The following is a 57,671-nucleotide window of genomic DNA, read 5'->3' on the forward strand; positions in this document are numbered from 1 at the left end:
TAAAGGAAAAAGAACAAAAAGCCTAAAAGGAAATAGGCAGATTCCTGTTGAATTTTGAACAGGAATCTGCCTATTTTTGTTGGAGAAACAAGCAAGAATTTAAAAACGTAAGTTTTTCAGTGCCCTCTTTTGCTCAAGCGGGGTGTTTTTAGCAGCAGCATGCTTCATTTGTTGTATGAATTCAATTTCCTTTTTCTTTTTCAAGTAAGGAGAATTGAAGAAATTTAGCTAAACCATCACGACTCATTACATTCTAGTATAACACTTACAAATTATTCGAATAATTTGTCCAGCATGTCTTTCAAGGAATTGTTCTTTGAATCCGTCGCTGGAGTATTCTGTTTTTTCAGCTCTTCTAATGCCTTCGCCTGGCTTTTCTTAAAATCTTCTTTTAGTTTTTTGTTATTACGTTTTTGGCGAGAATCTTTCACCAGATTTTGGAGAGATTTCTCGTTCATTTTACGCAATTGTTCAACCAGGTCTTTACCTTTCGTATCCATACCTTCTCCCCTCTCTCTAAACTGGCTTATCTATTAAAGAACATCTAGTTTCACAACGATTGCTACAAGAATTTGCAGCAGTGCCTGGATGTTCACAGCCAAGTCTGTGTCTGTTGTCGTCACTTTTACATGCTTAGAGCCTTCAACAACTGTTTTCTGCGTATTTTTTTGCTTTGTTTTAATGAATTGTTTAAGGTCTTGAAGCACAGATTTACTTTGATCGGAATCGCCAACTGTGATACTTAGGACAACAGCAATCGCTGCCTGGATACCCAGCTGAAGGGACACGGCTGCTTGTGTATCTGTTGTGCGTACATCTACATCCTCGGAATCTTTTACGATAATCCATTCAAACGATTTTTGCTCGTTTGATACGAATTGTTCGCCTTTCTGCAAAACGTCTGTGTCGTTGTTGTCGTTATCACAATGGTCTAATGCTCTCCATTTTCTTTCACTCATGTTTTTCACCTCTTCCGTTTTTTTATAAACACAAATTACAACACATCTAATTTAACAACGAGAGCAACAAGCAATTGTAGAAGCGCCTGGATGTTCACAGCCAGGTCTGTGTCTGTTGTTGTGATTGTGACATCTTTTGAGTTTTTAACAAAGATCTTCTGCTTGTTCGTCTGCTCCGAATCAAACTGCTGGAACAGCTCCTGAGCGACCGACTGCCCTTCATCTGAATCGCCAATTGTGATGCTGACAACGAGCGCAATCGCCAATTGCAAGCCTACTTGGAGAGATACAGCGGCCTGTGTATCAGTCGAGCGTACCTCAACGTTGCAAGAATCTTTAATCCATACGAGTTCGTCAGACTCTTGTTCCATCACTGATTTTTGAAAGCCGTCCTGTACAACTTCTACGTCGTCATTCCGCTCTCTCTCTTCTTGCCCTCTGTCTTCACGCGACTTGCGTTTTTGCTTTTTATCCTCGTTTTCTTCTCTTTGATTTCTTGACATATTATCCACCCTCCTTTTTCATGTTATACAGTACTGTATGATCCAATCGTTCGTACGGTAGCGGCATATGTAACTAGTTTTAAAAAAATAAAAAACGCTTCTATACAGTCGCTTTTAAAAGATAAATTATGAAGGATACTCCGTAATAAACCGCCATTATAGTCGTTTGATCAGTTGTTTAAAACAAAAAATCCTTCTCAAAAACCTTTAAAATTCTTTTGTTTTAAACTGATAATTTAGTCTTTTAATTTAGGCATCTAACAAGATTTTACTTGTATAACAAGTAGACAACCTGTTATACTAAATCTATCTTACATAAGTTGGAGGGAATCATTCATGGCAAATGTAACGTTTAAAGAAAGTCCTATTACACTAACTGGAAATGAAGTAAAAGCAGGTGATCAAGCACCTGATTTTACTGTATTGGCAAATGATCTTTCTGAGATTTCCCTGGCTGATACAAGGGGTAAGGTACGAATTATAAGCGCAGTACCGTCCATTGATACAGGCGTTTGTGATGCTCAAACACGCCGGTTTAATGAAGAAGCAGCAAACTTGGCGAACGTTGAGGTGCTGACCATTTCAGCTGACCTTCCATTTGCCCAGAGCAGATGGTGCGCAGCGGCTGGTCTTGAAAATGTTAAAACTTTGTCTGACCATCGTGATTTCTCTTTCGCTCAAAACTATGGTGTTGGCATTGAGGAACTTCGCCTGCTTACACGTTCTGTTTTCGTATTGGATTCAAATGATAAAGTTATTTATGTAGAGTATGTTCCTGAAGCGACCAATCATCCGAACTATGAAGCAGCAATTGAGGCAGCAAAATCCGCTAATTGATGTTACCGTAAAACCGGCTTTGGCATTTGTCAAAGCCGGTTTTTGGTCTTGCATAAACTTTCATTTCAAAATTAGCCTTTCATTTGATCAAGCACTGCAGCTTTTACATCGGCAAAAAAAAGCAGGATAACCGCTAATGGTTATACCTGCTTTTTATCTTAGAAAGGAAGATGATCACCTGTCAGTATTTTAATTGTTTTTTCTTTCTTAGTTACAAATATCGAAATACACACAGCTGCTCCTTCTTTTACAAAAACATTTATGTGACTGAATGATCCATTATAAGATAAACAGCCAGCCGCAGATCTGCTGCTAGATGAACAGCTTCTACTATTATATTGGCCTAGGCGTTATATTAAACTTAAATTTAAGGTCAGACCTGTTCCATTTCTTCAATTTTATTTACACGGTTTTCATGCCGTCCTCCCGATTCAAAGGTCGTTTCAAGCCAAATCCTCACAATATCGCGGGCCAGCCCCGGGCCAATAACCCGTTCACCCATTGCCAGCATATTCGAGTTATTATGTTCCCGTGTCGCTCTAGCACTGAAGGTATCATGTACAAGGGCACAGCGGATTCCTTTTACTTTATTGGCCGCAATACTCATGCCTATACCCGTTCCGCATACTAAAATGCCCCGATCCACTTCCCCGCTGGCGACTTTATCTGCGGCCAGGCGTGCATAGTCAGGATAATCAACAGATGCCCCGCAGCCACACCCTAAGTCAATATATTCTACCTGCATTTCTTCTAGAAGAGCGGCGATCTCTTTTCGAATCGTTACCCCTCCATGGTCAGATGCAATGACGATTTTCATCTGATTCTCTCCTCCTAAAATGGTTTTTTTCTTAACTGGCTGTCTCATTATGTACTTTCATTTCCTTCATTTTTATAGCAGGATTGGCTTCTAAAAGCCAATCCTGCTTTTTGTAATCCCTTTCATTAACTATCAAAATAAGCAATTCTACGCACTGTTTTTATCTATTCATTCGTTATCTTCATTGTTCTGGCTGCAGTTCTCACATTCGCAATTAGAATAAAGAAACGTAACTTTTTCATCCTCAAAGTGATCAATTGTGGCATTACAAGTGTGGCAAATTAAAGTTCCCATTTTATTTCCTCCCCTCATAACTTGTCTACTTGTATACTACGCTTACCACATTTAAAGTATAACTAAACATCAAAGACCTGTCAATTGTTTTTGATAGGGCTTTCATGATTCAATGATTTTTTCTCGCAAGTTTTATTTTAGTATTGGCTAAAGCGATTTATCCCCTTTCTTGAGAGCAAGAAAAAGCTGTTTCACTTTCTCTTTTTTTAATGCTTTCTTATTCAATAATCACATAATTATTTTGCCCTCCAAAAGGGAAAAGTATATAATAATAGTACTTGTATGACAACTAATAACCATTGAAAGAAGTGATTTTTATTAATTTCAATCCTGTATCCAGTAAAAAATTATATATTCAAATTTATAACCAAATTCTTGCGGAAATTCAGGCAGGCTCTTTTAAAGTTGGAGATAAACTTCCTTCAGAAAGAGAATTGTGCGCCCAGTTCGGCGTCAGCCGTGCACCTGTCAGACAAGCTCTTAGTGCTTTAGAAATGAATGGTATCATTTACTCTCGCCAGGGAGAAGGGGTATTTGTGAAAAGCACGCATATCACAAATGGAAGTTCACAATCTCTTGAGTCGGTATCTCCGGAGGATATCGTAGAAGCGAGAATGAATATCGAGCCATTAATTATCAAATTTGCTGCTTTAAGAGCGACGGACGAAGATATAGAGGAACTAAAACAGACAATTAAAAAAATGGAAGAAGAAACGCGTTCTGGCATCTATGTTCCCGAAACGGACGAACAACTACATATGGGCATTGCTAAAGCGTCGCATAATGATTTATTTATCACGTTTATGTCTTCCATCACGAGTGCAATGAAGCAACAGGAAATGTGGCAGTTTATTCGGGACCGGACCGTTACCCGGTCAGATTATCAGGAAGTGAACTTCCAAGAACATAAACTGCTTATTCAAGCGATCGAGGATCGCAATGAAAAAGAAGCAGTAGAGCGTATGACCACCCATATGCAAAATTTATATGACCGCTATTGGAAAAGCTGAGCTTTATGATCTGGTTATTTGAAGTGCCTTGTTAAAGGCGCTTCTTCTTTTTATAAGAGCAAACAAAATAAAGGCGCATATCGACAGGCTTGCTGCCTGTCGATATACGCCTTTTCCTTTGCTTGTTATGCTTCTTTTTGGTTTTCTAATCCCAAGCATCTCGGACACATTCCATATAACACTTTAACACCTTCAGGACTATGAGCTGTATCGATCACTTCTTCACAAACCTGGCATACAATCGTATCTTGCTTCACTTTTAATTCCTTTACCATGATTTATCGCCTCTATTCCTCTTATTTAAAAAGGCCTTTAAGAATGCTGAACGTTTTCTTAAGTTAAACTAATCTGATGGACATATAGACGTTTCATTTTCAGTGTAAAAGCATTTCAAGTAATTGATAATCATCTCGTTTGTTTATGGATGCCTGATCGATCGTTTCAAGGTCTTTGCAGATAATTTTGTTTTCTTTCATGCCGACCGCCTGTCCCGAATGGCCCTGTATCAGCAGCTCCACAGCTTTTACACCTAGCTTGTTGGCCAGGACCCGGTCAAAAGCAGAAGGATCTCCTCCTCTTTGGATAAAACCTAAAATCATTGTTCTTACCTCAATCTGCAGTTTTTCCTCAATGTATTGCTGCAGAGAAGGAAGATCATACATTCTTTCTGTAATAATGACCACATTATCCTTTTTTCCGTTGCTGATTCTTTCTTGTAATTGGTGGCAGATTGTCTCAAAGTCCAGTTTTCTTTCTGGAGTGGAGATGATTTCTCCCTCCCCTGCCAGAGCGGAATAAAGAGCCAGATCGCCGCAGTATCTTCCCATCACTTCCACGATAGTCGTTTTACTGTGAGAAAATCCCGTATCCTTGATTTTCCCGATGCAGTCAAGCACTGTGTTTAGTGTAGTGTCAAATCCAATGGAGTAATCTGTATAAGGCATGTCATTATCAATTGTACCCGGGATGCCAGCTACCTTTACGCCCAGCTGGTGCAATTTCTGGGCTCCTTTTAAAGAACCTTCCCCGCCTATAACGACCACTGCATCTATTTCACATTCCCTTAATGTGCGAACTGCGCTCGTCCTCCCAGTGTCTTCCATGAATTCTAAAGATCTCGAGGTTTGCAGGATCGTACCGCCTTTGTTCGATATGTTTTCGACATCTGAAAGAGTCAGAGGATACATCGCCCCGTCAATCAAACCTTGATAGCCGCCTTGAATCCCCATAACCTCTGCCCCATAGTGATGAGCTGCTTTAACGACAGCTCGAATAGCTGCATTCATTCCTGGAGCATCTCCTCCACTTGTTAAGACTCCCAGCTTTTTCATGATTAACACACCTCTTAGAAGATTAGGAATTTTTCTTTGTTTTCGAAGATGGCCCAGAAAATGAAAGATTTCTCCTGTGTTTCTTGTTAAAATCGGTTCTTTCAGCTAGACTTCTCCAGGCTGGATTTCTCTGAGCTATTCTCTACTTTTAGCGCTTTCCCTGATTGTTTAACCAGAAAAACAATAATAAGCGAAGCAAGAATCATGCTGATGCCTAAGAAAATCATGCTTGTATTAAATGAGCCAGTTACATCTTTAATGTAACCAACAATATACGGTCCGAAAAATCCGCCAAGATTTCCAATACTGTTAATTAGCGCAATGGCACCACCCGCTGCAGCTCCTGTTAAGAAAGAAGGCGGAATCGCCCAGAATGGAGAGTAGGCACCAAATGCGCCACATAACGCAATGGTTAAAAATACAAATGCTAATACAACATTTGAATCTGCTACATAACTGCTGACAATCATGGCAATGGCACTAACTGTTAAACAAGCAGCCACATGCAAGCGTCTTTCATTTTTCTTATCAGAATGGTTGCCGACCAAAATCATCACCACCATTGCACAGGCATACATAAGACCTAACAGCCAGCCCATACCTTGCGTGCTTAAAGAAGTCGTTTGGGATAATCCTTGCGAAATAGTCGGCAGGAACATATTAATGCCGTAGTAGCCAACCATCCAGCAGAAGTAACCAATCGATAAAATTAGCACATCACGATCTTTTAAAGCTTGGGCGAATGTATAATGCTTAACCTCTTCTTTTTCCAATCTTTCTTTTGTTGTGATGTCGATAAGCCACTGCTTCTCATCTCTATTCAGCCATTTTACATCCTCTATTTTGTCATCCAGGTAGAAAAATGCAATAACACCGAGAATAAGCGCTGGAATGGCTTCTAAAATAAACAACCATTGCCAGCCTGCCATACCAAGCCAGTCAATTCCTAAAAGGAACGTGGAAAGCGGAGAACCCAGTGCATTAGCACCCGGAATAGCCAGCATAAAACCGGCAATCGCCTTTGCATGGTGTTTTGTTTGATAAAAACCACTTAAGTAATACACCATGCATGGATAAAAACTCGCTTCTGCTACGCCCAGTAAGAAACGGGCTGTATAAAACTGCCATGGCTCTTGAACAAAAGCCATCAATATCGCAATTAAAGCCCATGTGACCATAATCCGGCTAATCCATTTTCTAGCCCCAATTTTCGTCATCATCGCGCTTCCTGGTACTTCTAATAGGAAGTAACCAATGAAGAAAATTCCGGCTCCTAACCCAAATACAGCATTGGAAAACCCTAAGTCTTCATTCATCTGCAGGGCAGCAAACCCGATGTTCACGCGGTCTAAAATAGCAATAATAAAACATAAGAACAAAAATGGAATTAATCGGAGTGTTACTTTACGAGTAGTGGAACGCTCTATTGCGAGTTGATCCATTATAATTCCCCCTTAAGCTTGTTTTGCCTTCCTTCTTGTTGCCATGTTCCAAAGCTTAGAAATAAACTAACTGATTATCCGTTCTTTTTTGAAAAGGCGAGATTCCTTTACCGGGAAGTAAAAGATGTGAATGGCATTTCTATTAAGCGCTTACAAAAACTGCTTTTTCATGAGTCGAAAACCGCCAGCTTATAGACTTGTTTTCAGTAAAGAAACGGGTCAGGCATATAGAATATGCCTGCTCCGTAAAGATCTGTTGAACCTTAATCCATATGTGAACCGCCATTAATATCGATCTCTTCACCAGTGATGTAAGATGCTTCCTGAGAGGCCAGGAACGCAATCGTTGCGGCGATCTCTCTTGTTTCACCTGGACGTGCCATTGGGATGCTGTCGATGACCTTTTTCGCATCCTCTTCAGGAAGTGATTTCCAGATATCCGTATTCACAAGGCCGGGAGCTACACAGTTTACTGTGATGCCATCCTGCCCCACTTCCCGGGCAAGGTTTTTAGAAAAACCTAATACAGCTGCTTTAGAAGCGGAGTAATGAGCCCCACCAAAAACGCCGCCGCCTCTTTTGGCAGATACAGAAGACAAGCTGATAATACGGCCATATTGCTGCTTTTTCATTGTGGCCAAGACGGCTTGCGTGCACAGGAACAAACCAAACATATTGACGTTAAATACTCTTGTCATATCTTCGAGTGTCATATCTTCAACGGTTACTTTTTGAGAAATCCCGGCATTGTTCACCAAAATATCAATGCGTCCAAACGCCTCAAGCGTTTTGGCTACCATTTGGTCAACTGATTCCTTGTTTGTTACATTCACTTCTACTCCGATGGCTTTTCCGCCATTTTCCGTAATCGCTTCTACTGTGTCCCAAATACCGGCTGGATTCATGTCAGCTACCACAATCGAAGCACCCTGCTCCGCAAGGGTTAATGCAATCGTCCGTCCAATTCCTTTTTCGGAACCGCTTCCAGTCACTATAGCTACTTTATCATTTAATGTAAACATGGCGTACCCCTATTTTCATATTTTATTTTTAAAGCATTTCTTTTGCTGTTTGAACAATGTTTTCAATGGTAATGCCGTTGATTTCCATCAGCTTCTCATAAGGAGCTGATTCTCCAAACTGGTCCTGGACTCCAATTCGTTTTACTCGGCCCCGTCCTTCTTCCGCTGCCACTTCACATACAGCGCTTCCCAGGCCGTTCAGGATGTTATGGTCCTCTACAGTCACGATGTTGCCGATATCGAGGCACTCTACCACCGCTTCTCTGTCTAGAGGCTTAATCGTATGCATATCTAAAAGCGTTACAGAAATCCCTTGTTCTTCCAGCTGCTTGGCCGCTTCTAAGGCAAGGTATACGGTATCGCCATTCGCGATAATCGCAATATCTTTTCCGTGCTTTAGTTTCTTGGCTTTTCCGATGATGAATTCTTCATTTTCGTTGTAAATAACTGGCACCGCGTCACGAGTAAAGCGGAGATACATTGGACCGTACGTATTCGCTGCCTGCTCGATCAGTTTTCTTGTTGAATAGTAATCAGAACCCATAATGACGGTCATATTTGGGAATGTTCTTAAAACGCCCATATCTTCAATCGCCTGATGGCTTCCCCCGTCGTTTCCTGGAGTCAGTCCGCCGTGTGAGCAGGCGATCTTTACGTTCAAGTTTGGATAGCATACTTCCTGGCGGATTTGTTCCGCCATCCGCAGCGAGCCAAAAACAGCGTAAGTGCTTACAAATGGAATTTTACCAGTTGTTGCAAGACCTGCTGCCAGGCCGGCACCGTTCTGCTCCGCAATCCCGACGTTCACATGCTGATTAGGAAGCTGCTTAATGAATTCTCCTGTTTTACATGACTTGCCGATATCAATATCTACTACGTAAATATTTTTATTTTCTTTTCCTAATTTAACGATTTCATCACCGAAAGCTTCCCGTGTCGCTTTTTTTGTCATTACTGCTTTTTCAGTTAGGCTCATGATTTTAAACCTCCTGCTAATTCTTCTAGTGCTTGCTCATATTCCTTTTCATTTGGTGCTACACCATGCCATGAGCAGACGTCTTCCATATAAGAAACGCCTTTGCCTTTAATCGTGTCGGCTACAATGCATTTCGGCTTTCCATTTTTCGCTTTTGTTACTTCATCTAATGTCTGCACGATTTCTTCCATCGAGTGGCCATCAATTCGTTTCGTTTCAAAACCGAATACTTCAAACTTTTTCTCGATGTCCTGCAGAGGCATAATTTCCTCACAGAAGCCATCAATTTGAAGACGGTTATTATCGACAAAAACAATTAAGTTATCCAGGTTGTATTTTACAGCCGTTTGAACCGCTTCCCAAATTTGCCCTTCCTGGCACTCCCCGTCGCCTACCATAGCGAATACCCGGTAATCTTTTTCGTCCCGATTGCCTGCAAGTGCCATACCGACGCCGCAGGAAAGGCCCTGGCCTAGTGAACCGGTTGAAATATCGATGCCCGGGCACTTCTTCATATCAGGATGACCCTGGAATGGCGATCCGTATTGTCTTAGCTTGTATACGTTTTCATATGGAACAAAGCCTCGGAGCGCCAGGGCAGCATATTGAATAGGGGCTACATGGCCTTTTGAGAGAACAAAACGGTCCCGGTCTTCCCATTTCGGATTTTGGGGATCTATATTCATTTCTTTAAAATAAAGGGCTGTGATGATATCTGCAGCGGATAATGAACCCCCTGGATGTCCGGACTGAGCCTCAAAAATCATCGTAATGGCTGTTTTTCTAAGCTCAATCGCTTTTTCTTGTAGTTCCGCAACACTTACTTCTTTCACTACAATCACCTCTGTCATAATTTAAGATGTAAACTTAACTACTTGTTAACTTGTGTACTTGTATGACAACTAGCTTATGTGAACACTATACAACTGTTGAAAGCGTTTGTCTATACCTTTTTTCAAAAAATTTGTTTTTTTGTATCCGGATACATTTTTGCATTGATTTATCAATTGCTTATGTTAAAACCACCAAGTCTATATAAACTGCTCTTAAGCTAACTTTTTCTAATTACTTTTAAAGTTTTTAGTTTTTTGTTATGTATATAGGTTTATGTCATTAAAAAGAGCATGCTTCGAAAAAACATGCTCTTTCACCAAAGTGTTAACCACTCACTATTTTGAATTTTATACGCTTAACCTATGTTCAAATCCATCTTTTCCGCAATCCTTCAGTTTTCATTTTTTACTTTTTCTCACTCTCTTTAGAATGATTTCTTGAACATATTTAGACATTCCTGCTGCACGTCAATCAGCTTATCACAGAAACTGTTAAATTCCTCGTCGGTCTTCTGCAGTTCCGGATGGGCCAAGATATGTTCAATCGTTTCCCTGACTCCTTCATCGAACCGTTTCGTTGCGATGAAATTCGGTACAAGTCTTTTGATTTTGCTGTTGTCAAATACAGCGCAGCCAGCTTTATCCCCGAGTAATGGCCCTTCTAGATCCGGCCGGCAGCCAACGAGGAAATCAGTCGCTACATGGATTTTTTTCACTTCCACATTAAAAACTGCCCCAATGCAGTCATAAATTTTGTTCCAGGTTAGCGCCTCGTCCGATGTAATATGAACCGCTTCCCCTATAGCCCCTTGATTGGCCATCAGTCCGACAAATGCTTTAGCAAAATCGGTGTTATGCGTTAACGTCCAAAGCGACGTACCGTCACCATGAATAATGACCGGCTTTCCTTGTCGGATGCGTTCTACAACCTGCCAGCTGCCGTTTTTTCCGTAAAAGGCTACCGGTACCTTTTGTTCTCCGTATGTATGACTTGGACGTACGATTGTGACTGGAAACTGATTGTTACGATATTCCGCCATCAGCATCTCTTCACAAGCGATTTTGTCCCGTGAATACTCCCAGTACGGGTTACTTAATGGTGTGCTTTCACTTGTTCGATAATAAGAAAGTGGTTTTTGATAAGCGGAAGCGGAGCTGATAAAAATAAACTGCTTCGTTTTGTTTGTAAATAGCCTTATATCACGTTCAACGTGCTCTGGCTTAAAGGCGATAAAGTCCGCAACCACATCGAAATGGAAATCCTTGATGAGTTCGGCAACCGCTTTTTCGTCTTGGATATCGCCTTTGATAACCGTTGCGCCTTCAGGTACTTGGTCCAAACGGTTCCCCCTGTTTAAAAGGTATAAGTCCCATCCTTTTTCCACGATATGCTTTGAAACGGCACTGCTGATTGTCCCGGTTCCTCCAATAAATAACGCCTTCATTTCCTCACTCCTTCTTTATAGAACAGTTTACATAGTAAATTTTAACAAAGCAGACTTTGAATGAGCAAGGCAGGCATTGGCAATCGAATTAATTCGTTTAATCCCTTCTAGCCTCTTTCTCTCAAATTGTCTGTAATCACATAAAAGTATCTGACAAGAAAAACGGGTATACTAAAGCTATCTGAATATCCTTATACCTTAAATAAGTAATCAGCTAAAAGGGGGCGTGCAGATGTATCCTTTTAAAAACAGAAAAGCCGTTCAGCGGCACAAAAAAACAGTTCGTTTTATAACGAAAACCGGTGAGGAAACCGCAGAGATGTCGAAACAAATCGCACATTCACTTCGCTTATCCTCTAAAGAGCCTGTTTTTTTATGTATTGGCTCTGATCGGTCTACAGGAGATTCTTTTGGCCCTTTAGTCGGCACGATGCTAAAAGAACATCCTATTCCCTATCAGGTGTTTGGCACACTCAGCGAACCGGTACATGCCCAGAATTTAAAAATCGTTTTAAAAGAAATTCAAAAAAAGAAACTGGATTCACTTGTTTTTGCCATTGATGCCTGTTTAGGTGATCCCCATCAGATTGAATCCATTTATTTTAATGAGGGATCTTTCTGCCCGGGGAATGCTGTTCATCAAACGCTGCCGGAAGTTGGTGATTATCATCTTAAAGCAGTCGTCAATCATTTAGATCCTTTTTTCCCCGTACATTCTTTGAATAACACAAGATTAGATACAGTGATGAGATTAGCAAAAAGAACAACATCCATTTTAATAAATGCCACTCAGCTCTCTAACATTGAAAATGAATCGGCATCTTCTTAAACACGAACGCAAAAAAGTGCAGATCTCCAGATGGTCTACACTTTTTTCATTTACATTTATACGACTCCAACTGGCAGACTTTGTTTCCATAATACACTCGCCATCGCCAATTTTGCTTTTTCTTCGTCCGGTCCATGAATCTCTAATTTAAATGAGCTTGAGCTTAAAATACTATAGGTTAATCCTGGGATACTTTTAGCGTCTATCATTTTGTGATCTGTAATAATAACGATACTTGACTTATACTGGCTGGCAGTTTGATTGATTTCTGCTACGATGTGTGCGGTCGTCTTATCTAAAGACATGCTCATCACCCTTTCGAAAAGTGAAGTGCGTTATTCTTGCTGGATCGGTAAAGGTTTATGATTTTCTTGAGCTTTCCTGTACATGGTTTTACAAAGAAAAAGCACCGGTGAGCAATGAGACTGCAATCATAATAATCGATGTTCCAACAGCCCATAGAAGCGTAAACCGTTGAAATTCTCCAAAGTCAACCTTCACCATTCCTACTAGTAAATACGTAGAAGCCACAAGCGGGCTGAGCAAATGCACAGCTGGTCCCATCAAAGAAGCACGTGCTACTTCTACAGCCGGAACTCCATAGGTAGAAGCTGCTTCCGCAAGTATTGGGAGAATGCCGAAATAGTACGCATCATTTGACATAAAAAACGTAAACGGCATACTCGCAACAGCTGTAATAATCGCAAAATGCGGACCCCATGCTTCTGGTATAATGCTTACTAGGCTGTTGGCCATTGCATCTACCATCTTCGTACCGGACAGTATGCCTGTAAATACACCTGCTGCAAATACAAGGGATACAACGGCTAAAACGTTGCTTGCATGAGCAGCGATTCTCGCTTTTTGTTCTTCTAGTTTCGGATAGTTAATCAGAATCGCTACAGCAAAAGCAATCATAAACAAGTACTGCAGTGGAACTAAACCAAGAATAAGGGTTACCATAAGGGCTACAGTTAAAGCAAAGTTGATTAAACGAAGCTTTGGACGCTTTGTATCAACTCCCTCTAATGTTGCAGCATTCTCACTGTACTTTTGCTGTTCTGAATAGAAATCCCCCAAATCAATCACGCCTAAACGCTTTCGCTCTCTAAGTCCAAAAACGTAAGCAGTGAATAAAACCCAAATGGAACCGCCAACCATTGCCGGAACAAGCGGAACAAACACATCAGCCATTTCGAGCTGCAGCGCACTCACGACTCGTGCCATTGCGCCAGCCCAAGGCGTAATATTCATCACCGAGTTTCCTAATACGGCAATCGCTGCTAATATTAACGGATGCATACCAATTCTTTTGTACAAAGGAAGCATAGCTGAAATGGTGATCATATACGTGGTAGTTCCATCGCCATCCAGAGAAATAAGCAATACTAAGACCGCTGTTCCGAGAGTAATTTTTAAAGGGTCACCCTTCACAAATTTAAGAATTTTTCCTACAACAGGGTCAAACAAACCTGCGTCAATCATAACACCGAAATACAAGATGGCGAACATAAGCATAACACCTGTCGGGGCCAGCTGCTCAATTCCGGCTAAGGACATTTCACCGATTTTCGCAAAGGAAAAACCGGCAAAAAGAGCAAAAATGCTTGGAATAACCATTAATGCGATTAACGCACTGATCCTATTCGTCATGATCAAAAACATAAATACGCAAATCATAGCGTATCCTAAAATTGCTAACATCTAAGTTCCCCCTTTTGTTTACGCTTTCATTTATTGGAAATAAGGATAGAACAGAGAGTTAAGCCCTGTTTCGTTCCTTAATCATTCCTATTAAGAATTCAAAAGCGTCTTTTGCTTCTGAATAACTATCTTCTCCCTGATTAATTTCCGGAGTAATAAAACCTTTATAGTTTAAAGAAATCAGTGATTGAATAACTTCCTCGAATTCGAACGTTCCTTTTCCTGGTGCCTTGCGGCTGCTGTCGGCTATGTGAAGGTAGATCAACTTTTTATGAGACTTTTCGAAATTTTCCGTTATCGATTCACCTTCCATTTTCATGTGATAAACATCCAGCATTAGTTTTAGGTTTGGCAGGTTCATAGACTCTAAGAAAGAAAACGCATCTAAAGTGGTATGAAGATTATTCATAGCGGTTCGACTTTGAGGCTCTAGTGCTACCTCGATTCCAGCTTTTTGTGCGTATTCGCATATCTGCTCGAACCCTTCCTTCATCCAGACCCATGATTGATCCGAATTCTCTTTATCAATCTCGCCTCTTAGCTTTCCAATACTCACCGGACAATCGAACTGGGAGGCAAAGTCTACTATCTTTTTAGCCCGCTCCACAGCTGCTGCCCTCGTTTCCTGGTTCTTAGCGGTAAATGTTAATTGATCGTCACTGACAACCGGGCCTGTCCCAACTGCTGCAATTTGAAGGTCCAATCGCTGTACTAAGCTGTGAATCAGAGAGACATCTACCTCTTCCGGATTTCGGGTAAGCAGTTCAATACCTGAATAGCCAATTCCTTTGAGCTGGGAAAGAGCATCTTTTGTATCTCCCTTGTATCCCAGGAGCGGTTTTTTTGTTTCTTCTGTTAAAAAAGGATACGCTAGCTTCATGTCTTCCTTCCTTTCTGCTGACAAACTAGTTAACAGTCATGATAGAATCTTGCTAAAAGTTTCTTCAATCCGTATACACAAGAATACACCTGAAAAACGTATACGGATTAAAGACCATTCATTTATTAGGAATTTAACGCAATTTCATTTAACTGACTGGAGATATCAATTCCATACTCCAAGCCGGTTTCTTGAAGGGTTTTAATCACTTCTTCTGTTAAAGGAATACCTGTATCCAGGCGCTTAGCTGCTGTTTTTTCTTCCGGCTCTCCCGGAATCAAAATTTCTTCAAACCCTTGTGCTTTTGGCAATGCTTTAGCACGCTTTACGAATGTATCCATCCGATCATCAAACTCATCTTTCGATACAAATAAGTCTGGCCGAATGGCGATAAACAGGTGACCAACATTCTGCGGTTCAGAATGATCAAAGTAAAGGCTTTTCACGTCGCCTCCATAATTCGCTCCAGTCAGTACGCCTGCAAGAAGGTCCATTAACATCGCCAGCGCAGAGCCCTTCGCTCCGCCGAATGGAAGGCAGACACCTTCAAATGCTTTAGCCGCATCCGTTGTCGGGGCTCCGTCTTTATCGAGGGCTAAGCCTGGAAGAATTGGTTCACCGTGTGTGGCCGCTAAGCGGATTTTTCCTCGTGCAATAACAGTCATGGCCATATCTAATACATACGGTACTTCTTCTTTTCCGCCCGGGACGCCTGCGGCAAAAGGGCTGGCTCCCAAGAAAGCTGTACGTGAGCCCCAAACAGGAAGTGCTGGAGAAGAATTCGTATAAGCAAAAGAAAGATAGCCTTTTTTAATGGCGTCCTTTACATACAGCGCAGCCATTCCATAATGTGTGCTGCGGCGTACACCAACAAGGCCGATTCCATTTTTCTCCGCCAATGAAACCGCTTCCTCCATTGCGCGATGACCAGCCAAAAATCCCATTCCATCATCACCATCGACAAGTGAAACAGCTGGAAAAACATTTTGAACGGTAATATTAGGCTGCGGGTTTACGACCTTGCGTTTAATCCGCTCTAAGTACATTGGAATACGGGAAGCCCCATGTGAATCGAGACCGCGCAAATTTGCTGCTACTAAGTCATGCGCCACAACAGCTGCATCCTCTTTTCTCAAGCCCCCCGCTTCAAAAAGCTGTGCAGCAATATTTGTTAATGTTCCAGGATCGATTATCATCTGTTTTTCTGTCATTTCAAGTCCTCCACTCTATTTGTCTTTAGTTGATGCTTGATCTACTTAAATCGTAAAGGACTTTTCAAAAGAATTAAAATACAAATCATTATAGGTTGTTTATAAAAAATTTGAATACCTGCCTTTTTCATTCAACTTTGCCTATGCTTAAATTGGAATGGTTTTTTCAATCGGAGCTTGTTTGTCTTGCTTCCTTGTATAACCTCCTTTTTATAAGAAAGTTTTTTAAACAGCAAAAAAGCGCTCTCCTGCGCAATAATCACTGCACAGGGAAGCACTTTTCCCTTCTCTACTTTACCAGTTACCCGCCTCGATAAAGTCAATAAAAGCTTTTATTAAATTCATTTCGAGCGATTCTTCATTATAATACATCCATGTATTTCTTTTAATCCGCTCGCCTTCCCGGTTTGTGATTTCTATTTTATATAAATTATTTGTGCCCTTTAAAATTTCACTCGGCAGGATGCCATATCCTATTCCATTTACCACCATGTTTTTACAAGTCTCTACATCATCTACTTCTATGCTGGTTGATGGTGCATCTGAATAGTGTTCTTTCCACCAGTCATCGATGATGGCTTTAAGATGAGAGTCGGTTTGATAGTCAATTCTCGACTCATTTGGAAGATCGGCTAGATGAATCTTATGCACGGATACAACGGACATGGTTTCCTCAAAAAGAAGATGCTTTTTCCCTTCCCATTTATAATCTCCCCGTACAAACCCAATATGAATGTCCTGGTTATAAACGGCTTTAACAATTTCGCTGCTCCATCCGGTTAGTATATCAAATTCAACTTCCGGGTACTTTGACTGGAATTTTTTCAACATAGGGCCAAGCTTATATTTAGTAAAAAAATTAGATGCCCCAATTCTTAATATACCCGAAGGATTTTTACTAATCTCTGTTAGGGCTGCTTTTACATTTTGATAATGTTCAAGTACTCTTTTAGCGCTTTTAGCCAGATATTCTCCTTCGGCCGTAAACTCAACTCCTCTTCTTCCAGGGTTCATGATCTTAACCCCAAACTCATCTTGTATTTGCTTTAAACGGTTGGTTAAGGCTGGCTGGGAGATAAATAAAACGGCTGCTGTCTTTGTAATATTTTTTTGCTGGTAAAGTTCTTTTAAGATTTCCCAATCACGGTACTCCACCGTCTTTATCTACCTTCCATCAATTGAACAACCGATTCTTCCATCTGGAAACTTCCTTATTTTCTTCTAGACATGTGGCTCAAATAGTCATTTTCGATAAATTGAACAAATGTCTGTACTATTTTTAATTCCATTGATTCTTTATATGAATACATCCACGTTCTTCGCAAAATTGGATCACCATTTTTGTCTTTTAAAGTTATTTTATGTAAGGATTCTTCACCTTCTAGGATCATGCTGGGCAGAATGCCATACCCTATCCCATTCAGCACCATTTCCTTGCATGTATCCACCCTGTTCACTTCAATGCTGGTTAAAGGTGAAGCAGCATAATTTTCAACCCACCAATTATCAATTAATAACTTTAGTAAAAACTCACTTTTATACTCAATTCTTCGTTTGAAGGGCAACTGGTCGAGTTCTAATTTATCGATTGATGCGACGCACAGGGTTTCTTCAAAAAGCAAATGCTTCTGATCTCTCCAGCTATAATCACCTCGTACAAACCCAATGTGAATGTCTTTATTGTAAAGGGCTTTCATTATCTCACTGCTCCAGCCCGTACGCACCTTAAATTCTACTAAAGGATACTGTTCTTTAAATTTCTTTAAAATAAGCGGAAGTTTATACTTTGTGAAAAAATTAGAAGCCCCTATCCGTAACGTCCCTCTTACCTCGCTGTTCATGTTAAGCACATTTTCTTTGATTTCCCGGTAAAGAGACAGAGCTTCATCCGCTGCCGTGGCTAGGTACTCCCCCTGAGGCGTAAGGTGAATACCCTTTTGGCTGCGGGCAGCTATAATCTTTATACCCAGTTCACGCTCCATAAGCTTCAAACGACTCGTTAGGGCCGGCTGGGTTAAAAAAAAAGAGTGAGCGGTCTTTGTGATGTTTTTGTGCTCATACAAAGCCTTGATGATTTCCCAATCCCGGTAATCCATTCGACCGCCTCCGCTCTTTTTTTAAATATGATTATCGTAATATAAGCGCTTCTGCTGACTCTTCAGGATTGAGCGCTGCCAGTCGAGCACGAATTTTATCCGTATTTATTGGCTGTCGTGCCACCTTGGTCTTCATTGCAGCCTCGGCTACTTTGATGGCTACATTCACCGCAACCCTGCGGTCAAATGCAGATGGAATAACATACTCAGGGCTTAGTTCTTCGTCCGATATAAGCTCAGCAATCGCGTAAACTGCTGCCCGCTTCATTTCTTCATTTATTTCCTTAGCACGCACATCAAGCGCTCCTCGAAAAATACCAGGAAAAGCTAACACGTTGTTTACCTGGTTCGGGAAATCTGATCTTCCTGTGCCAATGACTAATGCCCCCGCTTCTTTCGCTTCATCTGGCATGATTTCCGGTGTCGGGTTTGCCATGGCAAAAATAATCGGATCCTGGTTCATAGAACGGACCATTTCTTGAGTGAGAGCACCTGCTGCTGATACTCCGATAAATACGTCCGCTCCTACTAATGCTTCAGCCAACATTCCTTTCTTGTTCTCTTTATTGGATAGGCGGGCCATTTCTTCTTTGAAGGAGTTCTTGCCGAAAGGACGTCCTTCGTAGATGATTCCTTTAGTGTCACACAAAATAATGTCATCTACTCCGATGTGGCGTAACAGCTTCATAATGGCAACGCCTGCTGCACCTGCACCATTAATCACTACAGAAAGGTCTTCTATTTTCTTTCGGGCTAGTTTAGCCGCATTGACAAGGCCCGAAGCGGTAACGATCGCGGTGCCATGCTGATCATCATGAAATATAGGAATTTGACATACTTCCTGCAGCCGGCGTTCAATCTCAAAACATTGAGGAGCTGCAATATCCTCAAGATTCACACCGCCAAAAGACGGTTCCAGTATCTTCACAGTTTCTGTCATTTTATCAGTGTCTGTTGTGTCCAAGCAAATAGGGAAAGCATCTACATCGGCGAATGCTTTAAACAGTAACGCCTTTCCTTCCATTACGGGCATGGACGCTTTTGGACCGATATTTCCAAGACCCAGCACCGCTGTACCATTAGATACAACAGCCACCAGGTTCCCTTTCATTGTGTAATCATATATTTTGTCGTCATCCTTTTTGATTTCTAAACAAGGTTCTGCAACGCCTGGAGAATAAGCTAAACTTAAATCATTCATATTTTGTACGGTAACCTTAGAATGAATTTCGATTTTCCCCTTTTTTTTCTTCATGCATTTGTAGTACAGCTTGTTTAGGATTCGTCATCTCTGTATCTCTCCATTCTTCTCTCTTATGAGTGGAACACAAAGGCATAGCTTATTTGATTTTTTTCAAATCTTGCCGGTTCACTGTTTTTTTAGATCTCTTTTCTATTAGTTTTCTTAAACCTTGAAAACTATTACATCTGCAAGGATTGATTTAACTTAGAATGAGGCGGAATTAAAACAATTTTCCCTTTGTTTTTTCTTTCTTCGATTAACGCATGGCTCTTGGCTGCGTCGGCCAGTTTATAGGTATGGCCAACAACCATGTTTAACTGCTCCTCTTCTAAATAATGAATAATTTGTGCGGCAACAGGCTGTACAAATTCCGGCTTATGCTTTCTTACAATCCCAAAGCTGAAGCCGCGTATAGACCGGCAGCTTGCATGAAGGTCTTTCGTTTGGATCAACCCGCTCTTTCCTCCGGCATTGCCAAAGTGTGCAATTCTTCCGAACATCGCCAGGCAGTCCAGGCTTTTTTCGGTTACGTCTCCTGCAATGGAATCTAAAACAATGTCAACTCCTGCACCGTTTGTGAATTCGAGTGTTTTTTTGGCAAAGTCTTCTGCTGATCTGTTAATGACATGGTCCGCTCCAGATTTTAAAACAACGTCTGCTTTTTCATCCTTGCTTACAGTACCGATTACCTTGCCCGCACCTAGCAGCTTGGCTAATTGAATGGCCGTTGTCCCTACACCTCCGCCGGCTGCATGAACCAAGACGGTTTCCCCTGCCTGAATACGTGCAACGTCCGCAAGAAGCTGGTAAGCTGTAAACGAAGCAATGGGTGCCGCTGCAGCTGTTAAAAAGTCAATCTTTTCTGAAATAGGGAAGGTAAGATTTGCAGGCGCAACCGCATACTCAGCATAAGCCCCGCCTTTCGGAAAGGCTATTACTCTTTGCCCGACGGTGAATCCGTGTACGTTCCCGCCTACTTCTGTAATGACTCCTGCTGCATCAATTCCTGGCACGTAAGGAACCTTTCCATTTCCTTTGGATCCCCGCCGTGTTTTAATATCACTAAAGTTCACTCTGCAGGCTTCCACTTTGATGAGCACTTGACCAGGACCCGCCTGAGGCTGGTCAATGTCGGTATAGGTTAATAAATCTGGACCTCCGAATTGAGTCGCGACAATTGCTTTTATAAAAGGGCCTCCTTCTTATTGTGATAAAAAAGCCTCCTTAACCAATAGAATAAGAAAACGTTCTTATACTATAAATCAAGGAGGCATCCAAAATCAGAAGACTATCCAGTCCCACTATATAAATCTCTTTTACTTATATAGCTGTCCAGCCGCCGTCTACACGGATCGTTTCACCTGTAATAAAATTCGCCATGTCAGAAGCCAGGAATAGAACCGCTCCTGTCACATCATTAGGCTTCGCTAATGAACCGAGCGGTATCCGATTCAGTACATCTTGGTGGAAGTCAGGATCTTCAAACATCGCTTTGGTGAAATCTGTTTCAATAAATGTCGGAGCTACCGCATTTACTTTTATCTGATGCTGAGCCCATTCAACCGCCAAAGCTTTTGTCAGCTGTACCGCTCCTCCTTTACTGGAGCAGTAGGCTGCACGTTTGATGTAGCCAACAAATGCCATCTGGGACACAATATTAATGATTTTACCCGGATGTTCCTGCTCAATCATGTATTTCCCAGCCCGCTGGGTACAAAAGAATGTTCCTTTTAAGTTTGTATCAAGCACGCGATCCCAGTCTTCTTCTGTCACTTCTAATGACGGCTTTGCAATATTAATGCCTGCATTATTCACCAGCACATCGATCCGGCCAAGACGTCTATAAGCAAGGTCGATCATGTTGTAAATTTGCGGGACATCCTGGATATCCGCTGTTAAATAGGAACATTGAGGATTATGCTGTTGCAGTTCCGCAGCTGCTTCTTGAAGATCTTGCTCGTTTCTGCCAGTAATTAAAACGTCTGATCCTAACTCAGCGAAGGCAAGGGCAATACTTTTGCCAATTCCCTTGCTTCCGCCGACAATGACTACTTTTTTGTTTTTTAGTTCTGAAAAATAACTCATGATTTTGCCTCCTGCTGATTCATTTAGTTCAATGAATCTGGACGTGTATGTTTAACGGAGCTTATCAAGCATGTGATGGTTCTTCAACAGCGCCGTATGCTTCTTCATAAATCTTCTGGATTTCTTTTACTGTCAGCCATCTTGGATTGTTATTCAACAGACGATCGACTTTGCTTGCTTCTTCCGCCAAAGCTGGAATATCGGAAGCTGTTACGCCCACTTCTTTCAAGCTGGAAGGAATGCCGACATCCTGGGACAGCTGGGCAAGCGCCGAAACAGCACGATCTGCAGCTTCACGAAGTGATAATCCTTCAATATTTTCTCCAAGCGCTTCTGCTACCTCCGCAAATTTCTCCAGGTCCGCTACTACATTGTATTTCATGACATACGGCAGCAGGAGCGAATTCGCTACACCATGCGGCACTTTGAATTTACCGCCAAGTGGATAAGCAAGAGCGTGAACGGCCCCAACCCCTGCATTTCCAAGAGAGATCCCTGCCAGAAGGCTGCCCATTGCCATATCTTCGCGTGCTTTCAGGTCTTTTCCGTTATACACGGCTTTACGAATAGAACGCGAAATCAGCTTGATTGCCTGCAAAGCGATGCCGTCTGTTAGTTCCCCCGCACGAATAGCCGTATAAGACTCTACAGCATGCACTAACGCATCCATTCCAGTTGCCGCTGTAACCGCTGGAGGGACAGTCAATGTTAGTTCAGCATCTACAATGGCTACACTTGGAAGCAGGTACGGGCTGACAATTCCTTTTTTCACTTTGTCTCTTGTATCAGTAAAAATAGCATTGTACGTTACTTCCGAGCCAGTTCCGGCTGTAGTCGGCACTAGAATTGTAGGAACTCCCGGATTCTTTACTTTGTCAATGCCGACAAAATCGCGCACATCTTCTTTGTTTGTTAACATGATGGAAAGCACTTTCGTAATATCAAGTGCACTGCCGCCTCCCACACCAATAAGAAGGTCATAGCCTTTCCCTTCAATCTGTGCAGCAAGCTGTTCAAGATTTTCAAATGGCGGTTCCGGTATCACATCATCAATGATATCTGCTTCCAGGCCAGCCGCAGCTAGTGGTTCTGTCACTTTAGACAAAAGACCTGTTTCACGGATAATTTTATCCGTTACAATAATTACTTTTGTTGCCTCTAGTTTCTTAGCCTGCTCCCCTACTTCAGCAATAGAGCCTGGTCCTGTAATAAGCGTACCTGCTGTACAAAAATATGAAGTTCCCATGTTTTTCCTCCTCAACCTAGTTTAATTCCGATAAATTTAATTTCTGTCATATCATCAATCGCGTATTTAACACCTTCTTTTCCAATACCACTCAGCTTTACACCGCCATAAGGATAGTTGTCTTGGCGGTAGGTAGACGTTTCATTAATCCAAACGCCTCCTGTTTCAAGACCTTCTGCTACACGCATTGCACGATTAATGTCGCTTGTAAATACTCCTGCTTGGAGGCCAAACACGGAATCGTTAGCCATTTCAATCACTTCTTCTTCTGTTTCAAATGGAATCACAGATACAATTGGAGCAAACGTTTCTTCGCAAACTACTTTCATATCCGGTTTCACATCAACAAGAATAGTTGGCTCAAGCAGCGTGCCTTCCCGATTGCCGCCTGTTGCAAGCCTTGCCCCTGCTTTTACCGCTTCCTGAATCCAGCTATGAGCACGAATCGCTTCTTTTTCACTAATCATTGGCCCGATATCTGTTGATTCGTCAGCTGGATCTCCAAGAGTTAACACTTTAACAGCAGAAACATATTGGTCCAGAAACTCTTGGTAAACCCCTTTTTGCACATAAATGCGCTGCGCCGAAATACACACCTGGCCTGAGAATGCAAAAGCCCCTCGTACCAGCCCAGCAGCCGCCGCTTTGACGTCCCCATCCTCAAAAACAATGTTTGGAGAGTTAGACCCTAGTTCTAACGTTACTTTTTTCAATCCTGCTTTTTGACGAAGATCAATTCCTACAGCCGGGCTTCCTGTGAATGTAATTTTGCTGACACGTGAATCTGTTACCAGAATGTCGCCAACTTCTGATCCGTTTCCAATTACTAGGTTCAGTGCACCTTTCGGCAGTCCAGCTTCTTCAAAAAGCTTTACAAGCATGAACGCGGAAAGCGGCGTTTTGCCTGCTGGTTTTAACACAACAGTATTTCCTGCTGCAAAAGCTGGAGCTAATTTATGTAAGGCCAGGTTTAGCGGGAAATTAAACGGTGTTATCGCAGATACCACTCCGATTGGAAGGCGGCGCACCATGCCAATCCGATTTTCTCCTCCAACTGCTGCATCCATTGGAACGAGTTCTCCTTCGATTTTCTTCGCTTCATCTGCTGCAAAGCGAAGTACCTGTACAGCTCTTCCTACTTCTCCGCGACCATCCCGGATCGGCTTTCCTGCTTCTAATACGAGAATGCGTGCAAATTCTTCTGTCTGCGCTTCCAGTAAGTCAGCGGTTTTACGTAAAATATCAGCACGCTGGTAAGCTGGCATTTTTTTCATGGTTTCATGAAAAACACGGTGAGCCGACTGGATCGCTCTTTCTGCATCTTCTGCAGATGCTAAACTTACTTTTCCTACTACTTCACCGTTAAATGGGCTAATGACATTAGCCGTTCTCCCTTCTGCTCGACTGATAGGATTTCCTTCGATTAATGATGTTACATGCATCATTTTAGTTTTAATCATTTAAAACTGCCTCCTTATTAGATACTTCTTGAATGATTGCTTTTACGCTGATTTCAGGACTTGTTAAGATTGGCTTTGGTTTTGCTTTTAATGTTTTTAACGCTCTAGCCATAGAAAATTGGGCAAAAAGAATAACGTCGCATTCTAACGCTAACTCTTCCGCTTTTTGATGAATCAATTGATCATGCTTTGCTTGATTTCGATTCTGGAGAGCTTCGAAAGCTTCAGGGATAATCACTGTGTCAATTGAGATATCTTTTCCATGCTTTGCAGCAATTCCTTCTAAAAGTCCCGTAGTGGTCGGTCCTGCCGCCTCTACTGTAGCAATCACGCCGATCCGGCTTCCAATCTCTACGGCTCTCTCAAGCATACTTAAATCCGCACTTAACATGGGAACCTCAAATAGATGGCTGATTTGGGCTACTGCCGGCGTAAAAGATGAGCAGGTCAGCAATATTCCGTCTACTCCATAATCAGCCGCTTTCTGGGCTAGATTCAGCAGCCGCCTGACCATATCTTTCGTTACTGTATTCGTTTCATTTAATTCAAAAATCAAACTTTCATCCATAAAGTTCACAACCGTGACATCCGGCGCATGCTCGCGAAAAGCTTCCAAAATCGGTTGTACAGAATTCATGGTTGCGTGAATCAGCCCAATTTGGCATTCTTTTTCCTGCATCTCTACTCCCTCCCTTGAATTCGCTTACAGAGATGATAAAAAATTTTTAAAAAAACTTACTCACTTTCTGTACGATAAATATATTATAGTTACATTAATTAATAAAATATTTAATTTTTATAAAGAAGCATAGATTTTTTCGATGATAAGGTGGGAAATAGAATGGGAACAAAAGACTGGATTATCTTACAAACCGTTTACGAGGAAAAAAATATTACCAAAGCAGCGGAACGGCTGTATATTGCACAGCCAACCTTAACTTATCGGCTTCAGCAGATCGAGAAAGAATTTAATATTAAACTTTTTTATCGTGGAAGAAAAGGTGTTGATTTTACGGAAGAAGGAGAATTATTGGTTAAGCACGCTGCCGCTATGTTAAAAGAAGAACAGAAAATAGAGGAACAGCTTCAGAATAGAGAAGGTGAAGTAAAAGGAACTTTGCGGTTAAGCGTATCAAGGACCTTCGCTTTTTACCGTCTGCCTCAGCTGCTCAAAGCTTTTCATAAAAAATTTCCCTATGTTGAATTTCATGTAACAACAGGCGTTAATCATGAGGTGATTCAAACGGTTTATAAACAGGAAGCACATATAGGGATTGTAAGAGGAAATCACACATGGCCAAACAAAAGCATTACGATTTCCAAAGAGCATATTTGTGTTCTCTCTTCTCAAAAAATTACTTTAGAAGAGCTTCCTTCCATGAGAAGAGTTGTTTACCAAACAGATCCGGCATTAAATATGGTAATTGAAAATTGGTGGAAGGCTCATTTTTCTAAACCGCCTATCAATCATATGGATGTTGATAATGTAGAAATAGCCAAAAGAATGGTGCTGAATGGGTTCGGCTACTGTATCGCACCTAGTATTGTATTAGAGGATCATGATCTGTTGCAGCAAGTTGTTTTAGTGGATCAAAACGATTCTCCTGTTATTTGGAAAACACGTATGTTATACCGGGAAGAGTTAACAGAATTGGCAATGGTAAAAGAGTTTGTTGATTTTGTACAAATGTATGGTTTAATGACTTCTGAAGAAAAATAAAAAAATTGCTAGTTAATTAAACCACTCATTCTAAATAAAACCTTTGTTATTCACTACTTTTTATTCCTTTTTCTATTGGGCACAGAAAAGCTCCTGATCAGTGCCAGGAGCCTTTCTGTCATTCATTCACGCATACAGGTACATTATGCTGATGAAATACATGGGCCATCGCTTTTTTTGCTTCATCTTCATCCGGCCCATGAATTTCAAGTTCAAAGGTTTTGGAGTTTAGAACAGAATACGTCAGCCCAAGAATACTCTTTGCATCAAAACTTTTACGATCAGTTTTAATGACAATGCTGGATTGGAATTCCTGTGCTGTTTTATTAATTGCCACAACAAATTCGGCAAATGTATTGCTTATTTCCATGCTTTCTCCTCCTTCAAACAGTCATTTTCACATCAATGATTGCAGTCGAACAGATTACTTGCTTTATTTCACAGTTAGCGTGGAGGTATGGTTTATTAATTGCCGGATGACTTTTTGCATAATGCCCCCATGCCGGTAATATTCGACATCTACAATATTGTCCAGCCGCACAAATACATTAAATTCAAAAGATTTTCCGTCTTTACCTATTGCTTTAATTCTAATCTTTTGTCCGGGCTGAATCTCGTCTGATAAGCCGATTGTCTGAAAGATTTCTGTTCCTTTAATCCCTAAGGATTCCGCGTTTTCCCCGTTCTCAAATTGAAGTGGAAGCACGCCCATTCCAACCAGATTGCTGCGGTGAATGCGTTCAAAACTTTCGGCAATTACCGCTTTGACACCGAGCAGTGCTGTGCCTTTCGCCGCCCAGTCACGCGAACTGCCTGTGCCGTATTCTTTTCCAGCAATAATGAATAGTGGCGTATGATCTTTTTTGTATTTTAACGACGCCTCATACATCGACATGACTTCCCCGCTCGGCAGGTATTTCGTTACGCCCCCTTCCGAGCCGGGAACCAGGTAGTTGCGGATACGATGATTAGCCAGTGCTCCCCGAATCATGACTTGGTGATTTCCGCGCCGTGAAGGATAAGAATTCAAATCTCTCGGCTTCACGCCACGGCTTTTTAAATATAAACCGGCCGTACTGTTAGCTGGCACTACGCCAGATGGCGACAGATGGTCTGTTGTGACCGAGTGCCCTAATACGGCTATCGCACGGGCATGCTGAAAATCAACGATGTTTCCTGGCTGGGCAGGCAAATCTTTTAAAAATGGCGGCTCCTGTACGTAGGTTGAGGATTCTTCCCAGTCAAAAAGCGGTCCTTCTGGAATCTCTAACTCATTCCATCTTTCATTAGCTTTGAGTATATTTTGATACCTCATTTGAAACAGCTCAGGCCGCAGGGCATTCCCAAGCCATTTTTGTGTATCTGCTAAGGACGGCCAAATATCACGCAGATAAACAGGCTGATTGCTGGAGTCATGCCCAAGAGGCTCTGTTGCAAAATCAATATCAACTGTACCAGCCAGTGCATAGGCAACAACTAAAGGTGGTGAAGCCAGATAATTGGCTTTGACCTCAGGATGGACACGGCCTTCAAAATTACGGTTTCCTGACAGAACGCCTGCTACCGTCAAGTCGTGCTGGTTGATCGCTTCGCTTACTTCGGCAGGAAGCGGTCCTGAGTTGCCGATGCAAGTAGCACATCCATACCCGGCAATGTGAAAGCCTAGCTTTTCTAAATATGGAAGCAGCCCTGATTCTTGAAGATAATCGGTGACTACACGTGATCCTGGCGTTAAGGAACTTTTTACAAAAGCAGGCTTAGACAATCCTTTTTCGACTGCCCTTTTCGCAAGCAGCCCTGCCATCATGAGAACGGTTGGATTGGACGTATTGGTACAGCTTGTAATAGCTGCCAGCACGACAGAGCCATTCTTTATAACCGACGTTTCCCCACTTTCGTGCGTAACCGGAACTTCTTTTTTCAGTGCTTCCTCGGTAATGCCATAGCCCCCCTCGGCCACCGGCTTGCGGATGACTTCCCGATAATTTTCTTTCATGTTTGTTAAGCTGATCCGGTCCTGCGGCCGTTTCGGGCCAGCTAAGGATGGAACAACGGTAGATAAATCCAGCTCAATCACTTCAAGATAATCCGGATCTTTGCTGTCTTTTTCCATAAACATACCTTGAGCTTTGTAATACGCTTCAACCAGGTTTACTTGTTCCTCGTCACGACCGATCAGCCGCAGGTAGTGAATCGTCTGCTCGTCTACGGGGAAAAAGCCCATGGTGGCTCCATATTCTGGCGCCATATTCGCAACTGTAGCCCGGTCAGCCACACTCATAGAACGCACGCCTTCACCAAAAAACTCTACAAACTTTCCAATCACACCTTTTTGACGGAGAATGTTTGTAATCGTTAGGGCAAGATCTGTGGATGTTGTTCCTTCTGAAAGTGATCCGGTCAGCCGGAAGCCGATCACTTCCGGTGTGGCAAAATATAAAGGCTGTCCTAGTATCGCTGCTTCCGCTTCTATACCGCCTACTCCCCATGCCACAATCCCAAGGCCATTTATCATGGTCGTGTGAGAGTCTGTTCCAACAAGTGAATCAGGATAAACAACGTTGCGCCCTTCTTCTCTCTTTTTGGCCGTAACAGTGGACAAATACTCCATGTTAATTTGGTGCATGATGCCGGAAGAAGGCGGGATAATGTTCAGGTTATCAAATGCCTGCTGTGCCCAGCGCAGGAAACGAAACCGCTCACTATTACGCTCCATGTTTACTTTCTCATTGAGTTCCAGGGCATCTGGCCGGGCAAAATAATCGACGGTTACCGAATGATCGACAACTAGATCAACTGGAATCAAAGGATTGACAGCCGAAACATTTCCTCCTGAGCGCTTCATCGTTTCACGCATAGCGGCTAAATCCACAATGGCCGGAAGCCCTGTTGTATCATGCAATAAGATGCGCACAGGCTTAAATGGGACTTCTTCATTTGGTTCCCTTTCCACTGTCCAGTCCGCCAGCTTCCGAATATGCTCTTCCGTTACAGAGGTTCCATCGAATGTACGGATGGCCGCCTCTAACAGTACCTTAATCGAATAAGGGAGTCTTGCTATATGCTGAAACTTTTGATTGTCTAATTGATGAATGGGATAATACGTGTATTCGTTTTCATTTACTTTCAGGCTGACTGGCTTGATATATCCTTTTGTCTTCATGCCGTTTCCCCTTTTCTGTTCTAAATAGAAATTAGCTTATTTCTATCATACTGAATCGTTTCTTTCTGAAAAAATAGCGTTTTTTCATAGTTAAACATGAACGATTTCCATCTTTCTTCTTTAGAAACCACAAAGGGTATGATATGTTTTAGAAAAAGGAGGACGCATATGGACGATCGGGACTGGTTAATTTTACATACGCTTTTTCATGAAAAAAGCATTACAAAAGCAGGCCAAACCCTTTTTATTGCCCAGCCGACCTTGACGAAACGGCTGAAGCAGATTGAAACAGAGTTTGGGGTTAAAATTGTAAACCGGGGTATTAAAGGCGTACAGTTTACGCCTGAAGGAGAATATTTAGCAAAACGTGCTGAAGAACTTTTAAATACATTTCGTGAAATTAAAGAAGAAGTCGATAATTTTAATCATATTGTGGCCGGCACACTTCGGGTTGGTGTTTCAAATTTTATCAGCAAATATAAACTCCCCGGCTGGTTAAAACAGTTTAAAGAACAGTATCCGGACGTTGAATTTCAAATTGAAACCGCCTACAGTAGGCAAATCTACCAGCTTGCTTACAATCATGATATCCATATTGGCTTTATCCGTGGGGAATACAACTGGCCCGGCTATAAAGAGCAGCTGTTTGAAGAGAATTTATGTGTATTTTCCAATGAACCGGTCACACTCGAGGACCTGCCTCACCTGGCCAGGATTGATTATCAAACGGACCAGCTTTATAAGCATATGACAGACAATTGGTGGGCTGAGCACTATTCACATCCGCCTTCAATCGGCATCACGGTAGACCGGGCTGATACATGCAAAGAAATGGTGTTAAACGGTTTAGGGTATGCCATTCTGCCATCTTTATTTTTTAATGACACGGATGCTATTTACAAAATCCCGCTTCAGACTAAAGAGGGACAGGCACTTACACAAAAAACATGGATGGTGTACCACCCAGAAGCTGAAGAATTAAACGTTGTGAAAGCATTTGCTGATTTTGTTAAGCAGAACGTCGCTTTCAAGGACTAAAAAAACAGGCCAGTTTTCTGGCCTGTTTTTTTTGAACAAGGATTATAGCGACCGGGTATTTACATAGAAATGGCTCCTGTTAATAGTGCTGCAATAATCATGACCACACAAGTTCCGATTGCCCACTTTAAAATAAATTTCTGATGCTCTCCAAAATCTACTTTTGCCATTCCGACTAATAGATGAGTGGAAGCGATAAGCGGGCTCATGGCGTGAAGCGGCTGGCCGAGCACCGATGCTCTTGCAATTTCAACCGGGTCCACCCCGTACGCTGCCGCGGTTTGCGCAATAATAGGTACTACACCAAAATAATATGGATCATTTGCCATGACATATGTTAAAGGCATACTGGTGATCGCAGTTATTAAAGCAAAAGACGAGCCAAGTTCTTCAGGGATAACGGATATGAGGCTGTTCGCCATTTCATCCACCATGTGCGTTCCAGAAAGAATACCTGTGAAAACGCCTGAAGCAAAAATTAACGCGACTACAATTAGGACACTGTCAGAATGAGAAGCCAATACTTTTTTTTGAATTTCAAGGTTTGGATAATTCACTAACAGCGCCAAAGCAAACCCTATCAGAAACAGAACAGGCAGAGGAAGAATCCCTATAACCAGCGCTGTGATTAACGACAACGTAAGAAGAAAATTGAACCAGATTAGCTTAGGCCGTTTTAACTCCGAATCCACTACAGTAGCTGCTTCTTCCTGAAACTGCAGCGGAAGCTTAGACATATCTAAGTCCATGATTCCTAATCTAGTACATTCTTTTTTCCCCAATATATAAGCTGTAAAAAATACCCAAACCAAACCTGCCGCCATGATTGGAATAAGAGGAAGAAAAACTTCGTTCGCATCTAAATTCAAGGCGCTTACAGCTCTTGCCGTTGGACCTCCCCACGGAAGCATATTCATAACGCCAAAAGCCATCATAGATACGCAGGTTAAAATAAGAGGGTTCATCCCAAGGTACGTATAAAGAGGCAGCATCGCTGAAACGGTTATAATATAAGTGGTTGTCCCATCACCGTCAAAGGCAACAAGGGCAGAAAGAACCGCTGTTCCGATGACAATTTTTAAAGGATCTCCTTTAACGATAGCTAATATTTTTTTGATAAGCGGTTCAAACAAACCAGCATCTATCATAATGCCAAAATACATAACCGCAAACATGAGCATAATCCCTGTCGGTGCTACCCCGCTAAGCCCTTCCAGTATCATGGGGCCCAGGTCTTTTCCGAAACCGCCAATGATCGCAAAAAACAGAGGCACCACAATTAAAGCAAGTAAAGCGGACATCTTTCGAGTAACGATTAAAGCAATAAACACCAGCATCATGACAAAACCCAATAACGAAACCATACAATCCCTCCCGTTCCATTTGTATACGCTTACAATAAAATGCAATTTATCCTGCTCCGCAACAATCCGCTCTTGACCATTCATTCATTGTTTGCAAGTCTTTTATTCTGTTAAATGGCTGCTTCATCAAAACCTGAAACTGGACAATTCCAGCTCTATGTACCATTTTCACCCTTCTTTTATGACGTGTTTACTTGTTTTTGTCCCCCTTCTTCTCTTTTATTTTTGCATCAAGCAGGCTCATTTCTATCATACTGAATGGCGCTTCTCTGTAAAAATAGCGATTTTTCATAGTTAAGCATCACCAATTTCCATTGATCACATTTTGTTCCGGCGTTTGAACACATTCTACCCGCCCTATTATTTAATCGCTTTATGCCAGTCTGTAAAACGATGTTTTACAAAGACAGTCAATTTCTTGCTTTTAAGGTGAAACGGCTAATCATAAAAATATTTACATACATGCAGCAGGCTATTCTGTGGTTAAAAAGCAAAAACAGGCCAAAGTTGGCCTGTTTTCTTATGATAAGAAGCGATCTAAATACGCAATAATTTCTTCTCTATTGCCTGATACTTTTTGAGCTCGTTTAATATCTTTGTCCGCTTTCTCTATCGACTGTTTTAACACTTCTTCTTCTGCTTCCTGCGGGACAACGGTGACGCCATCCGCATCCCCCACGATAATATCGCCGGGATGAATCGTTACACCTCCGCAGGAAATCGGTACATTGATTTCTCCCTGCCCTGCTTTTCCGCTCGCGGCAATGGTCGTCCCTTTGCAGAAAACAGGGTAATTTAATTCTTTGATGCCAACTACATCTCGAATTACGCCATCTACGATGATGCCTTTAATGCCAAGCGTCTGCGCCATTCCGACAATAAAGTCGCCTGCTATCGCCCGATATGTGTCTCCTTTTGCGTCAATGACCAAAACATCACCTGGTTTTGCTTCTCTGATCGCTTTCAGCACGACTAAATTATCCCCAACCGGCATTTTCACTGTAAAAGCCCGCCCGGCAACACGGTATTCTTCTTTGAGCGGCTGAATCGCTGATGACAAATTGTTCATCCCCTGCAGCGCATCTGAAATACAAGTGGTTGGAATGCCCTCAAATTGTTCTACAATATTCATTTTAACTTGGTTTTCAACAGTCATTTTTCTCTCTCCTTTAATTATCCTTCTTCATTTAAAATTAGTTTTTTCCCTCTCAGTTTTAAAAACAGCGGCGTTAAAATCCACAAAATCCCGACAATAATAAAAGCCAGGGAAAGTGGTTTTTGGAAGAAAATCATTACATCGCCATTAGACAGCGTCAGCGCTCTCCGTAAATTATTTTCAATCATCGGCCCTAATACCAAGCCCAGTACAAGAGGGGCAATCGGAAAATCATTTTTTGAAAGAAAATAGCCGGCTACTCCGCAGGCAATCAGCAGGCCTAAATCAAAAACAGAAAACTGGACCGCATAAACGCCAAAGAAAGAAAAGCCAATGATTAACGGAATCAAGTATTTGGCAGGTGTTTCGACTACTTTGGCAAACACTTTAACCATAGGCAGATTTAAGATCAATAAAATCGCATTTCCAACAAACATGCTGGCAATCAATCCCCAGGCAACATCTGGGTGTTCTTCAAAAAGAAGCGGGCCAGGCGTAATATTAAACATAATAAATGCACTCATTAAAATCGCTGTGGAACCGGATCCTGGAATACCGAGCGTGAGCAGGGGAACAATGGCCCCTCCGGCCGCTGCATTGTTTGCAGATTCCGGGGCCGCTACTCCCTCAATAGCGCCCGTCCCGAACTTCTTAGGATTTTTGCTTAATTTCTTTTCCATAATGTAGGAAAAGAATGAAGCAAGAGTGGCCCCTGCACCAGGAAGAACGCCGATGAAAAAGCCTAAAACCGATCCACGGGCAATCGGAAGGGAGCTGTCTTTTAAATCCTGTTTAGTCGGGATGATCCGCGTAATCTTAGCAATGTCACCGTCATTGCTTTCTCGCTCTAAAATGGCTTTAAACACTTCCCCTACCGCAAAAAGACCAACTGCGATCGTTAAGAATTCTAGTCCTGAATACAAAACCGGCATGTCATATGTAAAACGGGTAACACCCGATACAGAGTCAATGCCAATTGTTGCTAGAAGAAGTCCGAAGACGGTCATCATCAGGGCTTTCGTAATAGATTTGCCGCCAAGCCCGCTTACAGCCAGGAGGCCAAGCAGCATAAGAGACGTATATTCAGCCGGGCCAAACTTTAACGCAATACTGGCCAGCGGGTTAGCTAACAAAATAAGACCGATTAAAGCGATTAATCCAGCGGCAAAAGAGCCGATTGCGCAAATAGCCAGTGCAATTCCGGCCCGGCCGTTTTTAGCCATTTGGTGCCCATCAAGGGTAGTAACAACAGAGGATGATTCACCTGGTGTGTTCAAAAGAATCGATGTAGTAGAGCCGCCATACATGGCTCCGTAGTACACGCCAGCCAGCAAAATAATAGAGCTTGTTGCTGCTGCTTCAGCAGGAAGCCCGCTTGTAATAGACGCGGTAATAGGCATTAAAAGAGCGATCCCGCTCATGGGGCCAATCCCAGGAAGAACGCCAACAGCCGTTCCTATCAATACTCCGAAAAAAGCGAATAAAAGATTGTGCCACTGCAGGGCTGTTGCAAAACCCTGCATTAAATAATCCAGCGTGCCCATCTAACCCCTCCTAACTGAAACTCATCCATGATGGAAATGGTGGCAGTGAACCTTGCAAAAGAACGACAAATAAGTAGTAAACCCCTATGGAGAAACATCCAGCAATTAAAACAGATGCCCATACCTTTCCTTTCTGCATCGTCTGGAAACCAATCAACAAAAACAGGAAGGTAGTAATGACATATCCGAGTGTTTCCAAAAGTGCCGCATATAAAATGGCCGCAGTCAGGATAATGCCAAACCGCTTATAATCCAGTTTCGTACCGCTATTTTTCACTTCTGTGTAGCGAAACGTTTCATAAACAAGACGGATGCTCAGCAAGATTAAGGCAATGCCTAAAGACATCGGAAAAATGTTCGGTCCAATTTCACTGCCATAGGCACTTTGAGAAAGTTTCAAGCTTTCCACTACAAACATGGCGCCGATCGCAAGAAATAGGATGCCTGCATAGCGGTCAAATGTTTTGCTCATTGTTTTCCTCCTTCCTGTCTCTGAAAAAGCAGCAGCCCATCAAGAAATATCATGCCGCTGCTTTTCTCCTATTTGAGGATCATTATTTTGCCATGCCGAGATCTTCGTAAATCTCTTTATACATCGCTTCCTCTTCTTCCATCAGCTTGATAAAGTCCTCCGATGCCATATAGCCATCCTGCCAGCCCTGTTTTTCCAGTTCGTTCTTCCAGGCTTCTGTATCTACTAGCTGGGCTACTTTTTCTTCCCAGTAAGCTTTCGCTTCTTCTGACATATCAGCCGGTCCGTAAATACCGCGCCAGTTGGTTAATTCGGCGTCTATGCCCTGCTCTTTGTACGTTGGAATCTCTGCAAATTCTCCTTCCAGGCGTTCAGGAGCAGAAATGCCTAAAATCTTCACTTTATCGGCTTTTACATACTCATATACGGAAGAGACATCAGAAGAAATAACGTCAGCGTTTCCGCCAAGCAGAGAAGTAAGCGCCTCTCCACCGCCATCAAAAGAAATATACTTAAGCCCTTTGACATCTACGCCGGCTTTCATGGCCGGATAAATGGCATTTAAGTGATCAAAAGAGCCTGGACCAGAACCGCCCGCAAATGAAATAGACGCTGGATCTTTTTTTAAGTCAGCAAATAAAGCTTCCAATGTGTCATATTTAGAATCTGCCGGGACCGCCAGTACGTCATATTCTGTCACCAGCCGGGCAATTGGCGTAATATCCCGAAAAGAAACCGGGCTGTTTCCTTCTTTCTTAATGTGATTCAAAATAAATGGTGTAGATGCAATCAGCAGCCGGTAGTCGTTCCCTTTGTCTTTGTTCGCAAAATCAACTGTGCCGACAACTTGTCCGCCGCCTGGATTATTTTCAACGGTAATGGTACTGTCTACAATTCCTTCAGAAGAAAAAAGATTGCTTAGCGCCCTTCCTGTTGTATCGAGCCCGCCTCCTGCACCAGATGGAACAGAAAAGGTTATCGCTTTTTCCGGATAGCTGCTGCCTGATCCGCCTTGTCCACCTGCAGCTTTTTCTCCTCCACTATTACTACAGGCGGCCGTTCCCAGCGTTAAAGCAGCAGCTAGAATAGGTACCATCAACTTTTTCATCAAAATCCCCCCTATTATTTATCTGATTAATCAGTAAATTTTGGTTCTTTTGTTTTAATTCGAAAAGCGACGGACTTGATTTGAAATACTCATTCCTCCCTCGGTACACTTCTTTCTCTCTTAAGTTTTGAAGAGAGCCAAGCCAAGCTCACCTGACTATTTTTTCAATCAACCTCTATTGAGGATTGAAGTGTAGAACAAACCTCCCTTCACCTGCCGAGATAACGCTTTCATTTTTTTGTAAATGAAGATTTGTTTTCTCTGATTAAAGTGTACTCGATTCATAAATCCTTTGAAAAATAGTGATAATTCATGATTACGTATTCTAATTTTGAATAAAATCACTTTCCTTTTGGACTCTACTTTTGTAATTTCAGGCTTTTACATAGAAAAATGTAATAGTTAAGTGATAAAAAATTCTATTTTATTAATTGTTTGAAATCGTTTACAGTGAAAACAGCACAATCAATATGTTTTTACTGAACTGGGACACTTTTTAATTCAGAAAGGAAGTCGAAACAATGACTGTTTATCGTATCGGAGTATTAGCTGGAGACGGCATTGGACCTGAAATTGTGGACGCTGCAGTGAATGTTTTCAAAACGGCGGCCCAAAAAGCAGGTGTAGATATTGAGTGGGTTGACCTTCCCATGGGATGGAAAGGCATTAAACATCATAATGACCCTCTTCCAGAAATTACAACGAAAACATTAGAAACCACTCATGGCTGGCTTCTTGGACCACATGATTCAGCTGCTTATCCTCCAGAACATAAAATCAAGCTGAACCCGAGCGGTGCCCTTCGCCACAACCTTGATTTGTATGCCAACATTCGTCCAGCTAAAACAATGCCTGGAATTAAAAGTGTTGTAGAAGAAGCAGATCTAGTAATCTACCGTGAAAATACAGAGGGTTTTTATGCGGACCGCAATATGTACAGTGGGCATGGTGAATGGCAGATCACGGAAGACGTGGTGGTGACTTCAGGCGTCTTTACGCGAAAAGCAGCGGAACGTATTGCCCATAGCGCTTTTAAAATGGCGATGCAGCGCCGCAAAAAAGTAACGATTGTTCATAAAGCTAATGTACTACGTTTGAGTACCGGCTTGTTTTTAAAGGTTTGCCGGGATGTAGCGGAGCAGTACCCTGAAGTGACAATAGACGATTACCATATTGACGCAATGGCGGCCCACTTAGTACGTCGTGCCAAAGATTTTGATGTCATTGTTACGGAAAATATGTATGGAGATATTCTTTCTGACCTTGCTGGTGAACTTGTAGGCAGCCTGGGACTGGCTCCTTCTATCAACTCAAATGACAATGTTGCAATGGCACAGGCAGCACATGGTTCCGCACCTGATATTGCCGGCTTAAACATCGGCAATCCGATTGGTATGATGCTTTCTACTGTTATGCTGATGGACTGGCTGTCAGAGCGGCACAATGATCCAAAGCTAAAGGAAATGGGTCAGCTCGTTGAACAAGGATTGTACCAGTCACTTGAGGATGGTGTTAAAACAAGAGACCTTGGCGGCAGCGCTACAACCTCGGGATTTGCAGAAGCCGTAGCCGACCGAATCAAACAAGCCCTTGTAAATTAAGCAGGAATACCGGATTTTACAAAGATGTTCCTTTGTAAAATCCGGTATTTTTTACTTTTGTAAAGGTGATTTCAATGTGAGTATTTCTTTTCTTCGTGCATCCTCTATATTTAGAAACTAATAGCTATCCTGTTACTCGTATTCCTTCTCAAATTCAACAGTGCTTCTCACGGTATCAATAGGCCGTACTAATTTTTCAATTTGTTCACGTTTCGGCTCCAAGAACGGCGGTAATGAAAGCTTTTCGCCGACTGTTTCGTAAGGCTCATCGCCCATAAATCCAGGTCCATCCGTCGCAAATTCAAATAGAATCTGCGGTGCAACACGGGAATAAAGAGATTCGAAGAAGTAACGGTCTACGTAACCGGATGTCTGGTAGCCAAAGCTTTCAAGGCGGTCCGTCCATTCATCCAGCACGGCCCGGTCTTCTACACGGAAGGCTGCATGGTGAACAGTACCGTACCCTTGGCGCGCCTGCGGCAGCACCGTATTATGTTCTACTATAACCTGAGCCCCGTTTCCGCCTTCGCCTACCTCAAATAAATGCAGGGAACCTTCCGCTGCTATTTCTTTAAATAACAGCACCTGCTCCATCATTTGTTTGAAATACTTAAAGTCAGCAATGCGGACAAACAGAGGGCCTAAGCCTGTAATCGCAAATTCTAATGGGATCGGCCCTTTCTGCCAAGGTGTACCAGAAGCCACTCCTTTATTATGTTCATCTGAAACAAGCTGATAGTGCTGATCATCGAAATCAATAAACGAAAGTGTCTGTTTGCCAAACTGTTCTTTAATACCTGTATGTTTCACGTTTAAGCGGTCAAATCGTTTCACCCAATAATCAAGCGCCGCATCGGTCGGTACCCGGAAAGACGTTTTTGAGATTTCATTTGTCCCATGCACGCCTTTTGGGATACCAGGGAAATCAAAGAACGTCATGTCGGTTCCGGGGCTGCCCTTATCATCAGCAAAGAACAAATGATACGTTTGAATATCATCCTGGTTTACTGTTTTCTTGACTAATCGCATACCTAATACATATGTGAAAAACTCATAATTTTTTTCTGCACTGCTTGTAATAGCTGTGACATGATGAATGCCTTTTAAATGATTCATTTCTTTTTCCTCCTAGCCAATTAGGTTCAATTATCTTCAATTCGAGATATAAACGTTAAAAAGATCTTTTCTTTTTTATTTCATTAAAGTGATTGTGCTCGGTAGCCAATTCGTTTAATCAGTTGGATAGCAGTATGGAGTTCATCAGGCTTCAAGCCTTCAAATACTTTCCCCATTGTGCGTTCATGTTTAGGGAATATTTCCTCCATTAGCTCCCTGCCCTTTTGTGTAATGGCTGCATACGTGACACGGCGGTCTTTCGGACAGCCTTTTCGAACGGCATACCCTTTTTGTTCGAGTTTATCGACCACATATGTGATACTACCGCTTGAAATTAATATTTTTTTGCCAATCACTTGAATCGGCTGATCGCCTTTATGGTACAGCAATTCCAAAACTGCAAACTCTGTTGGGTTTAACCCATAGAGCGCTACATCTTTTCGAACGACGTCTTGAATCGCCTGAGAAGCCCGCAAAATCACTGTAACGGCTTTTAGTTCATTATAAGTCTGTTCCATTATCATCACTTCTTCCCTTTATTTCGAAATGATAACCGATCTATTTAAAGTGATAAATTGCGGTACCAGTCAGCAGCTGCTTCTACCTCGGTCAGCGTTAACTGGTGGCCGTGATTTTCCCAGTGAACGTCTACCGATGCGTTTGCTTGTTCCAGTAAAGATTGAAGCTGCTTTGATTCCATCGGGGCACAAATCGGATCATTCGTACCGGCTGCAATAAAAACGGACGTTCCAGTCAAATCAGGAAGCTCTATGCCTCTTCTAGGCACCATAGGATGATGAAGAATCGCCGCCTTTAGTGCATGCTGGTAGTGAAACAGCATGCTTGCTGCAATATTGGCTCCGTTTGAATAGCCAATCGCAATGATATTATTTCGGTCAAATCCATACGTTTCAGCCGCTTCATCCAAAAATGCATTTAATTCTGTTGTGCGGAAAATAAGGTCTTCTTCATCGAATATCCCTTCCGCCAGTCTCCGGAAAAAACGCGGCATACCGTTTTCCAGTACGTTTCCTCTTACACTTAAAATGGAAGCCTCATCATCTACTTTTCCAGCAAGAGGAAGCAGGTCTAATTCGTTGCCACCTGTTCCGTGAAGCAGTAATAGTGTAGGTTTTGAGGGGTCTTTGCCTTTTTGAAAAAGGTGTTTCATTTCTGGTCTCCTTCCAAAACACGAACCTCTACAGGAGGCAAGTTTTTTTCTAATTCTTGTCGTTTTGATTCCAGCCAGGACGGCAGCATCAGCTTCTGCCCGAGCTTCTCGATCGGTTCATCCACCGCAAAGCCTGGTGGGTCAGTGGCGATTTCAAACAAAATGCCGCCCCCTTCGTGAAAATAAAGAGCTTTAAAGTAGTGCCGATCACGGATTTCGGTCGGATAGAAGTTCTTTTCCTGAAGAACCACTCTCCATTTATGAAGTTCTTCTTCATCTCTTGCTCTCCAGGCAATGTGGTGAACCGTTCCTGCTCCCATCAGCCCGCGGACAGAAGGAGTAAGCTTAATATCAACCGTGTTTCCAACCGGTGCTTCTGATTTAAACCTTAGAAAGCCTTCTTCCTGTCCCAGGCATTCGAATCCTAGAATGTTTTCAAGTACTTCCGCCGTTTTATGAGGATGCACGGAAATTAACATCGCCCCGCTAAATCCTTGAACCGCCTTATCCGATGGAATACCGTCAAAGGAGCCGCTATATGAAAACTCTTCTTCCCTTTCGACCAGTTCCAGTTCAAGGCCATCTGGATCTTGAAAAGCGATATGTTTTTCGCCAAAACGGACCGATGAAAAAAATTTTACGCCAAACTTCTGTAACCGATTTTTCCAAAATTCCGTTGAACCGGCTGGGATGACAAAACTGATACTGCCTACCTGTCCTGTACCGATACGGCCTTTCGGCTGTTTAGCCCACGGAAAGAATGTAATGACTGTTCCTGGGTCTCCTGATCCGTTTCCAAAATACAGATGATATACTTCTGGACGGTCAAAGTTGATTGTTTTCTTTACGAGCCGCAGCCCAAGCACCCCTGCGTAAAAATCAATCGTTCTTTGTGCATCGTTCACCATCGCAGTAATATGATGAATGCCCGCTATTTTTTGCATGTTGTACACCCCGCTTCCCGGATTCAACTTTTCTCAGCTTGGGCGGTCAATAGTAAAGATTTCGCCGATTTTTGCATAATCATTTCCCGCCAGCCTGCTTACAGCTCCTAATCCATCTGGGTTGATTCTGCCGTTTTCATAAATCTCTTCCGCAATGTGAAACTGCACAACTTTTCCGATGATCAGGTCACACCCAGGAGCATCAGAGCCTCCTAGTTCCAGTGACTGCTCCAGCAGACATTCCATTCGAATTTTTGCTTCCTTTACGCCTGGAACGGAAATTTTCACACTTTCCACCGGCGTCAGCTGTGCCCGTTCTATTTCACTTTCCTCAGGAGAAAGGTTGGCAGCCGTTTCGTTCACTTTTTCTACGTTTTGTTCATCTACAATATGAACGACAAATTCTTTTGACTCAACAATGTTTCGGGCAGTATCTTTTCGTTCTCCCTGATTTCGTTGAATTGCTAAAGAAATCATCGGAGGGTTAGACGAAACAATATTGAAATAACTAAACGGGGCGCCGTTCAGCGTTCCTTCTTTTGACATCGACGTTACAAAAGCGATCGGTCTCGGGATAATGCTCCCTATTAGAAACTTGTAATTTTCTCGTTCTGTGTTTGCAGATGGGTCAATGGAAAGCAAAGCACTCACTCCAATCAGAATTTAATCGAGTTCTCTTACCTGGAAAGGGATCAGCACCCGTTCAATTTGTTGCCGGCGGGGTTCATACTGCTCCGGCAGCATAAGCTTTTCTCCCATCGTTTCAAATGTCTCATCATGCGCAAACCCTGGAGGATCGGTCGCAATTTCAAATAGGATTTCACCATGCTCTCTAAAGTAAATGGCATTAAAGTAATTTCTGTCCCGTACTGCCGTCACGCCATATCCGTTTTCAGCCACATATTTTTGCCACTCCAGCTGATCCTGATCATCTTCGGCGCGCCAGGCAATATGGTGCACAGTGCCAACACCCATTGTTCCCCGCCCAATCGGCGTTCTTTTTAAATCAATGATATTTCCAATGTCGGCTGAAGACTGAAAACGCACGAAGTCTCCTTCTTCACTTACTTTTTTTAGCCCCATCACCTGCTCCAGTAAGTGAGCCGTTTTTTCCGGCTGGGCTGATAATAAAGTAGCCCCGCCAAACCCTTTAATGGCTGTGTCTGGTATAATGTCTCCAAACTGCCATGTATTCTTTTCGCCTTCCTCCCGCTCCACAATCTCCAAATGAAGTCCATGAGGATCGTCGAATTCGAGGTATTGCTCCCCAAAGCGCTCCATTTTGGTAACCGGCACATTGAATTTCGCCAGCCGTTCTTCCCAAAATACGATCGCTCCTTTTGGAACAACATAAGAAGTGACCCCTACCTGGCCATCTCCTATCGTCCCCTGGCGGGCGCCTGCCCAAGGGAAAAATGTAATGATTGTTCCCGGTTTTCCGCCTTCATTGCCAAAGTAAAGGTGGTACGTTCCGGGGTCATCAAAGTTCACCGTTTGTTTAACGAGGCGCAGCCCCAGTACACCTGCGTAAAAATCAACGTTTTCCTGTGGATGGCCGACAATCGCTGTAATATGGTGAATGCCTGCTGTTTGTTTGTTCATTTTACCTGCTCCTTTTTGATGTGATTGGTTCGGTTTCGTTATGCACCGAATTCTTGATTGAACGACTTAGTAGTACGTCACAAATTCACTGACAGGTTTTCGGTACCCGCGCGGCTTTCTGCTCTCTGTCTTTTCTTTTCCAATCGTAATCATTAAAACGGGTTCATCTTCATCATGTATATTTAACAGCTCTCTTACCGCTTTAGGATCAAATCCAATCATGGGACATGTATCCCAGCCTTTTTCTTTGGCCGCCAGCATAAACAGCATGGCGGATAAAGAAGCATTCCGGATTGCTTCGTCCCGCTGAAATTCTCGTCCTCTTGATTCATAAAAGGAAACGGTATCTTCCACCATTTGATCATATTCTTGCTTGTTCACAATTCCAAGCATTTTTAAACCCTTGTAAATTTGTGAAGCCTGCTTAAATGCGCCTTTGTCTCCAAGCACAATAATCACAGCTGAAGCACTTGACACTTTATATTACCCGTAGGCAGCCGTTCTTATCTTTTCTTTCAGTTCTGGATCCATTACGGTTATATATTTCGTATGCTGCAGATTAAAAGCCGATAGTCCCAGCTTGATGAGCGAGAAAATGTCATTTAATTCGTTTTTGGTAATGGGTGTATCGGCCAGGAAATTGCTCGCCGAGCGCCGTTCTTCTACTAGCTGAGTGAATTCAATCATTTTTACATCCCCCTAGAACAAATATCTCGAATTCGAGATATTAATGTATAAAAGATGATAAACCTTCTGTTTTAAAACTAAGTAAGGGCAAGAACTTTTTTAAAAAATTCTGCTTTCTCTTTCTAAGTAGTTTCCACTTCAAAATAAATTATCTTGAATTCGAGATAAATATACCTGATTCTTTTCGGTCTGTCAACTGATTGTGCTGAAAGATTTTTCATATTTCTTTCCGCTCCTTAAACTGAACCAGCTAAGCCGCTCTTATGTCAGACTCTTTTTTCTTTAAAATTAAAAAGGCAGGCACAAATTTGTACCTGCCTTTTAACTAACGACGATGTTCCACGAGGTCAATGGCACCTAATACAATGCGGGCTAATCCAAAACCAAAAACAGTGTTGCAATAGCTTTACTAGTCCCGCCTCTTTGTCTTAGGGCATATCCAGTAGCCGTAACAGCTGAACCCAATAAGGTTGGAATTAAGCCTTCACGAAAGTTCAATGGAATCCCTCCACATCGTAGTCAGCGGATGTATTAACAAGCCACCTTTACTATTTCCGAATATGCAAATATGTACGTAAGTAGGCTGCATTTTTCTAAATCACAATTAACCAGCGCTGCTTTTTCTCATAAAAAAAAGCTGAAGTACGAGGATGTTACGTTCCTTGTACTTCAGCAGATATTACGCCTTCAATGCTCCGGATGCTTTCATAAACGTCCGTTGTATACCGCTGCTTTTCTACTTCGGCTTCTAGATACATGTTTTTGCAGTCATCTTCTAGATCTTTAAGCCGCAAATTTTTTACGTTCACGCCAGTTTGTTTAATACTTTTCAGCAAAAGAGTTAAATTCACGCTGTCTTCTACCTTAATTTTCACGTAGATGGGTTTCATCAAAAGTGTTTTTGGGCCAAACAGCTTCATTAAAAAAGGTATAATCTCAACCGCAAAAATCACGAGTATGACCATTACAACGGCTTCCAGGTAAAATTCTGCTCCGACTGCGATCCCTGTTGCCGCCGATGCCCAAACAATGGCAGCTGTGGTCAAACCTGAAATCATTTCATTGCTCCGGCGGAGAATAACCCCCGCTCCGATAAAACCGATACCCGAAATAATCTGGGCTGCAAGGCGCAGCGGGTCCATCGGCCGGATCGCTGCTTCTGCATAGCGAAAGCTTGATTCAATCGACACGATGGTAAGCAGGCAGGCTGCCGCAGCGATTACAATAGAGGTTTTCATGCCGACAGGCTTGCGTTTAAATTCCCTTTCAACACCGAGCAAGAAACCTAAAAAGGCCGCAAATCCGATTTTCCCAATCATCCATAATTCTATTTCCCAGTCCATATCTTCCCCTCTTCTGTTCTTTATTTTAACTACACCTTATTAGAAGCCGCTTTGGCTTTTAGCCTGAATGCCTCCGCACGGTCCATCACGTTTTTCCTTTGTTTCCTTACACTAATGTTTATGCAAACCTGCGTTCACTTTTTCGCCGGTTTTTGTATTTTACTTTGCCGTTTAGCTTAGATCAACTGTAAATGTAAACTCTGTAAACGGGCATAGGAAAGCGTTACATTGTAATCACTGCAAGCCTGCTGTACAGATAGCTTTTAATATACGCCGCTTGACTATAGTAATCTATTACTACCTCAAGTACAATAAAGAATTTTTCCCAAGACCTTTTTCTTTCAGCTTTCATTTTAGTGAAATGTTGTTAGCTTTTTATTTTTAACTTAGCCATTAATATTAAAAGCGAAAAAAAGACTTTTTATAATTGTAACATACAAAAAACGCTTTCATTTGAAGGCGTTTTTTGTGCTTTTAAAGATTATATTTTCGAATCAAATACGTTGGTGTACAGCTCCACGCATGGCAGTAACTGTTGATTAAATGACTGCCATATGGAGAAAAGCTTTTATTTTTTGGATCATACAATTCCCAGAATGTATCTGCCCCATCTTCGAGCATACCGCCCCAATACACTTTCATTTGCTCAATAGCTTTTTCTCTTTCTCCTGAAAGCAGAAGAGCTTCCACATAATGATGATACATATAAGGGGTAGCCATGCCAACGGCTTTGTCAGCCATTAACAGCCGGTTTAGTAATGCCGCATTTTCTTCTTTTGGCAAAATATCAGCCAATACCATCCATACCTGGCTCGCCCAAGATACCTGCCGATCTGCCCCGCTGATGAAAAATTGCTGTTTTTCATCCCATAAGAATTGCTTTGCAGCTTCTACTATATCCACCAGGCATGATGCCAGCATTGATTTTTCAGGCGCATTTAACGCATCAGCCAGGTGAATCGCCTGTTTCAGGGCATAAATTAAGACAGCTTGTGATGGTGCCTGCTTATTCAGGCCTTCCTCCCAGTCAATAAATGACCACCATTCTTCTGAATCTGTCACAATATGCCGTTCATCTAAACGCTCAAGCGCCAATTCCACCTGCCGAAGCGCTATCGGCCAAAGATCGATTAACGCTTCCATGTCTTTCGTTGCCTCATAGTAATCATACAGGGTTGAGACGAAAAACAAGGAGTAATCAAACAGCCGTATATCATCTGCGATCAGCTCAGGCTTTATAAATAGATTTGCGGCCACCTGTCCATTGTCATCCGGTACGCCGGCAAACATGTATAAGCAGCGCTTCACAAGATCATTTGTACAGAATGTTTTATAGTTTGCCAGCGCCTGTAGACGAAGATCCCCTAACCAAAGACGGCGATCCCGTTTCGGTCCGTCTTCAAATACCTCCTGCATGCAGTCAGCGAGCGTCTTTACACTGATTTCATCCATCTTTTGAAGGAGTGGATCTACGTACTTAAGGGGTTTTACAGCCTGGTAATCAGCGGATGTGACCGAATTGCATTTTATATTTTCAAAAACAACCCGGTATTTACGAGAGGTTTCGAGCACTTCTGCTTTTACATACCGGAAGCTGTAACGGCGTGGCAATTCTAGTTTGGCTGGCAGCACATCAATGAAAATGGTTTCTTCCTGAAGCCACGAACCCGCAAGCCATCCATCGTAGGATTCAAACGGTTCTGCCATCTCAACCGGCATTTCACCAATCGTCAGCTTTAGCTTCAGGGGCGCATCCGGCGGACTTCCGGCAGGACGGATATCCATCGATAGATAGCCAACCTGATGATCACCGAAATCTAAAATAAATGAATCTTTTTTGGCTAATTCACGTTCACTTAATTCGGAAACCGGCGCTGCATATTCTGCGGTCCAGCCGTGAATTGCCTTCTGATCGGCTTTGACATTGACAATAGATACAGGCTTGACCACTTTCGTTAGCAATTCTGGTTTTAACTGTTCTGCCTTTTCAATAAAAGATTTATTTCGAACCGTCACATACTCTTTTTTTACTTGAACACTCATGCTTTTCCCTCCCTGATCACTTTCCCAGTCTTAATTCTTCTAAAATACGTAAGCATTCTTTATCAAGTTTGTAGAAAACAAAGCAAGACAAGCTGTAAAAAGCAAAAATAGTCAGCACACAAACGCAAAACTAGGGGTATTCAGCGCGCCATCAATCTGCCCTTTTTGTCTGCCGATATAACCACTCGCTGACGAATGATCTAACAAAAGAGGCTAAAAAGGGCATGAGCAGTATGACATCTGTAAAGCTAATTTCTATTCTAAACACCTTCAGCTGTGTGCTCATTTTGATTCTGAAAGCCGCTTCAATAAAAAAGGAAGCAGCTCGAACACGTTAAAAGCAGAGTTCTTTTTTAATGATTTTTTAACGATTGTTTTTTCGGTATTTTATTGTCCGGCTGTCTGTCATAACACCTTCCCAATTAAGCCCAAAAGCAAAATCATACACATTATGCTCCGTATCAACATGGGGCTCCATATCATGAGCCACATCTTCGAGCTGTTCCTCAACGGTTTGCATATTAGCCGGCATTTGAAAAGGCAGCAGCCCGGACGGTTCGGCTTTTCCACTCAATATGTCTAAAACAGCCTGATCCTGTAAGCCAAAATGGATAAGAAGTCCATCTGCCTCTTCTTCAAATTCTGCAACAACAGCTGGATTAGATAAAAGCATTGATACAATCACTGGCTTTCCTTCCATCTGCTTTCTTGTTTCCAGCACTAAATCTAGATCACACTCATTGATCGTCTTTACCGTCTTTCCTTTGTAGGCACGATCACCAGCAATGCTTTTGTCTCTAGCGTATTCCGCTGTATACGGCCGATACTGCAGACTGATAGGCACAAATCCATTTCCGCCTTTTTCTGCATCGTCGTTACTGTATCCAATGCCGGAATCAGGCCCAGAGATGAAAACAAGCCCCACATCGGCTTCAGCCGGCTCATCCGCCACTTGGAAATACTTTTCTAAAAGCTTTCGATTTATCGGGTAATCTGTTCGTGCTGGAATCAAATTTCCAAACCAGTCTCGTTTAGCTGGATAGTGTTGTTTCGGCATATATACTTTCACTTGTCTACTGAGCGGAAGAAGTTGATTTTTATTTTTCAAAAGTACAATGGATTTTAATTGAGCCGCAAAGCCTTCACCCATGAAATCTGAATTTCCGACTGTTTTAACCGTCTCTTCCACATCTAAATAAGGATTTTCAAATAATCCGAGCCGAAACATATTCAGCAGCAGGCGAACAGCTGATTGCTCCATTCGTGCCCGCATGAATGATTCTCCATGCTCTTGAACACCCATATGATACGCTTCAAGAATAGGGTCGATATCAAAATTGCCGCCAAACTGGTCCACTCCGGCCATAAGAAGTTTATAATGCCGTTCCGCAACAGAAAGCTGTTCTACACCCCAGGGCTTTCCATTAATAAAGACATCCATTTTTCCTGAAAAATCCCGTGTAATACTCCAATCTGTGCATACAACCCCGTCGTATCGGTACGTTGTGCGAAGCAGGTCTTGAATTAAATAACGACTATAGGAATTGCCTACATTTTCACCGTTTACTGTGTCTTGATCAACTGAAATCGTATAATACGGCATAACGGCAGACGCTTCTCCCGTTTCACCGGCCAGTTTGAAGGCACCTTCTGTAAATGGAAGCAGGTGTTCTTCAAAATTGTTTCCTGGATAAACTGCATACTTGCCCGCACCATAGTGGGCATCTCTTCCCCCTTCTCCTGAGCCGCCGCCGGGCCAGTGCTTCACCATGGCATTTACGCTGTCATATCCCCAGCCGTGTGAAATTTCTCCTTCTCCGGACGAGGTTTGGAATCCATCAACATACGCGCGTGCTAGATCGCTAGACAGGTCAGAATCTTCGCCGAATGTGCCATTGAAGCGAAACCAGCGAGGGTCTGTAGCGAGATCAATCTGTGGTGAAAGAGCGGTTGTGATACCGAGTGCCCTGTATTCCTTGGAGGCAATTTCCCCAAATTTCTGAACCAAATCGGGATCAAAGGCAGCGGCCAAGCCGAGCGGTTCCGGCCACATCGAAATGTGGCCGCCTGCTCCTTCATTAAACTCTTTGCTGGAATCTGAAGAATGACGAGGGTCTGAGCTATTGTTTACAGGTATGCCAAGCCCAATCCCTTCGACAAACGCCTGCATCCCATTGCTCCACTTGGCAGCAGCCTCAGGGCTTTGAACCGATGTAACGAGCACATGCCTTACATGATCATTTGTTAAAAATTCAATTTGCTGATCGGATAGTTCCCATGGCTTGGCTCCGCTTTCTGTAAATGATTTGCCGCCAAATGTGCTTGTAAAAAAACCTCGGTCAGCAGCCGGGATCGACTGGTGCGGGCTGTACAGCATCAATCCGGCGATTTGTTCAATCGTCATTTTCGATGCTAAGTCTTTCGCTCGCTCTGCTGCCGGCAGACGCCAATCTTTGTAAGGCTCAAGCTTGCCGCTTTTATTTAAGTCCTTGAATTTCTTTCCATCTACCGTTATGATGCCAATGCGTGATGATTGTGAATATCCCAATACAGGACCATCTTCATTTTCAATATACTGAATCATTCGATCACCTTTCTACAGGAGGAAAATACGAACCCTTTCTGTTTAAACGCGGACAAGAACACGGCCCAATTGTTCATCAAGTGCTTTCACTTTTTCTTCCGTTACTAAATGCGAAACAAATGGGGATTCCTGCATTTCTTTTACGGTTTTTTTCAAAACCTGCTTTAAAATCATCGGATTTTCGTTAATTTCCGGCAAAACGCCCAGCAGTACTTCCTTTGTATCTTCATTTCCAAGCAAGTCCCGCACCGTATCGTTTGTACTGTACATAAGCAGGTACGTTTTTGTTGGCATATACGTGAAGATATAATGCCCGGTGCCAAGCGTGATTGCGACAGCTGTTCCCTCCTGCTTTCCTTCAGACAGCGGCTGACTGTTTAATTGCACGTTTTGCAGGTCTGCATCCGGCAGTATAATATCCGCTGTTGTATTGAATGGAATGGTAAAATCAAATGTCAAAGAGCCGTCCTTTTCAATTGTCCATTCGCTTTTAATGAGCCCGGATGCCGACTCGAAGGATGCCTTCGCATAAGACAGCCTGCCAAACGGCTGCGGCTTCAGTTCAAACCGCTTAAAGCCAGGCGAATATTCAACGGGTGTGATACCGCACATATAACGGTACATCCATTCGGCAATGGAACCATATGCGTAATGATTTAACGAGTTCATGCCGGTATCGCTGATACTGCCGTCTGAAAGCACAGAATTCCATCGTTCCCAGATCGTTGTTGCTCCCATCTTCACCGCATATAGCCAGCTTGGATAATCGTCATTCAATAGCAGCTCATACGCATATTCATTGGCACCGCTTTCCGATAGAACCGGGCAAAAATATGGAGTGCCGACAAATCCTGTTGTTAAATGCATGTCATCATCGCGCAGCTGCAGTTTCAAGTCTTCGATCAAACGCTGGCGGTACGATTCCGGAACCAGATCCATATACAGCGCAACAATTTTCGCCGTCTGCGTAGGAATAGCACATCGACCATTGGCCGTAAAATATTCCTTTTGAATGGCTTCTTTAATTTCATCAACTAACGCTGTGTACTCATCCGCCAACACTGTGTACCCAAGCACCCGGGCTGCTTTTACGACCAGCTGGGCAGAGTAGCAATAATAAGCGGATGCAATATAATAGCTGTCGGTGCCGCCTGTTAAAATAGATGGATCTTTCACGTCAAGTGACAGCCAGTCTCCAAAGTGGAAACCTGCTTTCCAAAGACGGCTGCCGCCCGATTCATCGTCCACCCGCTTAATATGATCCACCCAGTCTTTCATCGTATCAAACTGCTGGCGAAGCAGCTCCTTGTCACCATAATGCATGTAAAGGATCCAAGGAATAACCGTTGCCGCGTCTCCCCATGCAGCCGATCCGTTCATTGCAAACATATTTTGAGCGTCTTTCGGCTTAATTGTCGGCACAACGAATGGAACCGAGCCATTTAAGCGAATTTGCTCTTCACGCAGGTCTCGCATATATTTTTGATAGAAAGCGGGCGAATACATGTTATAGCAGGCTGTTGAAGCAAAGATTTGCGCATCTCCTGTCCAGCCCATTCTCTCGTCACGCTGCGGGCAGTCGGTCGGCACATCAAGAAAATTGCCTTTTTGCCCCCACATCGCATTTAAAAACAAGCGGTTCACATCTGGATTTGATGTTTCAATATGACCTGTTTTTTCTAATTCACTGTAAAGAACGCAGCCAGTAAAATCATCAATATTCACTTGTTCAAAGCCATCCACTTTCACATAACGGAAGCCAAAGTATGTGAAAAACGGCTGCACCTCCCGCTCGCTCCCATCCGATATATACGTATACTCTGCTTTCGCTGTCCGGAAGTTATCCCGGTAAAAATTCTCTTCCTGCAAAATTTCGCCGAACTGCAAGTGCAGCTTCGTTCCAGCTGGTGCATTGGTTTTAAAACGAATCCATCCGGTCATATTTTGTCCCATATCGAGCACTGTTTCACCGGCAGGCGTGTGGATGATCCCGATCGGCTTGATTTCTTCCATGATTTTCACCGGGGGGCTGAGACGGGCTGTCAGCTTATCTTTATCAAGACCCACGATTTGAACACCATGCCAATCATTTCCCACTGGGGCACAAGCCCAGTTTTCCACTTCTCTATTTGCATCGTATGCTTCTCCATCATACACACCGCTGAATGTTATAGGAGAAGGCGCGGACTGCCACGTTTCATCTGTTGTAATCCGCCGTTCTGAGCCATCAGCTAATGTCAAGATGATCTCGCCAATAAACGCCAGCTGATCACCGTAAATATTTTCGTATCCTCCCTCAAAGCCAAAGCGCCCTTTATACATCCCGTTTCCAAGCATAACGCCAATTGCATTCTCTCCCGGCGTTAAAAGATCTGTAATATCATACGTTTGGTACTGCAGCCAAAAATCGTACGCATGAAAGCCCGGCGCTAAATATTCATCGCCCGCTTTTTGACCGTTTATGAACAGCTCATACAAACCTACTCCACAAACATAAGCACGTGCCGAGATGATATTTTCTGGAAGACTAAACTCCTTTCTAAGAAGCGGATGAATGTCTTTGTCAAAATCTGCTGCAATCCAATTCCCCTGCCATGGCTCATCCATCTTTGCTGTTTCAAAAAAAACAGGATCACTTGTTGCTTGCCCGCCTGCATTTCCCCAGACTGTAACACGCCAGAAATAGCGGGTGCGCGGAGCAAGTTCAATATTCGGCATAAATGACAAGCTGTCAATAGCTTCTCGTTTACCGCTGTCAAACACAATTTCCTGAAATAGTTCGTCCTCTGCGATTTCCACTTGGGCCGCTGTCTGGTATTGGTCTGAACTGGACTCAGTGATCCATGAAAGCCGAACATTATTGAACTCGAAACCAAGCGGATTTTCAACATGATTGGTGCGAAGCTTTGAAATTTTCATCGTACTCCTCCAATTTCTTTTATTGTTTTAAAATTATTTCCGAGTTATGCAACAAAACGAGATACCACGTGAAAAATGCTTTTTTATTAATAGAAAGAAAGCACCTATTTAAACAGGTGCAGTCTTTTTATTTAACGGAACCGCTTGTCATTCCAGCTACAATTTGTTTATTAAAGAAAATAAACAAAATAAGCGGCGGAATCGAGATAATTAAAATATTCGTAAACAGCAAGTTCCATTGTGTGCTATATAAGCTCATAAAGTTGTAAAGTGTCAGTTGCAGAGTCGCATTTTCAGAACCCGGGAAGAAATAAAGCGGGTTGACAAAATCATTGTAAATACCAACAGCAGTAAGGACAATGACCGTTGCTGACACGGGCTTCAACAGCGGCAAAATAATTCTAAAAAACAATTGGAGCCGGCCGCACCCGTCAATCAATGCTGCTTCGTCGATCTGCTTCGGAATCGTCGCCATAAAGCTTCGGTACAAAATAACGGTAAATGGCAGATTCAGTGCTACTTCTACAAGCACAATACCTGGCATTGTCTTAAATAAACCGATGCCTTCCAACACCCAAATCGTCGGTACGACAGCCGGCGGAATAATAAGGCCTGCCAGCAGCAAAAAGTTGTAAAATGGTGAGAGCTTTGTGGTTTTCCGATGCAGTACGTATCCTGCCATTGCCCCAAACAAGATTAACAGGACAATAGAAAAGCCAGTAATGAGCGCACTGTTCATAAACGCCCGTACAATCATTCCATTTTCAGCTGCAAATACAGCTGCAATATTTTCTGTCAACTGAAACTCTGTCGGCCATGCCATATTAAGAAGAGATGCTTCAGGTGTAGTTTTAGCCGCATTGACAAAAACAAAATAAAGAGGGATACCGAACAGAATCATCGTTACCAATACAGCAACCACTTCCATGAAAACCTGCCGGATACCCTTTCGTTTTACTTTAAAACCTTTTTTCATTTTTAAAGACGGCTGGACCCTTGATGTACTTTCAACAGCTTTGCTCATTATAAGTCCACCTCTTTTCTGTTTAAATACGCATAAAGCGGGAATGCCAGCATGGAAACAAGCAGGAATAAAATAACGTTGCCAGCAGTCGACAGCCCGTAGAAGCCAGCTTGGTACTGCTTATAAATAATCGAAGCAATCAAGTCAGTCGTAAAACCAGGACCGCCCTTTGTCATAGACCATACTAAGTCAAAGGAGCGCAGGCCGCCGATAAACGCAAGAATGATAACCGTGTTCATGGCCGGACGGCTAAGCGGAAGAATAATACTCCAAAACTTATTCCACCCGTTACCGCCGTCAATCATGAGCGCTTCATAATAATCCTGCGGGATCGACATGATACCGGCGATAAAAATAACCGTTGCCATCCCAATACCTTTCCAAACATCCACTAACGCCACAGACAATAGTGCAATTTGCGTATCACCAAGCCAGTCTGGACCGGCAATGCCAACAATTGAAAGCGCCGCGTTAATCATTCCCTGTGTTGGATGCATCATCATTGAAAACGCGATACCGACCGCTATCGTACTGAGGAGTGTTGGAAAAAAGATCATCGAGCGAATAAATCCAACACTCCGGAGACGCTGGCTGAGAAAGACGCCAAGAAGCAGCCCCAGCACTACTTTTAGAACACAGGTAACGACCGCATAAATAACCGTGTTTTTAAAACCAATGTTTAGCGACGGCTCTGATAAAAATGTTTTAAAGTTTTCCAGTCCAATAAATTTCCAATCGGTTAAGGACCACCATGTCATGCTAAAGAAAAAAGATAGGATAGTTGGCAGCAGAAAAAAGATGAAATAGATGATGCCAGCCGGCAGCAGAAAATAATAGCTGTATGTTTTTGCAGTTAAACTGTTCATAAATACGTACTCCTTTCTTTTGAGAAGAGCCCTGCCAAAGAGCAGGGCTGTCTCATTTCTTTCTTACCAGCCTTCAAGGCCAAGCTGTTTTGCCTGTTTTTCAACATCGCTGTCATATGCTTTCGCACCTTCTTCAGCTGTTTTAATGCCACTGCCCACTTCTGTTGTGAGCTGTTCAAGGCTTGGACCTTTTACAGGGCTTAAGAATTCAAGTGCCGGTGTTACTTTTCCTTCATTGATGTAAGGAAGCATGTCTTTTACAACACCATATACGTCATCTGGAAGAGTTGTGTCTTTAATCGCAAGCGGACCTTCTGGTTTTTCAGCAGCAAGAAATGCCTCTACCCCTTCGGGTGAAACTAATGTTTCTACCCATTTTTTCGCTGCATCGACATTTTCACTGTTTTTGTTAATGTACACAGCCCCAGGCATCCAAACCGTAAAGCCATTTGTTTCTGCGCTGTCACCAGGCTGAGGGAATACACCAATGTCTTCCATTTGATCCGGATAATTTTGTGCGATCATCGGAATAGCAAGTGAAATCATTGGATAATGAACACCTGTCCCTTCTGCCAGCATTTTTACACCTGCATCAAGTGTTGTTGCCAAGTAATCTTCATTCATGTAGCCGCCTTCATGAATTTCCTGCAGTTTTTCAAAGCTGCGGAGCGCCGCTGGTGTTGTTGAAAATTTCGCTTTGTTGGCTGTAAAATCTTCAGCAAAAGTTGGTTCCTCAGTTATCACATTGTGATTGTCAGCCAGCACGGGAACCTGCGATGTCCATGTATCTTTGTATGAGCCAATTACAGCTGTTTTGCCCGCTGCTTTGATTTTTTCATTGTTTGCCATCAGCTCCTCCCATGTTTTTGGTACAGACAGGCCGAGCTCTTTGTATACTTTTTTGTTATAAAACCATCCGCCTACCCCCACTGTGGAGGCTGGTGCACCAAAAACTTTATCATTAACTGTAACCGTTTGTTTAAAATCATCTGTGACGTTTTCCATAAACGGCTCATTTGTTACATCCACAAAATTTTGTTCTGGATTAAGCGCTTGCAAAAGGGAGCCGGAATTATAGTAAACAAGATCGCTCATATCGCCTGTGGCAAGCCGCGTCTTAACAATATTATCGCCTTCTGTACCGCCAGGACGTGTTTCAAATTCCGTTTTAATACCGTGTTTTTCTTCCACAAGCTCCGCAATAGCTTCAACCGATGCACGGGAAGACTGGTTGTCAATGAGTAGCGTCAGAGTTGCACCATCCCCGCCTCCACTGCCGCCAGTGGCTTCTTCTGCGTCACTGCCACACCCTGCAAGCAGTCCTGCAAATAATGCCGCACTTGATAATGCTGTAAGAAACTTTTTCTTTTTCATTTTCCTGCCCCCTCGTTTCTGTTTTTCTTTGATAACCTAATTGTAAGTGCTTACAAAATTAAAAATAAGTGCTCATAATTTGTATTGATGTCCGATTTTTTTAGAAAACAAAAAAACAGGCTTCCTCAATGCCTGTTTATTCTGTCGATGACGCAAATCGATTTTAGGTGCGTTATAATACCGAAGAAAAAATTACTGACTTTCTTTATACTGGCCGGGACTCACTCCTGTTTGTTTTTTAAACAGCTCAGAGAAATGCCGGTAGCTGTGGTAACCAACTTGTTCGCTGACTTCGGCGACTTTTCCTCCCGCAAGGAGCAGCTCTTTTGCTTTTTCAATACGGATGTACGTTAGGTATTTGATATAGGACTTGCCAACTTTGTCTTTAAAGAGCAGGCTAAAATAGGTACTATTCATGCCGACATGATCGGCGACTTCCTGCAAGGTAATATCTTGATTAAACCGGCTTTCCATGTAGGCACATGCACGCTCTGCCGCCCCTTGTTTTTCGGTTGTGCGCACCCGCAAAATCCACTTCATAATCAAGTCCATTTGTACATACAGCCAGTCAAACAGCTGCTCTTTTGTCTGGATAGCTCGGATTTCCTGCTGCGGAAAGTAGCCTCCCTCTTTTATGGTATGTATATCTCCGCCTGTTTCTTTCGCGACTTCCTGTGCCAAATAGATAAGCTTCAGGACTTCACTTTCAAGTACATCCGGATTCAGCTTTTGTGTTTCCAGCTCTTCTCTAAAATGCTCTAACTCACCAAGCAGACCGCCTTCATCTACTGTGCGAATCTTAAAAATAATGCTTTTCTCAAGTTCTGACAGATAGCGCGGCAGCCGCGTATTTTCTCCGATGTCTTCAAACCGGATCCAGCCAGTCTCTTCCATAAATAAACCGTATTTTAAAGCATGCTGGGCATCACCGTAGCTTTGCGGAGCCTCGACAAGCGCCGTTACTGTCCGGCCAGAGCCGATAACTAATTTGTTTGGAAACGCAAGTAATCGCCGAATCAGCTCTTCAGAATGGAGCGTAAAATGAAACACGATACCTAGCCGCTCGTGCCCGTTGCGAACTGTGACAATTCGGTAATCATCCGGATCCGGCAGGAACATGTGATCACCTGACAAAGCAAGCACGGTCACAGCCTGTACTCGGCTTGCGTCATCGCCGAATGCTTCCCGCCACTTCTCAATGGCACCTTCATGCCCCAGCAGCAAATCCATTGTCGCTTTTTCCAGCCGCTCCTGCTGCGTGCCTTCCCATTCCGCCTCCAGCTGTTCAATACGCTTCTGTTCTTTAATTTTCTTGATTGTTTTCAATAGAACTTCTTCAATCATCGGTAGTGTAATTGGCTTTTCTAAATAGTCCACTACACCCAGCCTAATCGCTTTTTTCAAATAGTCCACTTCATTAAATCCGCTAAACACAATGCACGCAGTCTCAGGGGCTTCTTTCATGATTTCTTCAATGACCTGCAGACCTGTTAAGCCCGGCATACGAATATCGGTTAACACAATATCGGGCTTCATTTCTTCAAATAAGCGAAGCGCTTCTAAACCGTCTGAAGCTGTACCAGCCAGTTCAATTCCGTGTTTGTTCCAGTCAATCATCATGCGCAAACCTTGCAGCACAATATACTCATCATCAAATACAACGGCTTTTAACACGCGCTACTTCTCTCCTTTCTTTTCTGGAAATTGCAGTTCCACTTTTGTTCCTTTTCCCGGTTCGCTTGCAACTTTGAATGTACTTTCCGGTCCGTAAAACAGCAGAAGCCGCTCTTTTACATTGCTCATGCCAAACCCCTCATTCGCTTTTGAAACATCTTCCATGCCAACACCATCGTCTTCCACAGTAAATTTGAACAGGCCATCATTTTCCCATCCGGTTACGCGGATCGTACCCGGCCCAACTTTCTGTTCAAGACCATGATAAATGGCATTTTCTACAAGTGGCTGCAGGAGCAGCTTTAGCATCGGCCTATCCAGCATTGCAGGGTCTACGTCTTCTATGTACGTGAAACGGTCCTGATACCGTAAATTTTGGATGGTAATGTAATGGCGGATATGATCGAGTTCATCCTTCACAGAAATTTGTTCTTTTCCTTTGCTTAAACTGATCTTAAAGCTTTCTGACAGGGCGAGCGCCATTTTGGCGATATCCGGATTGTTGTTAATGGTCGCCATCCAGTACATGGAATCAAGCGTGTTATACAAAAAATGCGGCTTAATTTGCGCCTGCAGCACTTTCAACTCAGCTTCCCGTTCTTTTAGCTGAGCACGAACCAGCTCTTCACTCAATTCTTTGTTTTCCGTTGTGACCCGCTTGAATGTCTCACCGATTTCTGTAATTTCATCATTCTTTTTGTTTTCACTGCCTATCCCATGGCTGCTCCAATCCGATGTTAGTAATTTCAGTTGAAGAAAAGGCTGGGTCAGCCGGCCGGATGCAACAAATGATAAATACAAAGAGACCATAACCATTAAAATAGCAAGAAGTGCGGTCGCATTCCGGATGCCGCTCGACTGGCTGAACAGTTCGTCTTCATCGATGGTGTGCACAAATGTCCAGCCAGTCGTATCGTTTTGATAACTGCTGACAA

The 57,671-nt window shown here is 42.8% G+C and carries 52 protein-coding genes and 2 pseudogenes (1 of these 54 running past the window's edge); 6 read left to right on the plus strand and 48 right to left on the minus strand.

Annotated elements, in window-relative coordinates; genetic code table 11:
* Positions 1 to 272 precede the first annotated feature (272 nt).
* Genes M3221_RS17765 through M3221_RS17775 form a run of 3 tightly spaced genes read right to left on the minus strand, consistent with a single transcriptional unit; the run spans position 273 to position 1,462 of the window.
* Entirely contained in the window at positions 273 to 500 is a 228-nt protein-coding gene (locus M3221_RS17765; RefSeq protein WP_251273061.1) for a hypothetical protein, read from the minus strand.
* A gap of 33 nt (positions 501 to 533) precedes the next feature.
* Positions 534 to 959, minus strand: a complete 426-nt coding sequence (locus M3221_RS17770; RefSeq protein ID WP_251273062.1) for a spore coat protein — start codon at positions 957 to 959, stop codon at positions 534 to 536.
* 35 nt (positions 960 to 994) lie between these two features.
* On the minus strand, positions 995 to 1,462 hold the full coding sequence (locus M3221_RS17775) for a spore coat protein (RefSeq protein ID WP_251273063.1): 468 nt from the start codon (positions 1,460 to 1,462) through the stop codon (positions 995 to 997).
* Positions 1,463 to 1,798: 336 nt separating this feature from the next.
* Between M3221_RS17775 and tpx the strand changes: the two genes are divergently transcribed.
* Complete coding sequence (gene tpx / locus M3221_RS17780; RefSeq protein WP_251273064.1) at positions 1,799 to 2,299, plus strand: thiol peroxidase; 501 nt, start codon at positions 1,799 to 1,801, stop codon at positions 2,297 to 2,299.
* A gap of 373 nt (positions 2,300 to 2,672) precedes the next feature.
* Here tpx and rpiB read toward each other — a convergent pair whose 3' ends face one another.
* Positions 2,673 to 3,116, minus strand: a complete 444-nt coding sequence (rpiB, locus tag M3221_RS17785; RefSeq protein WP_251273065.1) for a ribose 5-phosphate isomerase B — start codon at positions 3,114 to 3,116, stop codon at positions 2,673 to 2,675.
* A gap of 168 nt (positions 3,117 to 3,284) precedes the next feature.
* Positions 3,285 to 3,410, minus strand: coding sequence for a GapA-binding peptide SR1P (locus M3221_RS17790; protein WP_251273066.1), 126 nt, complete (start codon positions 3,408 to 3,410; stop codon positions 3,285 to 3,287).
* Positions 3,411 to 3,718: 308 nt separating this feature from the next.
* On the opposite strand from M3221_RS17790, the gene M3221_RS17795 reads away from it, so the two are divergent.
* Positions 3,719 to 4,420, plus strand: a complete 702-nt coding sequence (locus M3221_RS17795) for a FadR/GntR family transcriptional regulator (protein WP_251273142.1) — start codon at positions 3,719 to 3,721, stop codon at positions 4,418 to 4,420.
* Positions 4,421 to 4,545: 125 nt separating this feature from the next.
* Here M3221_RS17795 and M3221_RS17800 read toward each other — a convergent pair whose 3' ends face one another.
* The 7 genes from M3221_RS17800 to M3221_RS17830 all read right to left on the minus strand — a co-directional run bounded on the left by M3221_RS17800 (position 4,546) and on the right by M3221_RS17830 (position 11,469).
* On the minus strand, positions 4,546 to 4,695 hold the full coding sequence (locus M3221_RS17800) for a GapA-binding peptide SR1P (protein WP_251273067.1): 150 nt from the start codon (positions 4,693 to 4,695) through the stop codon (positions 4,546 to 4,548).
* A gap of 99 nt (positions 4,696 to 4,794) precedes the next feature.
* Positions 4,795 to 5,751, minus strand: coding sequence for a 6-phosphofructokinase (gene pfkA, locus M3221_RS17805; RefSeq protein ID WP_251273068.1), 957 nt, complete (start codon positions 5,749 to 5,751; stop codon positions 4,795 to 4,797).
* 101 nt (positions 5,752 to 5,852) lie between these two features.
* Complete coding sequence (locus M3221_RS17810; RefSeq protein WP_251273069.1) at positions 5,853 to 7,193, minus strand: MFS transporter; 1,341 nt, start codon at positions 7,191 to 7,193, stop codon at positions 5,853 to 5,855.
* A 263-nt stretch (positions 7,194 to 7,456) separates the two neighbouring features.
* Positions 7,457 to 8,215 carry an SDR family NAD(P)-dependent oxidoreductase gene (locus M3221_RS17815; RefSeq protein WP_251273070.1) on the minus strand — a complete coding sequence of 253 codons (759 nt, stop codon included), beginning with the start codon at positions 8,213 to 8,215 and terminating at the stop codon, positions 7,457 to 7,459.
* Between the two features lie 28 nt (positions 8,216 to 8,243).
* Positions 8,244 to 9,191, minus strand: a complete 948-nt coding sequence (locus M3221_RS17820) for a transketolase family protein (RefSeq protein ID WP_251273072.1) — start codon at positions 9,189 to 9,191, stop codon at positions 8,244 to 8,246.
* Positions 9,188 to 10,042, minus strand: coding sequence for a transketolase (locus tag M3221_RS17825; RefSeq protein ID WP_285881128.1), 855 nt, complete (start codon positions 10,040 to 10,042; stop codon positions 9,188 to 9,190). The genes M3221_RS17820 and M3221_RS17825 overlap by 4 nt, the downstream gene beginning before the upstream one ends.
* A gap of 407 nt (positions 10,043 to 10,449) precedes the next feature.
* The gene (locus tag M3221_RS17830) at positions 10,450 to 11,469 is read right to left on the minus strand and encodes an SDR family oxidoreductase (RefSeq protein WP_251273075.1); all 1,020 of its coding nucleotides are present in this window, start codon (positions 11,467 to 11,469) and stop codon (positions 10,450 to 10,452) included.
* A 232-nt stretch (positions 11,470 to 11,701) separates the two neighbouring features.
* Between M3221_RS17830 and yyaC the strand changes: the two genes are divergently transcribed.
* On the plus strand, positions 11,702 to 12,298 hold the full coding sequence (yyaC, locus tag M3221_RS17835; protein ID WP_251273077.1) for a spore protease YyaC: 597 nt from the start codon (positions 11,702 to 11,704) through the stop codon (positions 12,296 to 12,298).
* A gap of 56 nt (positions 12,299 to 12,354) precedes the next feature.
* On the opposite strand, the gene M3221_RS17840 is transcribed toward yyaC, so the two are convergent.
* From M3221_RS17840 to M3221_RS17895, 12 genes are all read right to left on the minus strand, one after another.
* Complete coding sequence (locus tag M3221_RS17840) at positions 12,355 to 12,603, minus strand: HPr family phosphocarrier protein (RefSeq protein WP_251273079.1); 249 nt, start codon at positions 12,601 to 12,603, stop codon at positions 12,355 to 12,357.
* Between the two features lie 88 nt (positions 12,604 to 12,691).
* The gene (locus M3221_RS17845) at positions 12,692 to 14,002 is read right to left on the minus strand and encodes a CitMHS family transporter (protein ID WP_251273081.1); all 1,311 of its coding nucleotides are present in this window, start codon (positions 14,000 to 14,002) and stop codon (positions 12,692 to 12,694) included.
* Positions 14,003 to 14,060: 58 nt separating this feature from the next.
* Positions 14,061 to 14,882 carry a sugar phosphate isomerase/epimerase family protein gene (locus M3221_RS17850; protein WP_251273082.1) on the minus strand — a complete coding sequence of 274 codons (822 nt, stop codon included), beginning with the start codon at positions 14,880 to 14,882 and terminating at the stop codon, positions 14,061 to 14,063.
* 125 nt (positions 14,883 to 15,007) lie between these two features.
* On the minus strand, positions 15,008 to 16,093 hold the full coding sequence (locus tag M3221_RS17855; RefSeq protein WP_251273083.1) for an Ldh family oxidoreductase: 1,086 nt from the start codon (positions 16,091 to 16,093) through the stop codon (positions 15,008 to 15,010).
* Between the two features lie 294 nt (positions 16,094 to 16,387).
* On the minus strand, positions 16,388 to 17,248 hold the full coding sequence (locus tag M3221_RS17860) for a LysR family transcriptional regulator (protein ID WP_251273084.1): 861 nt from the start codon (positions 17,246 to 17,248) through the stop codon (positions 16,388 to 16,390).
* Between the two features lie 56 nt (positions 17,249 to 17,304).
* Entirely contained in the window at positions 17,305 to 18,189 is an 885-nt protein-coding gene (locus M3221_RS17865; protein ID WP_251273085.1) for a LysR family transcriptional regulator, read from the minus strand.
* A 31-nt stretch (positions 18,190 to 18,220) separates the two neighbouring features.
* Positions 18,221 to 19,444 carry an NAD(P)-dependent malic enzyme gene (locus M3221_RS17870; RefSeq protein ID WP_251273086.1) on the minus strand — a complete coding sequence of 408 codons (1,224 nt, stop codon included), beginning with the start codon at positions 19,442 to 19,444 and terminating at the stop codon, positions 18,221 to 18,223.
* 167 nt (positions 19,445 to 19,611) lie between these two features.
* Positions 19,612 to 20,619 carry a quinone oxidoreductase family protein gene (locus M3221_RS17875; RefSeq protein ID WP_251273143.1) on the minus strand — a complete coding sequence of 336 codons (1,008 nt, stop codon included), beginning with the start codon at positions 20,617 to 20,619 and terminating at the stop codon, positions 19,612 to 19,614.
* Between the two features lie 133 nt (positions 20,620 to 20,752).
* On the minus strand, positions 20,753 to 21,517 hold the full coding sequence (locus M3221_RS17880) for an SDR family NAD(P)-dependent oxidoreductase (RefSeq protein WP_251273087.1): 765 nt from the start codon (positions 21,515 to 21,517) through the stop codon (positions 20,753 to 20,755).
* A gap of 64 nt (positions 21,518 to 21,581) precedes the next feature.
* Positions 21,582 to 22,763 carry an iron-containing alcohol dehydrogenase gene (locus tag M3221_RS17885; protein WP_251273088.1) on the minus strand — a complete coding sequence of 394 codons (1,182 nt, stop codon included), beginning with the start codon at positions 22,761 to 22,763 and terminating at the stop codon, positions 21,582 to 21,584.
* Between the two features lie 11 nt (positions 22,764 to 22,774).
* The gene (locus M3221_RS17890; protein WP_251273089.1) at positions 22,775 to 24,223 is read right to left on the minus strand and encodes an aldehyde dehydrogenase family protein; all 1,449 of its coding nucleotides are present in this window, start codon (positions 24,221 to 24,223) and stop codon (positions 22,775 to 22,777) included.
* Positions 24,216 to 24,902, minus strand: a complete 687-nt coding sequence (locus tag M3221_RS17895; protein ID WP_251273090.1) for an aspartate/glutamate racemase family protein — start codon at positions 24,900 to 24,902, stop codon at positions 24,216 to 24,218. Before M3221_RS17895 ends, M3221_RS17890 begins: the two co-directional genes overlap by 8 nt.
* 162 nt (positions 24,903 to 25,064) lie before the next feature.
* On the opposite strand from M3221_RS17895, the gene M3221_RS17900 reads away from it, so the two are divergent.
* Positions 25,065 to 25,943 (plus strand): LysR family transcriptional regulator, encoded by an 879-nt coding sequence (locus tag M3221_RS17900; protein ID WP_251273091.1) that lies wholly within the window; start codon positions 25,065 to 25,067, stop codon positions 25,941 to 25,943.
* 118 nt (positions 25,944 to 26,061) lie between these two features.
* Here M3221_RS17900 and M3221_RS17905 read toward each other — a convergent pair whose 3' ends face one another.
* Positions 26,062 to 26,313, minus strand: coding sequence for an HPr family phosphocarrier protein (locus tag M3221_RS17905; protein ID WP_251273092.1), 252 nt, complete (start codon positions 26,311 to 26,313; stop codon positions 26,062 to 26,064).
* Between the two features lie 63 nt (positions 26,314 to 26,376).
* Positions 26,377 to 29,106, minus strand: coding sequence for an aconitate hydratase AcnA (gene acnA, locus M3221_RS17910; RefSeq protein WP_251273093.1), 2,730 nt, complete (start codon positions 29,104 to 29,106; stop codon positions 26,377 to 26,379).
* Positions 29,107 to 29,274: 168 nt separating this feature from the next.
* On the opposite strand from acnA, the gene M3221_RS17915 reads away from it, so the two are divergent.
* Positions 29,275 to 30,144, plus strand: a complete 870-nt coding sequence (locus M3221_RS17915) for a LysR family transcriptional regulator (RefSeq protein ID WP_251273094.1) — start codon at positions 29,275 to 29,277, stop codon at positions 30,142 to 30,144.
* A 59-nt stretch (positions 30,145 to 30,203) separates the two neighbouring features.
* On the opposite strand, the gene M3221_RS17920 is transcribed toward M3221_RS17915, so the two are convergent.
* The 5 genes from M3221_RS17920 to M3221_RS17940 form a co-directional block, all read right to left on the minus strand.
* Positions 30,204 to 31,508 carry a CitMHS family transporter gene (locus M3221_RS17920; RefSeq protein ID WP_251273095.1) on the minus strand — a complete coding sequence of 435 codons (1,305 nt, stop codon included), beginning with the start codon at positions 31,506 to 31,508 and terminating at the stop codon, positions 30,204 to 30,206.
* Between the two features lie 520 nt (positions 31,509 to 32,028).
* Positions 32,029 to 32,664, minus strand: a complete 636-nt coding sequence (locus M3221_RS17925; protein ID WP_396120340.1) for an RraA family protein — start codon at positions 32,662 to 32,664, stop codon at positions 32,029 to 32,031.
* Positions 32,665 to 32,681: 17 nt separating this feature from the next.
* Complete coding sequence (locus M3221_RS17930; RefSeq protein ID WP_251273096.1) at positions 32,682 to 34,208, minus strand: tripartite tricarboxylate transporter permease; 1,527 nt, start codon at positions 34,206 to 34,208, stop codon at positions 32,682 to 32,684.
* Between the two features lie 10 nt (positions 34,209 to 34,218).
* On the minus strand, positions 34,219 to 34,680 hold the full coding sequence (locus M3221_RS17935; protein ID WP_251273097.1) for a tripartite tricarboxylate transporter TctB family protein: 462 nt from the start codon (positions 34,678 to 34,680) through the stop codon (positions 34,219 to 34,221).
* Positions 34,681 to 34,762: 82 nt separating this feature from the next.
* A complete protein-coding gene (locus tag M3221_RS17940; protein ID WP_251273098.1) occupies positions 34,763 to 35,788 on the minus strand; it encodes a Bug family tripartite tricarboxylate transporter substrate binding protein in 1,026 nt (341 codons plus the stop codon).
* A 521-nt stretch (positions 35,789 to 36,309) separates the two neighbouring features.
* Between M3221_RS17940 and M3221_RS17945 the strand changes: the two genes are divergently transcribed.
* A complete protein-coding gene (locus M3221_RS17945) occupies positions 36,310 to 37,389 on the plus strand; it encodes an isocitrate/isopropylmalate dehydrogenase family protein (RefSeq protein ID WP_251273099.1) in 1,080 nt (359 codons plus the stop codon).
* 132 nt (positions 37,390 to 37,521) lie between these two features.
* On the opposite strand, the gene M3221_RS17950 is transcribed toward M3221_RS17945, so the two are convergent.
* From M3221_RS17950 to M3221_RS18030, 17 genes and pseudogenes are all read right to left on the minus strand, one after another.
* The gene (locus tag M3221_RS17950) at positions 37,522 to 38,505 is read right to left on the minus strand and encodes a ring-cleaving dioxygenase (RefSeq protein WP_251273100.1); all 984 of its coding nucleotides are present in this window, start codon (positions 38,503 to 38,505) and stop codon (positions 37,522 to 37,524) included.
* Between the two features lie 83 nt (positions 38,506 to 38,588).
* Positions 38,589 to 39,023, minus strand: a complete 435-nt coding sequence (locus M3221_RS17955) for a MarR family winged helix-turn-helix transcriptional regulator (RefSeq protein WP_251273101.1) — start codon at positions 39,021 to 39,023, stop codon at positions 38,589 to 38,591.
* Between the two features lie 44 nt (positions 39,024 to 39,067).
* Positions 39,068 to 39,676, minus strand: coding sequence for an alpha/beta hydrolase (locus M3221_RS17960; RefSeq protein ID WP_251273102.1), 609 nt, complete (start codon positions 39,674 to 39,676; stop codon positions 39,068 to 39,070).
* Positions 39,673 to 40,620 (minus strand): ring-cleaving dioxygenase, encoded by a 948-nt coding sequence (locus M3221_RS17965; protein ID WP_251273103.1) that lies wholly within the window; start codon positions 40,618 to 40,620, stop codon positions 39,673 to 39,675. Before M3221_RS17965 ends, M3221_RS17960 begins: the two co-directional genes overlap by 4 nt.
* Before the next feature lie 33 nt (positions 40,621 to 40,653).
* Complete coding sequence (locus M3221_RS17970) at positions 40,654 to 41,262, minus strand: flavin reductase family protein (RefSeq protein WP_251273104.1); 609 nt, start codon at positions 41,260 to 41,262, stop codon at positions 40,654 to 40,656.
* Between the two features lie 21 nt (positions 41,263 to 41,283).
* A complete protein-coding gene (locus M3221_RS17975) occupies positions 41,284 to 42,222 on the minus strand; it encodes a ring-cleaving dioxygenase (RefSeq protein WP_251273105.1) in 939 nt (312 codons plus the stop codon).
* A gap of 66 nt (positions 42,223 to 42,288) precedes the next feature.
* Positions 42,289 to 42,909: pseudogene (locus M3221_RS17980) on the minus strand (nitroreductase family protein).
* A gap of 325 nt (positions 42,910 to 43,234) precedes the next feature.
* Positions 43,235 to 43,407: pseudogene (locus M3221_RS17985) on the minus strand (asparagine synthase).
* A gap of 155 nt (positions 43,408 to 43,562) precedes the next feature.
* Complete coding sequence (locus M3221_RS17990) at positions 43,563 to 44,252, minus strand: MgtC/SapB family protein (protein WP_251273106.1); 690 nt, start codon at positions 44,250 to 44,252, stop codon at positions 43,563 to 43,565.
* 474 nt (positions 44,253 to 44,726) lie between these two features.
* Positions 44,727 to 46,295, minus strand: coding sequence for an alpha-L-rhamnosidase-related protein (locus tag M3221_RS17995; protein ID WP_251273107.1), 1,569 nt, complete (start codon positions 46,293 to 46,295; stop codon positions 44,727 to 44,729).
* A gap of 364 nt (positions 46,296 to 46,659) precedes the next feature.
* Positions 46,660 to 48,879: a glycoside hydrolase family 3 protein gene (locus M3221_RS18000; RefSeq protein ID WP_251273108.1), complete on the minus strand. Its 2,220-nt coding sequence runs from the start codon at positions 48,877 to 48,879 to the stop codon at positions 46,660 to 46,662.
* A gap of 42 nt (positions 48,880 to 48,921) precedes the next feature.
* The gene (locus tag M3221_RS18005; protein WP_251273109.1) at positions 48,922 to 51,798 is read right to left on the minus strand and encodes an alpha-L-rhamnosidase; all 2,877 of its coding nucleotides are present in this window, start codon (positions 51,796 to 51,798) and stop codon (positions 48,922 to 48,924) included.
* A 127-nt stretch (positions 51,799 to 51,925) separates the two neighbouring features.
* Entirely contained in the window at positions 51,926 to 52,726 is an 801-nt protein-coding gene (locus tag M3221_RS18010; protein ID WP_396120358.1) for a carbohydrate ABC transporter permease, read from the minus strand.
* A 95-nt stretch (positions 52,727 to 52,821) separates the two neighbouring features.
* The gene (locus M3221_RS18015; protein WP_251273110.1) at positions 52,822 to 53,688 is read right to left on the minus strand and encodes a carbohydrate ABC transporter permease; all 867 of its coding nucleotides are present in this window, start codon (positions 53,686 to 53,688) and stop codon (positions 52,822 to 52,824) included.
* A 63-nt stretch (positions 53,689 to 53,751) separates the two neighbouring features.
* The gene (locus M3221_RS18020; RefSeq protein WP_251273111.1) at positions 53,752 to 55,062 is read right to left on the minus strand and encodes an ABC transporter substrate-binding protein; all 1,311 of its coding nucleotides are present in this window, start codon (positions 55,060 to 55,062) and stop codon (positions 53,752 to 53,754) included.
* A 192-nt stretch (positions 55,063 to 55,254) separates the two neighbouring features.
* Positions 55,255 to 56,736 carry a response regulator transcription factor gene (locus M3221_RS26605; RefSeq protein WP_251273112.1) on the minus strand — a complete coding sequence of 494 codons (1,482 nt, stop codon included), beginning with the start codon at positions 56,734 to 56,736 and terminating at the stop codon, positions 55,255 to 55,257.
* Positions 56,737 to 56,739: 3 nt separating this feature from the next.
* Positions 56,740 to 57,671: the 3' portion of a cache domain-containing sensor histidine kinase gene (locus tag M3221_RS18030; RefSeq protein WP_251273113.1), read on the minus strand. It continues 829 nt past the right edge of the window; only the last 932 of its 1,761 coding nucleotides appear in the window; its start codon lies beyond the right edge, outside the window; its stop codon occupies positions 56,740 to 56,742.

This window comes from Domibacillus indicus, from assembly GCF_023715895.1.
GTDB lineage: Bacteria > Bacillota > Bacilli > Bacillales > Domibacillaceae > Domibacillus > Domibacillus indicus_A.

Coding starts and splice junctions, on each gene's coding strand:
- M3221_RS17765 (WP_251273061.1), bottom strand. CDS start 500: ATGGATACGAAAGGTAAAGACCTGGTTGAACAATTGCGTAAAATGAAC.
- M3221_RS17770 (WP_251273062.1), bottom strand. CDS start 959: ATGAGTGAAAGAAAATGGAGAGCATTAGACCATTGTGATAACGACAAC.
- M3221_RS17775 (WP_251273063.1), bottom strand. CDS start 1,462: ATGTCAAGAAATCAAAGAGAAGAAAACGAGGATAAAAAGCAAAAACGC.
- tpx (WP_251273064.1), top strand. CDS start 1,799: ATGGCAAATGTAACGTTTAAAGAAAGTCCTATTACACTAACTGGAAAT.
- rpiB (WP_251273065.1), bottom strand. CDS start 3,116: ATGAAAATCGTCATTGCATCTGACCATGGAGGGGTAACGATTCGAAAA.
- M3221_RS17790 (WP_251273066.1), bottom strand. CDS start 3,410: ATGGGAACTTTAATTTGCCACACTTGTAATGCCACAATTGATCACTTT.
- M3221_RS17800 (WP_251273067.1), bottom strand. CDS start 4,695: ATGGTAAAGGAATTAAAAGTGAAGCAAGATACGATTGTATGCCAGGTT.
- pfkA (WP_251273068.1), bottom strand. CDS start 5,751: ATGAAAAAGCTGGGAGTCTTAACAAGTGGAGGAGATGCTCCAGGAATG.
- M3221_RS17810 (WP_251273069.1), bottom strand. CDS start 7,193: ATGGATCAACTCGCAATAGAGCGTTCCACTACTCGTAAAGTAACACTC.
- M3221_RS17815 (WP_251273070.1), bottom strand. CDS start 8,215: ATGTTTACATTAAATGATAAAGTAGCTATAGTGACTGGAAGCGGTTCC.
- M3221_RS17820 (WP_251273072.1), bottom strand. CDS start 9,191: ATGAGCCTAACTGAAAAAGCAGTAATGACAAAAAAAGCGACACGGGAA.
- M3221_RS17825 (WP_285881128.1), bottom strand. CDS start 10,042: ATGACAGAGGTGATTGTAGTGAAAGAAGTAAGTGTTGCGGAACTACAA.
- M3221_RS17830 (WP_251273075.1), bottom strand. CDS start 11,469: ATGAAGGCGTTATTTATTGGAGGAACCGGGACAATCAGCAGTGCCGTT.
- yyaC (WP_251273077.1), top strand. CDS start 11,702: ATGTATCCTTTTAAAAACAGAAAAGCCGTTCAGCGGCACAAAAAAACA.
- M3221_RS17840 (WP_251273079.1), bottom strand. CDS start 12,603: ATGTCTTTAGATAAGACGACCGCACACATCGTAGCAGAAATCAATCAA.
- M3221_RS17845 (WP_251273081.1), bottom strand. CDS start 14,002: ATGTTAGCAATTTTAGGATACGCTATGATTTGCGTATTTATGTTTTTG.
- M3221_RS17850 (WP_251273082.1), bottom strand. CDS start 14,882: ATGAAGCTAGCGTATCCTTTTTTAACAGAAGAAACAAAAAAACCGCTC.
- M3221_RS17855 (WP_251273083.1), bottom strand. CDS start 16,093: ATGACAGAAAAACAGATGATAATCGATCCTGGAACATTAACAAATATT.
- M3221_RS17865 (WP_251273085.1), bottom strand. CDS start 18,189: ATGGATTACCGGGATTGGGAAATCATCAAGGCTTTGTATGAGCACAAA.
- M3221_RS17870 (WP_251273086.1), bottom strand. CDS start 19,444: ATGAAGAAAAAAAAGGGGAAAATCGAAATTCATTCTAAGGTTACCGTA.
- M3221_RS17880 (WP_251273087.1), bottom strand. CDS start 21,517: ATGAGTTATTTTTCAGAACTAAAAAACAAAAAAGTAGTCATTGTCGGC.
- M3221_RS17885 (WP_251273088.1), bottom strand. CDS start 22,763: ATGGGAACTTCATATTTTTGTACAGCAGGTACGCTTATTACAGGACCA.
- M3221_RS17890 (WP_251273089.1), bottom strand. CDS start 24,223: ATGATTAAAACTAAAATGATGCATGTAACATCATTAATCGAAGGAAAT.
- M3221_RS17895 (WP_251273090.1), bottom strand. CDS start 24,902: ATGCAGGAAAAAGAATGCCAAATTGGGCTGATTCACGCAACCATGAAT.
- M3221_RS17900 (WP_251273091.1), top strand. CDS start 25,065: ATGGGAACAAAAGACTGGATTATCTTACAAACCGTTTACGAGGAAAAA.
- M3221_RS17905 (WP_251273092.1), bottom strand. CDS start 26,313: ATGGAAATAAGCAATACATTTGCCGAATTTGTTGTGGCAATTAATAAA.
- acnA (WP_251273093.1), bottom strand. CDS start 29,106: ATGAAGACAAAAGGATATATCAAGCCAGTCAGCCTGAAAGTAAATGAA.
- M3221_RS17915 (WP_251273094.1), top strand. CDS start 29,275: ATGGACGATCGGGACTGGTTAATTTTACATACGCTTTTTCATGAAAAA.
- M3221_RS17920 (WP_251273095.1), bottom strand. CDS start 31,508: ATGGTTTCGTTATTGGGTTTTGTCATGATGCTGGTGTTTATTGCTTTA.
- M3221_RS17925 (WP_396120340.1), bottom strand. CDS start 32,664: ATGACTGTTGAAAACCAAGTTAAAATGAATATTGTAGAACAATTTGAG.
- M3221_RS17930 (WP_251273096.1), bottom strand. CDS start 34,208: ATGGGCACGCTGGATTATTTAATGCAGGGTTTTGCAACAGCCCTGCAG.
- M3221_RS17935 (WP_251273097.1), bottom strand. CDS start 34,680: ATGAGCAAAACATTTGACCGCTATGCAGGCATCCTATTTCTTGCGATC.
- M3221_RS17940 (WP_251273098.1), bottom strand. CDS start 35,788: ATGAAAAAGTTGATGGTACCTATTCTAGCTGCTGCTTTAACGCTGGGA.
- M3221_RS17945 (WP_251273099.1), top strand. CDS start 36,310: ATGACTGTTTATCGTATCGGAGTATTAGCTGGAGACGGCATTGGACCT.
- M3221_RS17950 (WP_251273100.1), bottom strand. CDS start 38,505: ATGAATCATTTAAAAGGCATTCATCATGTCACAGCTATTACAAGCAGT.
- M3221_RS17955 (WP_251273101.1), bottom strand. CDS start 39,023: ATGGAACAGACTTATAATGAACTAAAAGCCGTTACAGTGATTTTGCGG.
- M3221_RS17960 (WP_251273102.1), bottom strand. CDS start 39,676: ATGAAACACCTTTTTCAAAAAGGCAAAGACCCCTCAAAACCTACACTA.
- M3221_RS17965 (WP_251273103.1), bottom strand. CDS start 40,620: ATGCAAAAAATAGCGGGCATTCATCATATTACTGCGATGGTGAACGAT.
- M3221_RS17975 (WP_251273105.1), bottom strand. CDS start 42,222: ATGAACAAACAAACAGCAGGCATTCACCATATTACAGCGATTGTCGGC.
- M3221_RS17990 (WP_251273106.1), bottom strand. CDS start 44,252: ATGGACTGGGAAATAGAATTATGGATGATTGGGAAAATCGGATTTGCG.
- M3221_RS17995 (WP_251273107.1), bottom strand. CDS start 46,295: ATGAGTGTTCAAGTAAAAAAAGAGTATGTGACGGTTCGAAATAAATCT.
- M3221_RS18000 (WP_251273108.1), bottom strand. CDS start 48,879: ATGATTCAGTATATTGAAAATGAAGATGGTCCTGTATTGGGATATTCA.
- M3221_RS18005 (WP_251273109.1), bottom strand. CDS start 51,798: ATGAAAATTTCAAAGCTTCGCACCAATCATGTTGAAAATCCGCTTGGT.
- M3221_RS18010 (WP_396120358.1), bottom strand. CDS start 52,726: ATGGAAGTGGTTGCTGTATTGGTAACGATGATTCTGTTCGGTATCCCT.
- M3221_RS18015 (WP_251273110.1), bottom strand. CDS start 53,688: ATGAACAGTTTAACTGCAAAAACATACAGCTATTATTTTCTGCTGCCG.
- M3221_RS18020 (WP_251273111.1), bottom strand. CDS start 55,062: ATGAAAAAGAAAAAGTTTCTTACAGCATTATCAAGTGCGGCATTATTT.